Source organism: Streptomyces hilarionis, from assembly GCF_024539675.1.
Taxonomy (GTDB): Bacteria; Actinomycetota; Actinomycetes; order Streptomycetales; family Streptomycetaceae; genus Streptomyces; species Streptomyces hilarionis.
On sequence record NZ_JAHHIT010000048.1, the window covers coordinates 1 to 57248 of the forward strand.

The 57248-nt window shown below is 73.3% G+C and carries 48 protein-coding genes, 1 pseudogene and 1 riboswitch; of the genes and pseudogenes, 32 read left to right on the top strand and 17 right to left on the bottom strand.

Annotation, left to right across the window (positions count from 1 at the left end; genetic code table 11):
* Positions 1-173 precede the first annotated feature (173 nt).
* The 3 genes from KMS84_RS11630 to KMS84_RS11640 are packed head-to-tail and all read left to right on the top strand — an operon-like array spanning position 174 to position 2753.
* A complete protein-coding gene (locus KMS84_RS11630) occupies positions 174-1595 on the top strand; it encodes a S8/S53 family peptidase (protein ID WP_256916075.1) in 1422 nt (473 codons plus the stop codon).
* Between the two features lie 7 nt (positions 1596-1602).
* The gene (locus KMS84_RS11635; RefSeq protein WP_256916076.1) at positions 1603-2241 is read left to right on the top strand and encodes an RNA polymerase sigma factor; all 639 of its coding nucleotides are present in this window, start codon (positions 1603-1605) and stop codon (positions 2239-2241) included.
* A gap of 5 nt (positions 2242-2246) precedes the next feature.
* The gene (locus KMS84_RS11640; protein WP_256916077.1) at positions 2247-2753 is read left to right on the top strand and encodes a hypothetical protein; all 507 of its coding nucleotides are present in this window, start codon (positions 2247-2249) and stop codon (positions 2751-2753) included.
* Between the two features lie 235 nt (positions 2754-2988).
* Here the strand turns inward: KMS84_RS11640 and KMS84_RS11645 are convergent, their stop codons facing one another.
* Positions 2989-3786: an N-formylglutamate amidohydrolase gene (locus KMS84_RS11645; RefSeq protein WP_256916078.1), complete on the bottom strand. Its 798-nt coding sequence runs from the start codon at positions 3784-3786 to the stop codon at positions 2989-2991.
* Between the two features lie 452 nt (positions 3787-4238).
* Positions 4239-6458 carry an NADP-dependent isocitrate dehydrogenase gene (locus KMS84_RS11650; RefSeq protein ID WP_256916079.1) on the bottom strand — a complete coding sequence of 740 codons (2220 nt, stop codon included), beginning with the start codon at positions 6456-6458 and terminating at the stop codon, positions 4239-4241.
* A 229-nt stretch (positions 6459-6687) separates the two neighbouring features.
* Here KMS84_RS11650 and KMS84_RS11655 point away from each other — a divergent pair, with 229 nt between their 5' ends.
* On the top strand, positions 6688-8259 hold the full coding sequence (locus KMS84_RS11655) for a M1 family metallopeptidase (RefSeq protein ID WP_256916080.1): 1572 nt from the start codon (positions 6688-6690) through the stop codon (positions 8257-8259).
* Between the two features lie 12 nt (positions 8260-8271).
* Here the strand turns inward: KMS84_RS11655 and KMS84_RS11660 are convergent, their stop codons facing one another.
* Positions 8272-9369, bottom strand: a complete 1098-nt coding sequence (locus KMS84_RS11660; protein ID WP_256916081.1) for a mechanosensitive ion channel family protein — start codon at positions 9367-9369, stop codon at positions 8272-8274.
* Positions 9370-9628: 259 nt separating this feature from the next.
* Positions 9629-10594: a lysylphosphatidylglycerol synthase transmembrane domain-containing protein gene (locus tag KMS84_RS11665; RefSeq protein ID WP_256916082.1), complete on the bottom strand. Its 966-nt coding sequence runs from the start codon at positions 10592-10594 to the stop codon at positions 9629-9631.
* Positions 10595-10759: 165 nt separating this feature from the next.
* Here KMS84_RS11665 and KMS84_RS11670 point away from each other — a divergent pair, with 165 nt between their 5' ends.
* Positions 10760-12649, top strand: a complete 1890-nt coding sequence (locus tag KMS84_RS11670; protein WP_256916141.1) for an ABC transporter ATP-binding protein — start codon at positions 10760-10762, stop codon at positions 12647-12649.
* Positions 12650-12682: 33 nt separating this feature from the next.
* Here the strand turns inward: KMS84_RS11670 and KMS84_RS11675 are convergent, their stop codons facing one another.
* The 5 genes from KMS84_RS11675 to KMS84_RS11695 all read right to left on the bottom strand — a co-directional run bounded on the left by KMS84_RS11675 (position 12683) and on the right by KMS84_RS11695 (position 16836).
* A complete protein-coding gene (locus KMS84_RS11675) occupies positions 12683-13729 on the bottom strand; it encodes an NAD(P)/FAD-dependent oxidoreductase (protein ID WP_256916083.1) in 1047 nt (348 codons plus the stop codon).
* Positions 13730-13739: 10 nt separating this feature from the next.
* Positions 13740-14258: an isoprenylcysteine carboxyl methyltransferase family protein gene (locus tag KMS84_RS11680; RefSeq protein WP_256916084.1), complete on the bottom strand. Its 519-nt coding sequence runs from the start codon at positions 14256-14258 to the stop codon at positions 13740-13742.
* On the bottom strand, positions 14255-15340 hold the full coding sequence (locus KMS84_RS11685) for a type III polyketide synthase (protein ID WP_256916085.1): 1086 nt from the start codon (positions 15338-15340) through the stop codon (positions 14255-14257). The genes KMS84_RS11680 and KMS84_RS11685 overlap by 4 nt, the downstream gene beginning before the upstream one ends.
* A 109-nt stretch (positions 15341-15449) precedes the next feature.
* Positions 15450-16313: a UbiA family prenyltransferase gene (locus tag KMS84_RS11690; protein ID WP_256916086.1), complete on the bottom strand. Its 864-nt coding sequence runs from the start codon at positions 16311-16313 to the stop codon at positions 15450-15452.
* 352 nt (positions 16314-16665) lie between these two features.
* On the bottom strand, positions 16666-16836 hold the full coding sequence (locus tag KMS84_RS11695) for a DUF5670 family protein (RefSeq protein WP_256916087.1): 171 nt from the start codon (positions 16834-16836) through the stop codon (positions 16666-16668).
* A 256-nt stretch (positions 16837-17092) separates the two neighbouring features.
* Here KMS84_RS11695 and KMS84_RS11700 point away from each other — a divergent pair, with 256 nt between their 5' ends.
* Entirely contained in the window at positions 17093-18979 is a 1887-nt protein-coding gene (locus KMS84_RS11700) for a WD40 repeat domain-containing protein (RefSeq protein ID WP_256916088.1), read from the top strand.
* Complete coding sequence (locus KMS84_RS11705) at positions 18937-19206, top strand: hypothetical protein (protein ID WP_256916089.1); 270 nt, start codon at positions 18937-18939, stop codon at positions 19204-19206. The genes KMS84_RS11700 and KMS84_RS11705 overlap by 43 nt, the downstream gene beginning before the upstream one ends.
* A gap of 216 nt (positions 19207-19422) precedes the next feature.
* Here KMS84_RS11705 and KMS84_RS11710 read toward each other — a convergent pair whose 3' ends face one another.
* Positions 19423-20271 carry an AraC family transcriptional regulator gene (locus KMS84_RS11710; protein WP_256916090.1) on the bottom strand — a complete coding sequence of 283 codons (849 nt, stop codon included), beginning with the start codon at positions 20269-20271 and terminating at the stop codon, positions 19423-19425.
* Between the two features lie 73 nt (positions 20272-20344).
* On the opposite strand from KMS84_RS11710, the gene KMS84_RS11715 reads away from it, so the two are divergent.
* Together KMS84_RS11715 and KMS84_RS11720 are read left to right on the top strand one after the other, a co-directional pair.
* Positions 20345-21163 carry a phytanoyl-CoA dioxygenase family protein gene (locus KMS84_RS11715; protein WP_256916091.1) on the top strand — a complete coding sequence of 273 codons (819 nt, stop codon included), beginning with the start codon at positions 20345-20347 and terminating at the stop codon, positions 21161-21163.
* Positions 21160-21441, top strand: a complete 282-nt coding sequence (locus tag KMS84_RS11720; protein ID WP_256916092.1) for a hypothetical protein — start codon at positions 21160-21162, stop codon at positions 21439-21441. Before KMS84_RS11715 ends, KMS84_RS11720 begins: the two co-directional genes overlap by 4 nt.
* Positions 21442-21507: 66 nt before the next feature.
* Here the strand turns inward: KMS84_RS11720 and KMS84_RS11725 are convergent, their stop codons facing one another.
* Both KMS84_RS11725 and KMS84_RS11730 read right to left on the bottom strand, forming a co-directional pair.
* On the bottom strand, positions 21508-22794 hold the full coding sequence (locus KMS84_RS11725; protein ID WP_256916093.1) for a glycoside hydrolase family 6 protein: 1287 nt from the start codon (positions 22792-22794) through the stop codon (positions 21508-21510).
* 172 nt (positions 22795-22966) lie between these two features.
* Positions 22967-23932 carry a glycoside hydrolase family 6 protein gene (locus KMS84_RS11730; RefSeq protein ID WP_256916094.1) on the bottom strand — a complete coding sequence of 322 codons (966 nt, stop codon included), beginning with the start codon at positions 23930-23932 and terminating at the stop codon, positions 22967-22969.
* 323 nt (positions 23933-24255) lie between these two features.
* Here KMS84_RS11730 and KMS84_RS11735 point away from each other — a divergent pair, with 323 nt between their 5' ends.
* Positions 24256-25269: a LacI family DNA-binding transcriptional regulator gene (locus KMS84_RS11735; RefSeq protein WP_256916095.1), complete on the top strand. Its 1014-nt coding sequence runs from the start codon at positions 24256-24258 to the stop codon at positions 25267-25269.
* Between the two features lie 239 nt (positions 25270-25508).
* Here KMS84_RS11735 and KMS84_RS11740 read toward each other — a convergent pair whose 3' ends face one another.
* A complete protein-coding gene (locus KMS84_RS11740) occupies positions 25509-26396 on the bottom strand; it encodes an alpha/beta fold hydrolase (RefSeq protein WP_256916096.1) in 888 nt (295 codons plus the stop codon).
* 25 nt (positions 26397-26421) lie between these two features.
* Positions 26422-27123: an SDR family oxidoreductase gene (locus KMS84_RS11745; RefSeq protein ID WP_256916097.1), complete on the bottom strand. Its 702-nt coding sequence runs from the start codon at positions 27121-27123 to the stop codon at positions 26422-26424.
* 282 nt (positions 27124-27405) lie between these two features.
* Here KMS84_RS11745 and KMS84_RS11750 point away from each other — a divergent pair, with 282 nt between their 5' ends.
* The 8 genes from KMS84_RS11750 (at position 27406) to KMS84_RS11785 (ending at position 38069) form a co-directional block, all read left to right on the top strand.
* Positions 27406-28905, top strand: a complete 1500-nt coding sequence (locus tag KMS84_RS11750) for an MFS transporter (protein WP_256916098.1) — start codon at positions 27406-27408, stop codon at positions 28903-28905.
* A 78-nt stretch (positions 28906-28983) separates the two neighbouring features.
* Positions 28984-29553 (top strand): TetR/AcrR family transcriptional regulator, encoded by a 570-nt coding sequence (locus tag KMS84_RS11755; protein WP_256916099.1) that lies wholly within the window; start codon positions 28984-28986, stop codon positions 29551-29553.
* Positions 29554-29767: 214 nt separating this feature from the next.
* Positions 29768-30604 carry an alpha/beta fold hydrolase gene (locus tag KMS84_RS11760; RefSeq protein WP_256916100.1) on the top strand — a complete coding sequence of 279 codons (837 nt, stop codon included), beginning with the start codon at positions 29768-29770 and terminating at the stop codon, positions 30602-30604.
* Between the two features lie 179 nt (positions 30605-30783).
* Complete coding sequence (locus KMS84_RS11765) at positions 30784-31848, top strand: AraC-like ligand-binding domain-containing protein (RefSeq protein WP_256916101.1); 1065 nt, start codon at positions 30784-30786, stop codon at positions 31846-31848.
* 231 nt (positions 31849-32079) lie between these two features.
* The gene (locus tag KMS84_RS11770) at positions 32080-34827 is read left to right on the top strand and encodes a helix-turn-helix transcriptional regulator (RefSeq protein WP_256916102.1); all 2748 of its coding nucleotides are present in this window, start codon (positions 32080-32082) and stop codon (positions 34825-34827) included.
* Positions 34828-35045: 218 nt separating this feature from the next.
* Positions 35046-36332, top strand: coding sequence for an ABC transporter substrate-binding protein (locus KMS84_RS11775; protein ID WP_256916103.1), 1287 nt, complete (start codon positions 35046-35048; stop codon positions 36330-36332).
* On the top strand, positions 36304-37254 hold the full coding sequence (locus KMS84_RS11780; RefSeq protein ID WP_256916104.1) for a carbohydrate ABC transporter permease: 951 nt from the start codon (positions 36304-36306) through the stop codon (positions 37252-37254). The genes KMS84_RS11775 and KMS84_RS11780 overlap by 29 nt, the downstream gene beginning before the upstream one ends.
* Positions 37251-38069, top strand: coding sequence for a carbohydrate ABC transporter permease (locus tag KMS84_RS11785; RefSeq protein WP_256916105.1), 819 nt, complete (start codon positions 37251-37253; stop codon positions 38067-38069). The genes KMS84_RS11780 and KMS84_RS11785 overlap by 4 nt, the downstream gene beginning before the upstream one ends.
* 31 nt (positions 38070-38100) lie before the next feature.
* Here the strand turns inward: KMS84_RS11785 and KMS84_RS11790 are convergent, their stop codons facing one another.
* Positions 38101-38550 carry a DUF5709 domain-containing protein gene (locus KMS84_RS11790; protein WP_256916142.1) on the bottom strand — a complete coding sequence of 150 codons (450 nt, stop codon included), beginning with the start codon at positions 38548-38550 and terminating at the stop codon, positions 38101-38103.
* Positions 38551-39118: 568 nt separating this feature from the next.
* Between KMS84_RS11790 and KMS84_RS11795 the strand changes: the two genes are divergently transcribed.
* The 7 genes from KMS84_RS11795 to KMS84_RS11825 all read left to right on the top strand — a co-directional run bounded on the left by KMS84_RS11795 (position 39119) and on the right by KMS84_RS11825 (position 46415).
* Positions 39119-41011 (top strand): DNA/RNA non-specific endonuclease, encoded by a 1893-nt coding sequence (locus KMS84_RS11795; RefSeq protein ID WP_256916106.1) that lies wholly within the window; start codon positions 39119-39121, stop codon positions 41009-41011.
* A 37-nt stretch (positions 41012-41048) separates the two neighbouring features.
* Positions 41049-42092: a hypothetical protein gene (locus KMS84_RS11800; RefSeq protein ID WP_256916107.1), complete on the top strand. Its 1044-nt coding sequence runs from the start codon at positions 41049-41051 to the stop codon at positions 42090-42092.
* A gap of 117 nt (positions 42093-42209) precedes the next feature.
* A complete protein-coding gene (locus tag KMS84_RS11805; protein WP_256916108.1) occupies positions 42210-42851 on the top strand; it encodes a superoxide dismutase in 642 nt (213 codons plus the stop codon).
* An 82-nt stretch (positions 42852-42933) separates the two neighbouring features.
* A riboswitch (cobalamin riboswitch) is annotated at positions 42934-43109 on the top strand.
* Positions 43110-43164: 55 nt separating this feature from the next.
* Entirely contained in the window at positions 43165-44214 is a 1050-nt protein-coding gene (locus KMS84_RS11810; RefSeq protein WP_256916109.1) for an ABC transporter substrate-binding protein, read from the top strand.
* The gene (locus KMS84_RS11815; RefSeq protein WP_256916110.1) at positions 44211-45224 is read left to right on the top strand and encodes a FecCD family ABC transporter permease; all 1014 of its coding nucleotides are present in this window, start codon (positions 44211-44213) and stop codon (positions 45222-45224) included. The genes KMS84_RS11810 and KMS84_RS11815 overlap by 4 nt, the downstream gene beginning before the upstream one ends.
* Positions 45221-46042, top strand: coding sequence for an ABC transporter ATP-binding protein (locus KMS84_RS11820; protein ID WP_256916111.1), 822 nt, complete (start codon positions 45221-45223; stop codon positions 46040-46042). The genes KMS84_RS11815 and KMS84_RS11820 overlap by 4 nt, the downstream gene beginning before the upstream one ends.
* Positions 46023-46415 (top strand): (2Fe-2S) ferredoxin domain-containing protein, encoded by a 393-nt coding sequence (locus tag KMS84_RS11825; protein ID WP_256916112.1) that lies wholly within the window; start codon positions 46023-46025, stop codon positions 46413-46415. The genes KMS84_RS11820 and KMS84_RS11825 overlap by 20 nt, the downstream gene beginning before the upstream one ends.
* Before the next feature lie 41 nt (positions 46416-46456).
* Here the strand turns inward: KMS84_RS11825 and KMS84_RS11830 are convergent, their stop codons facing one another.
* Together KMS84_RS11830 and KMS84_RS11835 are read right to left on the bottom strand one after the other, a co-directional pair.
* Positions 46457-46975 carry a hypothetical protein gene (locus KMS84_RS11830; RefSeq protein ID WP_256916113.1) on the bottom strand — a complete coding sequence of 173 codons (519 nt, stop codon included), beginning with the start codon at positions 46973-46975 and terminating at the stop codon, positions 46457-46459.
* A gap of 98 nt (positions 46976-47073) precedes the next feature.
* Positions 47074-49029 (bottom strand): APC family permease, encoded by a 1956-nt coding sequence (locus KMS84_RS11835; protein ID WP_256916114.1) that lies wholly within the window; start codon positions 49027-49029, stop codon positions 47074-47076.
* Between the two features lie 500 nt (positions 49030-49529).
* Between KMS84_RS11835 and KMS84_RS11840 the strand changes: the two genes are divergently transcribed.
* The 7 genes and pseudogenes from KMS84_RS11840 to KMS84_RS11870 all read left to right on the top strand — a co-directional run.
* The gene (locus KMS84_RS11840; RefSeq protein ID WP_256916115.1) at positions 49530-51365 is read left to right on the top strand and encodes an APC family permease; all 1836 of its coding nucleotides are present in this window, start codon (positions 49530-49532) and stop codon (positions 51363-51365) included.
* 256 nt (positions 51366-51621) lie between these two features.
* The gene (gene kdpF / locus KMS84_RS11845; RefSeq protein ID WP_256916116.1) at positions 51622-51711 is read left to right on the top strand and encodes a K(+)-transporting ATPase subunit F; all 90 of its coding nucleotides are present in this window, start codon (positions 51622-51624) and stop codon (positions 51709-51711) included.
* A gap of 8 nt (positions 51712-51719) precedes the next feature.
* On the top strand, positions 51720-53384 hold the full coding sequence (kdpA, locus tag KMS84_RS11850; protein WP_256916117.1) for a potassium-transporting ATPase subunit KdpA: 1665 nt from the start codon (positions 51720-51722) through the stop codon (positions 53382-53384).
* Complete coding sequence (gene kdpB, locus KMS84_RS11855; protein ID WP_256916118.1) at positions 53381-55519, top strand: potassium-transporting ATPase subunit KdpB; 2139 nt, start codon at positions 53381-53383, stop codon at positions 55517-55519. The genes kdpA and kdpB overlap by 4 nt, the downstream gene beginning before the upstream one ends.
* A 5-nt stretch (positions 55520-55524) precedes the next feature.
* Positions 55525-56193 (top strand): potassium-transporting ATPase subunit C, encoded by a 669-nt coding sequence (locus KMS84_RS11860; protein ID WP_256916119.1) that lies wholly within the window; start codon positions 55525-55527, stop codon positions 56191-56193.
* A 132-nt stretch (positions 56194-56325) separates the two neighbouring features.
* Positions 56326-57009 carry a response regulator gene (locus tag KMS84_RS11865; protein ID WP_256916120.1) on the top strand — a complete coding sequence of 228 codons (684 nt, stop codon included), beginning with the start codon at positions 56326-56328 and terminating at the stop codon, positions 57007-57009.
* Positions 57010-57034: 25 nt separating this feature from the next.
* Positions 57035-57220, top strand: a pseudogene (locus tag KMS84_RS11870) (hypothetical protein); the annotation flags it as partial.
* Positions 57221-57248 lie beyond the last annotated feature (28 nt).

Here is a 57248-nt window from a genome sequence, read left to right on the forward strand (position 1 = left end):
CCGCCGGACGGCCGTCTGATACAGGTGGTGCGACGGCGAATGAGGGCGGCGCGGAGCGGGAAGGGGCGCGCGGACGCAACCGCACCGCCCTCATTCGCCGTCGCACCACCTGTATCAGACGGCCGTCCGGCGGGTCTTGCTGACGACCACCGGCCGCAGGGGGAGGACACGCCATGGCACCACAGCGATTCCACGAGCAGTTCGACCAGATCCAACGTTCGCTGCCCGACGTCCCGTTGGCCATGGGACCGGACGACTCGGCGGAGTTCATCTACGAGAAGGGCGTCGTCCTCGCCCGCGACGGCGAGGAGGCCCAGGTCGTCGAGGACGCCGTGCGCTCCCACTTCACCGCCACCGAGGGCCTGGTGCCCGACCATGTGCGCCGTGCCGGACCGGACACGAACCGCTCCGGCATCACCCGCATCCGCGTCGGCGACCCGGGGGAGGGCGGCCGGTCGGCCGACCACGCCGTGGCGGGGGCGCTGCGCGCGCTGCGCGCCACGGAGGGCCGCGCGGGCCGCCGGCTGGTGAGCCGCAACCACGTGGTGTCCATCGCCGTCAACGCCTGCCCCGGCGACGAGCCGGTGCCCGTCGCGCGCACCGAACGGCCCAACCCGGCCCCGGCCCAGCCGGACGAGGACCCCGGCGGCCGGGTCGGCGTGCTCGTCATCGACACCGGGCTGACCCACGACTACCGCTCCTACCCGCTGCTGGCCCGCACCCGGGGCGACGTCCAGGCCAGGGAGACCGACGAGGAGGGCATCCTCCAGCAGTACGTCGGGCACGGCACGTTCATCGCGGGCCTCGTCGCGGCCGTCGCCCCGCACACCGACGTCACCGTGCGCGGCACGCTCAACGACGCCGGCGCGATCCTGGAGTCCGAGTTCGGCGAGCGGCTCTTCGACGCCGTCGAGGACGGCTGGCCCGACATCATCAGCCTGTCCGCCGGCACCTCCAACGGCCGGCTGGACGGTCTGCTCGGCGTGGCCGCGTTCATGGAGGAACTCCGCGTCCACGACACCCTGTTGGTCGCCGCGGCCGGCAACAACGCCAGCGCCGCGCCCTTCTGGCCCGCGGCCTACGCCTCCTCGCCCGACCACGCCGACGCCGTCCTCTCGGTCGGCGCGCTGCGCGGCGACGGCGAGTTCGGCGCCTGCTTCAGCAACCACGGCCCCTGGGTGAAGGTGTACGCCCCGGGCGAGCGGCTGGTCAGCGCCCTCACCGGCTTCGACGCGCCCGTGCCGTACGTGTACCAGCACTCCACCTACGACACCTGCCGCTACGGCTTCGCCTACGCCTGCACCTGCCGGTCGCCGCGCCACACCGGCGTGTTGAGCGAGGCGCAGCAGACCGCGCCGGGCAAGCCCGACCAGGTGATGTTCGAGGGGCTGGCGTCCTGGAGCGGGACGTCCTTCGCGACGCCCGTGGCGGCCGGCCTCGTCGCCGCCCGCATGACCGGCGACGGGGTGCGCGACCCGCGTGCCGCCGCCCGCGAACTGCTGGCCCTCCACGCGGACTTCGCCGAGGTGCGGGGAGCGCAGGTGCCGGCCCTGCTCCCGCCCACCTGGCGCCCGGTCCCGGTCGGCCTCTCGTGAGGCCGGCATGAGGTCCGGACCGAGCCCCGCCACGGCGTACGATGACAGGCCGTACACGAGGGGTGGGACCGTGGACCGTAGTGATGTCGGCGCGCTCGTCCGGTCCGCCGTCGACGGTGACACGGCGGCCTGGAAAGCGCTGGTGGACGGGTTGAGCCCGCTGGTGTGGTCGGTGGTGCGCGCCCACCGGCTCTCGGACGCCGACGGGCACGAGGTCTACCAGACGGTCTGGTTCCGGTTCGCCCAGCATCTGGGGCGGATCCGTGAGCCGGACAAGGCGGGTTCATGGCTCGCGAGCACCGCGCGCAACGAGTGCCTGAAAGTGATCAAGGGCCTGAAGCGGCTGACGCCGACCGACGATCCCCAGCTGCTCGACCGGGCCAGCGAGGACCGCACGCCCGAGCAGTCGGTGCTGGACTCGGAGGAGGCGGCCGCGCAGAGCGAGCTGGTCCGCTTCCTGTGGCAGGAGTTCGAGGCGCTCGGCGAGCGCTGCCGCCAGTTGCTGCGGGTCCTGATCGCCTCGCCGCCGCCCAGCTACCAGGAGGTGTCGGCCGCCCTCGGCATCGCCGTCGGAAGCATCGGACCGATGCGCCAGCGATGCCTGCGCCGGCTGCGCGCCCGACTCGACGCACGGGGAGCACAGTGACCGACATGAACGACATGAACGACGCGCACGACGGGGGACAGGACGACCTGTTCGGTGAAGCGCCCTTCGTCGACGAGGAGTTGGACCACGACCGGCTGGAGGAGGAGCTCCGCGAGGCCGGCGCCATCCTGGACCCGGTCCCGGCCGAGCTGCGGCGCATCGCCATCGAGGCCTACGCGCTGCACGACCTGGACGCAACGATCGCCGAGCTGACGTTCGACTCGCTGGTCGACGCGATTCCCGTGCGGGGCGCGGTGGACGTGCCGCGGATGCTGACCTTCCACTCCGGTGGGCTGACGGTCGACGTCGAGGTGACCGGGGACGGGCTGCTCGGGCAGGTGCTGCCGCCCCAGTCGGCGGCGATCGAGGTCCTCCACGGGCCTCGGGCGACCGCCGTGCTCTGCGCCGACGACATGGGCCGCTTCTCCTGCACCGCGCCGCCCACCGGCCCGTTCGCCCTGCGGCTGCGCACCGGCGGCGAGGTCGTCGTGACGGAGTGGCTCCGCGCCTGAGCACGCCTGAGCGCACGCCCCCGCACCGCCGCGCGAACCGGCCACGGGGAGTCGCCGCCGTGCGCCGGGAGCCGTCGCCGTCCGGCCGCACCGCGCGCGTCCGACCGCACCGCGCCTGCCCGGGCCCACGGCGGCCGCCACTCCCGCCGGGCCCGCCCCGGGTCGACCCCGGCCTCGGTCCGGACACCCGTCCGGCGTCCGCGTCCGTGCCCCGGGCGGGGCCCCGGGACGGCGGTCAGGCGGTGGCCGCCGTCACCAGGGCGGCCAGGGCCGAGGCGAGGCGGGGGAGGCCCGGTCCGGCCGGACCGCCCGGCTCGCTCATGTACGTGTCCCGGCGGATCTCCACCATCAGCGCGCTCACCCTGGAGTCCCTGCCGTAGTGCTCCAGGGGGACGTACGCCCCCGAGAAGGGACTGTCGAGCCCGGTCTCCCCGAACTCCGCGAACGCCTCGCGCGCGGCGGCGAGCAGGTCCGGCGGGGTGTGGAAGGGGTCGGTGCCCAGGCACACCGGCGGTCGCGGTCCCCCGCCGTGCAGCTCGTAGGGCAGCGGTGCGCAAGGGTAGGAGTGGACGTCGATGACGACGGCCCGGCCGACGGCCGCCAGCCGGTCGGCGACGGCGTCGGTCATGGCCTGCGCGTAGGGCCGGAAGTAGCGGGCGACGAGCGGCTCGGGATCGGCGCCGTCCGGCCGCAGCGGCTCGCGGTGCGTGGTCCTCGTGTAGACGGCGCCCATCCCGACGGCCCGCATCTCCTCCCGCTCGTCGGGGAACCGCTCCGGGTCGACGACGAGCCGCGACAGCCGGTTGACGAACATCCAGGGCGTCTGCGGGGCCGTCCGCGCGGCCTCCTCGGCGATCCGCAGTGTGTGCGAGTCGGTGATGTGGTCGAGCTCGCGCTCCAGCGCCGCGTCGTCCAGGACGATGTCCGCCCGCACGTCGGCCGGTATCTCCCGGGCCGAGTGCGGCACATGGAGGATCACGGGGGAGCCGGCGGCGCCCGGCAGGAACGCGAAGGACGGTGCGGCTGGGGTCATCGGGCGGCTCCGGGGGTGTTGTCGGCGGTGTGCTGCATGATCGGAGACGTCATCACAGCACGACGGGGAACCGGGCGGGGAAGCGGCATGGCGGTGACGAACGAGCAGGTGACGGGGACACGCGTTCCTGACGCGCGGGCGGACGCCGGGCGGCCCTGCGGCCTCGACGCGCTGTGCGCGCCGACCCGGGCCGCCACCGGGGAGTCCGCGCCTTGCAGGACGGCTTCCGGGCGGGCCGACAGCGACATCGAGACCGTGGTCCGCGAGGTGAGGACCGGGGAGTTCCGCTTCGTCGCCCCGGCCCACGGCTTCCCGGACGCCGGCGGAGGAGCTGATCGCTGCCCGGGGCCGGTGCGCGCGCGGGCGGGCGCAGCGGGACACGCGCCGCGCCCCGGCCGGGCGATGCCGGTCGGGGCGCGGTCGGGACGGGAAGCGGCGCGCGGCCGCGTGCGTCAGCCGAGCGAGGCGAGGGCCTCGTTCCAGGTGGCCGACGGGCGCATGACCGCCGCCGCCTTGGCCGGGTCGGGCTGGTAGTAGCCGCCGATGTCGGCCGGCTCGCCCTGCGCGGCGATCAGCTCGTCGACGATGGTCCGCTCGTTCGCGGCGAGCGTCTCGGCGAGCTGGGCGAAGGCCTTCGCCAGCTCGGCGTCGTCGGTCTGCCGGGCCAGCTCCTGCGCCCAGTACAGGGACAGGAAGAAGTGGCTGCCGCGGTTGTCGATGCCGCCGACGCGACGGGTCGGGGACTTGTCCTCGTTGAGGAACGTCGCCGTGGCGCGGTCGAGGGTGTCGGCGAGCACCTTGGCACGGGTGTTGCCGGTGGCCTCGGCGTACTGCTCGAAGGACGGCACCAGGGCGAAGAACTCGCCCAGGGAGTCCCAGCGCAGGTAGTTCTCCTTGACCAGCTGCTGGACGTGCTTCGGCGCGGAGCCGCCGGCGCCCGTCTCGAACAGGCCGCCGCCCGCCATCAGCGGGACGACCGACAGCATCTTGGCGCTGGTGCCCAGCTCCAGGATGGGGAAGAGGTCCGTGAGGTAGTCGCGCAGCACGTTGCCCGTGACGGAGATGGTGTTCTCGCCGCGGCGGATGCGCTCCACCGACAGCTTGGTGGCCTCGACCGGGGCGAGGATGCGGATGTCCAGACCCTCGGTGTCGTGCTCCGGCAGGTAGGCGTTGACCTTGGTGATCAGCTGCGCGTCGTGCGCGCGCGTCTCGTCCAGCCAGAACACGGCCGGGTCGCCGGTGGCGCGGGCGCGGGTGACGGCCAGCTTGACCCAGTCGCGGATCGGGGCGTCCTTGGTCTGGCAGGCGCGGAAGATGTCGCCCTCGGCGACCTCCTGCTCGATGACCACGTTGCCGGCCTGGTCGACCAGGCGGACGGTACCGGCGGCCTTGATCTCGAAGGTCTTGTCGTGGGAGCCGTACTCCTCGGCCTTCTGCGCCATCAGACCGACGTTCGGCACGGAGCCCATCGTCGAGGGGTCGTAGGCGCCGTGGGCGCGGCAGTCGTCGACCACGGCCTGGTAGACGCCCGAGTACGAGGAGTCCGGCAGGACCGCGAGGGTGTCGGCCTCCTGGCCGTCCGGGCCCCACATGTGGCCGGAGGTGCGGATCATGGCCGGCATCGAGGCGTCGACGATGACGTCGGACGGCACGTGCAGGTTGGTGATGCCCTTGTCGGAGTCGACCATCGCCAGGGCCGGGCCCTCGGCGAGCTCCGCGTCGAAGGAGGCCTTGATGGCGTCGCCCTCGGGCAGGGCCTCCAGGCCCTTGTAGATGCCGCCGAGACCGTCGTTGGGGGAGAGGCCGGCCGCGGCCAGGGCGGCGCCGTACTGCTCGAAGGTCTTCGGGAAGAACGCGCGGACCACGTGACCGAAGATGATCGGGTCGGAGACCTTCATCATCGTGGCCTTGAGGTGCACCGAGAACAGCACGCCCTCGGCCTTGGCGCGGGCGATCTGCGCGGTGAGGAACTGCCGCAGCGCCGCGACGTGCAGCACGGAGGCGTCGACGACCTCGTCCTTCTGGACCGGCACCGACTCGCGCAGCACGGTCGTGGAGCCGTCGGCGGCGACCAGCTCGATGCGCAGCGAGCCCGCCTCGGAGATCACGGCGGACTTCTCGGTGGAGCGGAAGTCGTTCTCGCCCATGGTGGCGACGTTCGTCTTGGAGTCCGACGACCAGGCGCCCATGCGGTGCGGGTGGGTCTTGGCGTAGTTCTTCACCGACGCGGGGGCGCGGCGGTCGGAGTTGCCCTCGCGCAGGACCGGGTTGACGGCGGAGCCCTTGATCTTGTCGTAGCGGGCCTGGATCTCCCGCTCCTCGTCGGTCTTCGGGTCGTCCGGGTAGGCCGGCAGCGCGTAGCCCTGGGCCTGAAGCTCGGCGACCGCGGCCTTGAGCTGCGGGATCGACGCCGAGATGTTCGGCAGCTTGATGATGTTGGCCTCGGGCGTCTTCGCCAGTTCGCCGAGCTCGCTCAGCGCGTCCGGGATCCGCTGGTCCTCGGTCAGGTACTCCGGGAACACGGCGATGATGCGTCCGGCCAGCGAGATGTCCCGCGTCTCCACGGCGACACCCGCCTGCGAGGCGTATGCCTGGACCACCGGCAGGAAGGAATACGTCGCCAGGGCCGGGGCCTCGTCAGTGTGCGTATAGATGATGGTCGAGTCAGTCACCGGGTGCTCCGCTCCACGTCTGCAACATTGCTCGACATCAAGATATCTCGTGCCCGGGTCCGGCTCGACAGGGGTCTCCTCACCGTCGCGACGAGCGAGCGGGCCGCCGGATGCGAGCGAGCGGCCCGCCGGATGCAACCGAAGCGGCCGTTTTCGCGGTCAACGGGGTAGAGCCACGACCCATCCGACGGCCGGACCGACCACCCGGCCGCCCGAGCGAAAGCGGACCATGAGATATCGCAGCAGAGTGACGGCCCCGGCGGCCGCCCTGATCGGCACGGCAGCAGTACTGGCGGGGGGAACCGCGGCCCGGGCGGCCACAGGGACCGACGGCGCAAGGAGCGGCGACGGCAGGCCCGACGCCGGCCCGGCCCCCGAGACGCTCGGGGACCCCGTCTTCCCGAACCTGGGCAACGCGGGATACCGCGTCGCCGCCTACCACCTCGACCTCTCCTACGACGCGACGACCGCTCTCGTCGACGCCACGGCGACACTGGAGCTGCACACTCGGCAGGCCCTCACCCGCCTCTCCCTCGACTCCCTCGGCCTCGACATACGCACGGTCCGCGTCGACGGGCGCGCCGCCGCCTTCGAGCAGGCCGACGAGAAGCTGCGGATCACGCCCGCCCGGCCGCTGCGCGCACGCGACCGCGTCACCGTGTGCGTGACCTACACGGCCGACCCGCGCCGCGCCCTCGCCCACACCGCCTGGGTGCCCACCCCGGACGGGTTCGCGATATGCCCCCAGCCGGACTCGGCGCACACCGTGTTCCCCTGCAACGACCACCCCTCGGACAAGGCGCGCTTCTCCTTCCGCCTCACCGTCCCCAAGACCCTGCGCGCCGTCGCGAACGGCACCCTGGTGTGCACCGAGGAACTGGCCGGCGACCGCACCGCCTACACCTACCGCTCCCGCTCGCCGATCGCCACCGAGCTGGTGCAGATCACCGTCGGCGATTACGTCGTCAAGGAGCGCCGCGGGCCGCACGGGCTGCCCCTGCGCGACGTCGTCCCCGCCGCGCGGGCCGAGGCCCTGGAGCCCGCCCTCGCCCTCACCCCGGGCCTGGTCGAGTGGCTCGAGGCCCGGCTGGGCGCCTACCCGTTCGAGACGTACGGGCTGCTGCCCTGCAACTCCGACGACCCGAACGCCTTCGACTTCACCGGCCTGGAGACGCAGACCCTCACCCTGTACAAGCCGAACTTCCTGCTCCAGCCGGAGCCGAAGATCGGCTCGCACATGATGCACGAGCTGGTCCACTCCTACTTCGGCAACAGCGTCAGCCCCGCCACCTGGGCCGACCTGTGGCTGAACGAGGGCCACGCCGACTTCTACGGGCTGCTCTACCGCTACGAGCGCGGCTGGGCGGACTCCCTGGGCCTGACCACCATGGAGGCCCGGATGAAGGACACCTACGCGCGCGGCGACCAGTGGCGCAAGACCTCCGGCCCGGTCGCCGCGCCGAACGCGGCCGACCTCTTCGACAGCCAGCGCTATCTGGGCGGCGTCCTCGTCCTGTACGCACTGCGCCAGCTCATCGGGGAGGACGCCTTCCACGCGGTCGAGCGGGCCTTCCTGGCCCGCCACCGCAACTCCTCGGCCTCCACCGAGGACTACATCGCCCTCGCCTGCGAGGTCGGCGGGCAGGACGTCTCCGGCTTCCTGCGCGACTGGCTGTACGGGACGACGACCCCGAGGATGCCCGGCCATCCGGACTGGACGGTCACCCCGGTGCCGCCGTCCCTGACCGCGCCGCGCCGCCGGGCGGACGCGCGGTGGCACGAGAACTCGGCCACCCTCTGACGCCGGACGCCGTCAGTCGTGCAGGGCGGGCCTCTCGCCCTGCACGGCCCCGTCTGCGGAGCGCTGCTGCGGGATGACCACCGCGCCCTGCTGCAACGCCACCGTGCGCGTCGGCGCCGGGATCCGGATGCCCTCCTCGCGGTAACGGCGGTGCAGGCGCTTGATGAACTCGTGCTTGATCCGGTACTGGTCGCTGAACTCGCCGACGCCGAGGATGACGGTGAAGCCGATCCGCGAGTCGCCGAACGTGTGGAAGCGGATGGCGGGTTCGTGGTCCGGCACGGCGCCGTCCACGCCCGCCATGACCTCAGCGATCACCTCCGACGTCACCCGCTCCACATGCTCCAGGTCGCTGTCGTAGGCGACGCCCACCTGCACCAGGACCGTCAACTGCTGCTCGGGACGCATGTAGTTGGTCATGTTCGACTTCGCGAGCTGGCCGTTGGGGATGACGACCAGGTTGTTGGACAGCGCCCGCACGGTCGTCTGGCGCCAGTTGATGTCCTCGACGTACCCCTCCTCGCCGCTGCTCAGCTTGATGTAGTCGCCGGGCTGGACGGTCTTGGACGCCAGGATGTGGATGCCCGCGAAGAGGTTGGCGAGGGTGTCCTGCAACGCCAGCGCGACGGCCAGACCGCCGACGCCCAGGGCGGTGAGCAGCGGGGCTATCGAGATCCCCAGCGTCTGGAGCACCACCAGGAAGCCGATGGCGAGGACCAGGATCCGGGTGATGTTGACGAAGATCGTGGCCGACCCGGCGACCCCTGAGCGCGAGGAGGTCACCGACCGCACGAGCCCGGCGACGACCCGGGCCGCCGACACCGTCACCACGAAGATCAGCAGCACGGTCAGGGACTGGTTGGCGGTGTGCTGCACGGCCTTCTTCAGCGGCAGCACCGCGGCCGCCGACGCCGCGCCGCCGGCGATCGCCGCCCACGGCACCACGGTGCGCAGCGCGTCGACCATCACGTCGTCGCCGCTCCACCGGGTGCGCTTGGCGTGCTTCGCCAGCCAGCGCAGCACCGTGCGGGACAGGAAGGCGGCCAACAGGCCCGCGGCCAGGGCGATTCCGGCGAGTACGCTGTCGTCCAGCGTCAGGACGCGGTTCACCGGCCGTCTCCGGGAAGTCGCTGCGCGGCCGCGAGGGCCGTCGACGGCCGGGTGGGGAGTGTCGTCACGATGTCACCTGCTCGGTTCCGGGATGTGCGGTCGCCCCTCCGGCTCGCTCGCACGAAGACGCGACCGCTCATCCTGCCGTATCCGGCAGGGGAGTTCGTACCCGAGGAACCGGCCACGACGGCGCGATGACGCAGCTCGGCCACGGGCTTCGGCCACGGCGGCCGGACTGTTTCCGGCCCGTCCGGGCGGCTCAGATGACCTTCATCCGGACCAGCGCTCCCAGCGTCAACGCGCCCGGCACCAGCGGCAGCCACACGGTGATGATGCGGTACCCGAGGACCACCGCCGTGGCGAGGGCCACCGGACCGCCGGCCGCCACCAGCGCCACCACCAGCGCCGCCTCCACCGAACCGATCCCGCCGGGCGTCGGCACCAGCGCGACCGCGGCCGTGGCCGCGAGATACGCCACCGCCATGTGCGCCGCCGGCACCGGCAGCGCCAACGCCCGCCCCACCGCGGCCAGACCGGCAGCCTGGAGGACGGGGAACGCCAGGGAGCCGCCCCACAGGGCCAGCACCCGGGCCGGACGGCAGTGCACCGAGCGCGCCTCGGCCAGCGCCGTGCGCAGGAAGGAGGCCACCGCCGACCGCAGCCGTCGCACCAGAAGGAGCGCGCACGCCGCCGCCAGCGCGAGCGCGCCGAGGGCGGCCAGCAACGGGCCCAGCGTCCCGTCCGGCAGCAGCGAGCCGAGCCGCAGCGCGTCGGGGAAGACCAGCAGCAGCACCGCCAGCAGGCCCACCCGGGCGACGCCCTCCGCCAGCAGATACAGCGCGAGCGCCGCCGAGGATCGGGCCAGCGGCACCCCGCACACCGTCATGAACCGCAGGTTGACCGCGCTCGCGCCCAGCCCCGTGGGCAGCAGGTGGTTGGCCGCGCCCGCCGCGAACTGCGCCGCCAGCAGCCGCCGTGCGGGCAGCCGCTCCGCGACCGCGCCCTGCCGGGTCACCGCCGCCGCCACCCAGGTGAGACAGGTCGCCCCGACGGCGGCCAGCAGCCAGGGCCACTCGGCCCGCCGCAACTGCGCGAACCCCTCGGCGAGGACGGACCGGTGCCGTACCGCCACCACGGTGACGAGCACCAGGGGGACCAGACACAGGACCTGGCGCACCGGCAGCCGCCGGGCCGGCCCGAGCGGGGGGAGCGAAACCGTCGTCACACTCGGAGAGGGTCTCCGCGCGGCGCCAACGACGGGTTGCGGAAGCGGGGACGGAACATTGCGTACTGTCATCGGGTCCTTCGCGTTCGAGGCCGTCGTGAGGACAGGCTGGGGGAAAACCTTGACCTCAAGGAAGCTCGAGGTTCTACGGTCGCTTCCATGAGCATGGACGCCACGGCCATGACGCAGTTGTACAGCGTCATGCACGCCCAGCAGGAACGCCGCCCCTTCGACCGGGCGACACTTCGCCGAATCGGCGCCTTCGCGCGCCCGCACCGCCGCCGCATCGCGCTGTTCGTGGTCCTGGGGATGCTGACCGCGCTGCTCGCCGTCGCCACCCCCGTCCTCGCCGGACGGGTCGTCGACGCGATCGTGTCGCACGGCGACCCGGACACGGTCGTCCGGCTGGCGCTGCTCATCGCGGGCATCGCGGTGCTGGAGGCGGCGCTCGGCATCCTGGGCAGGAGGCTCTCGGCGACGCTCGGGGAGGGACTCATCCTCGATCTGCGCAAGGCCGTGTTCGATCATGTGCAGCGCATGCCGGTCGCGTTCTTCACACGTACCCGTACGGGAGCGCTGGTCTCCCGACTCAACAACGACGTGATCGGCGCCCAGCGCGCCTTCAGCAACACGCTCTCCGGAGTGGTCTCCAACCTGGTCACCCTGGTCCTCACCCTCGCCGTGATGCTCACCCTGTCCTGGCAGGTCACCCTGCTCGCGCTCGCCCTGCTGCCGGTGTTCGTGATCCCGGCGCGGCGCATGGGCAGCCGGATGGCCGGCATGCAGCGGGAGGCGGCCGCGCTCAACGCGGCCATGGGCACCCGCATGACCGAGCGGTTCTCCGCGCCCGGCGCCACCCTGGTCAAGCTGTTCGGCCGCCCCGACGAGGAATCGGCCGAGTTCGCCGCCCGGGCGGCCCGCGTCCGCGACATCGGCGTCCGCACGGCCACCGCCCAGTCCGTCTTCCTCACCGCCCTGACCCTCGTCTCCGCCCTGGCTCTCGCCCTCGTCTACGGGCTCGGCGGCCGTCTGGCCCTGAGCGGCTCCCTGGAACCCGGCGCCGTCGTCGCCCTCGCGCTGCTCCTGACCCGTCTGTACGCCCCGCTCACCGCCCTCGCCGGGGCGCGGGTGGAGGTGATGAGCGCCCTGGTCAGCTTCGAGCGGGTCTTCGAGGTCCTCGACCTGAAGCCGCTCATCGAGGAGAGGCCGGACGCCCGCGAGGCGCCCGAGGGCCCGGTCTCCGTCGAGTTCGACGACGTCCGCTTCGCCTACCCGTCCGCCGACAAGGTCTCGCTCGCCTCCCTCGAGGAGGTCGCGGTGCTCGACACCCGCGGGGGCGAGGAGGTCCTGCACGGCCTCTCCTTCCGGGCCGAACCCGGCCAGACCGTCGCGCTCGTCGGCTCCTCCGGCGCCGGCAAGTCGACCATCGCCCAGCTCCTGCCCCGGCTGTACGACGTCGACGAGGGCGCCGTCCGCATCGGCGGCGTGGACGTCCGCGACCTGAGCGCCGCCTCCCTGCGGGCCACGCTCGGCATGGTCACCCAGGACGGTCACCTCTTCCACGACACCGTCCGCGCCAACCTCCTGCTCGCCCGGCCCGGGGCCGACGACGACGCACTGTGGGACGCCCTGCGCCGCTCCCGCCTCGACGACCTCGTCCGCGCCCTGCCCGACGGACTGGACACCGTGGTCGGCGAGCGCGGCTACCGGCTCTCCGGCGGGGAACGCCAGCGCATGACCATCGCCCGCCTGCTGCTGGCCGGACAGCGCGTCGTCATCCTGGACGAGGCCACCGCGCACCTCGACAACACCTCCGAGGCCGCCGTCCAGGAAGCCCTGGCCGAGGCCCTTGTGGACCGCACCGCGCTCGTCATCGCCCACCGTCTGTCGACCGTGCGCGCCGCCGACCTCATCCTCGTCGTCGAGGCCGGACGGATCGTGGAACGCGGCACGCACGAGGAACTTCTCGCGGACGGCGGACGGTACGCGGAGCTGTACCGCACGCAGTTCGAGCAGCCGGGGACGGCCGAGACCACCGAGGCGGCCGCCCTGTGAGCCCGCCGCGACCGCGCACCCGGTGAGGGGCGGCTACCGGCGCGCCCGTGCCGGCGGCTCGGCCGGCCGGGACAGCGCGTCCACGCCGGCCCGGAACAGCCACGGCAGCCGCTGCGCCACCGGCACCAGCGCCGCACGGGCCGGCGGCGTCCGCGTCGCGCCCAGCAGCGCGTGGGTCAGCCAGCGGCAGCGCCGGGTGAGCTGCCGCCACTCCCGCTCGTAACCCGCGAGGTCGCCGCCGGTGACGGCCCGGACCGCGGCCTGCGCCTGGGCGAGGGCGAGGGCGACGCCCTCGCCGGTCAGCGCGTCGACGTAGCCCGCGGCGTCGCCGACGAGCAGCACGCGGCCCGCGGTGCGCGCCCGGGCGTCCTGGCGCAGCGGGCCCGCCCCGCGCACCGGCCCGGCGGATCCGGCCCCGGCCAGCCGGTCCCGGAGCTCGGGGAAGGCGGCCAGGTGGTCGTCGAACGAGCCGCGCGCGCCGGTGAGCACCGCGACGCCCACGAGGCCGTCGGCCACCGGCGTCACATACGCCTCCGCACAGCGGGCCCAGTGCACCTCGACGTGGTCGCTCCAGGGGGCGACCAGGTAGTGGCGCCGCAGGCCGTGCCGTGGACGGCCCCGGTGCGGCCGGTCGAGGCCCAGGGCCCGGCGGACCGGCGAGTGCAGCCCGTCGGCGGCGACGAGGTGACCGGCCCGGGTCCCGTCCACCCGCACCCCGTCCTCGTCCTGCTCGACCCGGCCCGCGGTGCGCCGCTCGACCCGGACGCCCGCGGCCAGCACCGCCTCACGCAGCGCGATGTGCAGCGTCGTGCGCCGGACCCCGCGACCCGGCCCCGCCCGGAAGGCGGCGTCGACGCGGCGCGCTCCGGCGACGTACCGGATGCCGCGCAGGTCGTGTCCCGGCGGGCGCACGCCGAGCGCGGCCAGCGCGGCCACGGCGCCCGGCATCAGCCCCTCGCCGCACGCCTTGTCGACGACGCCGGCGCGCCGCTCCCACACGGCGACGTCGAGCCCGGCCCGGGCCGCGTGCAGGGCCGTCGCCAGGCCCGCGGGGCCCCCGCCGACGACGAGCAGGTCCATGTGCGCCTCCTCAGGCCAGCCGGGTCAGGGCCGCGTCCTCGGTGCGGATGCGGGCGGCGAGCAGGAAACCGTTCAGCGTGGTGAAGACGACGGCCGTGACCCAGGCCGCGTGCACCAGGGGCAGGGCGATCCCCTCGACGACGACGGCGACGTAGTTGGGGTGGGGGAGCAGCCGGTAGGGGCCGACCGTGACGCGGGCGGCGCCGGGCACGACGATCACCCGCGTGTTCCACTGCCGCCCCAGTGCCGCGATGCACCACCAGCGCAGCGCCTGGGCGGCCACGACGAGGGCGAACATGGTCCAGGCCAGGAGCGCCGACGGGTCCGGCCGGCGCGTCCACGCCTCCCCGAGCGCGCCGACGAGCAGACCCGTGTGCAGGGCCACCATGAACGGATAGTGCCCCCGCCCGCGCTCCTCGCCGCCCCGTGCCAGGCTGTGGGCGGCGTTGCGGCGGGAGACGACGAGTTCGGCGACCCTTTCCAGGGCGACGGCCACGACCAGGGCGGTGAACGCGGTCAGGCCGTTCACCGCTCACCGCCCGGTGCGCGCAGGAGCACCAGCTCGGAGCAGAACCCCGGCCCCATGGCCAGCATGAGGCCGTGGGAGCCGGGCGGGGGCGGGCGCTCGGCGAGCGTGTCGGCGAGGACGTGCAGCACGGAGGCGGAGGAGAGGTTGCCGATCCGCCGCAGCGAGTCCCAGGTCGGCCGCAGGGCGTCGCGCCCGACCGCCAGGGCCTCCTGGAGCGCTTCGAGGACCTTGGGGCCGCCGGGGTGCGCCACGTACCAGCGGACGTCGTCACGCGTCAGCCCGTGGTCGGCTAGGAAGCCGCGGACGTCGTCGCCGAGGTGACGGCGCACCAGGTCGGGGACCGACGCGTCGAGCACGATCCGCAGCCCGCCGGAGCCGACGTCCCAGCCCATCATGCGCTCCGAGTCGGGGTACAGACGGCTGCGCGACGCGAGGACCTCGGGCCGGGCCGGGTCGTCGGACCGCGCGAGCGGATGCTCGCGCCCGACGGCGACCACCGCCGCGGCCCCGTCCCCGAAGAGTCCGGCGGCCACCAGGTTGGCGACCGAGGCGTCGTCGCGCTGAAGGGTCAGCGAGCACAGCTCGACCGACATCAGCACCGCGACCCCGTCCGGCCGGCCGCGCAGAAGGTCGTCCAGACGGGCCACGCCGGCCGCCCCCGCCACGCACCCCAGGCCGACCAGGGGCAGCCGCACCACGTCGGGCCGCAGCCCGATCTCCGCCGCGACGCGGGCCTCCAGCGAGGGCACGGCGAGCCCGGTCACCGTGCAGGACACGATGTAGTCGACGTCGGCCGGCGTGAGGCCGACGTCCTTGAGCGCGTCCACCACCGCGCGGGCGCCGAGTTCGACGCCGGCCCGGATGAAGACGTCGTTGGAGCGGCCGAAGTCGCCGGGCCGGGCGTACTCGTGCAGCGGAAGCACGGTGTGGCGGGTCTCCACGCACATGTTGCGGTGGAAGCGCTCCACGACCGCGCGGTCGACGCCGTCGCCCAGCGTGGCGGTGAAGGCCGCGGTGATCTCCTCCTGACGATGCCGGTGCTTGGGCAGGGCGCCGCGGACGCTGAGGACGCGCATGGTCATGCTGGGCTCCGATGATCGCAGGGTCGGCTGGTCGGCGGCGCGGGGCGCGGCGGGCGGGGGAGCGGGACGACCGCGCGTGGCGGTGACGCCGGCCGGGCCGGGGCCGCCATCAGCCGGCCGCCACGAGCAGCGCGACGTCGAGGAGGGCGATGGCCACCGCGGCCCGGAAGGGGGTGCGGCCGCGGGTGACCAGGGCGAGCCCGGCCAGGACGCCCACCAGGGCGAGGACCGCCCCCGCCCACGCGGACGGCGTCCCGGCCGGACCGAGCACGGCGAGCAGCGAGGCGGCGGGCAGCAGCACGGCGGCGAGGACGCGCGAGCGCCCCGCGCCGAGCCGGTGCGGGAGCCCGCGGACGCCGGTGCGTTCGTCGTCGGCGAGGTCGGGCAGCGCGTTCAGCAGGTGCGCCCCCACCCCGAGCGCGGCGCCGGCGCCGGACATCCACAGCGGCGCCCAGCCCCGGCCCGGGCCGGCGAGCGCGACCACCGAGGGCAGTGTGCCGAAGGCGCAGGCGTACGGCGCCCAGGACCACGCCGTCGCCTTGAGCCCGAGGTTGTAGGCGTGGCCCGCACCGGTGGCCAGGGTGGCGTTGACCAGCGCGCAGCGCCACCCGGCGAGCGCCGACAGCACGAGGCAGGCGGACGCGGCCACGGCCAGCGCCCATGCCGCCCGGCCGGCCGCGAGGGCGCCGACGGCCAGCGGTTTGTCGGTGCGGCCGACGGCGCGGTCGCGCCGCAGATCGAGCAGGTCGTTGCCCCAGCCGATGGTGAGCTGACCGGTGAACACCGCCGCCGTGACGACGGCGGCGTCGAGCGGACGCAGGCCTGCGCGCACCGCGAGCAGACCCGTGACCGCGGTGACCGCGAGCGCCGGACCGCCGTGGGCGGCGACGAGCAGCGCCGGCGGACGCCGTGGTGGACGCGGGGAGCGCGGGGGAGGCGGTCCGGGCCGGTCACGGACCGCACGGGTCGTCACGGGCACGGGCGACCCGCCGCGTCCACGGCTCGCACCGCATCCGGCGCGGGTCGGACCGCGGGGCGGGGCGCGCTGTCCGGCGTCGCACGACTGACCATGAGGGGCATGCAGCATCGCTGCCACGCCGCCCGCCCGCTCACACGAGGCACTCCGGCATCCGGCGGACGCCAGCGGGGCTGGGGCCCGGTGGTTGGAGGCGCAGGTTCCGCTGCGTCACCGGGCCCCAGCTATCAGCCTGATGCCCGGGAAGGTGGTCGCTACACCGTTTGTCCGGTGGTGTGTCCCGGTGCGAGAGACGACTGTGGGCCCCGGGTGTTCCCGGGGCCCACAGAACGCGTTGTCGTGCGCTGTGTCACCAGCGGTACCAGCGGCCCCGGCGGCCGCCGGAGTCCGCGCTGCGCATCACGAAGCCGAGCAGCCAGACGACCAGCACGATGACGGCGATCCACCACAGTGCCTTCAGCGCGAAGCCCGCGCCGAAGAGAAGCAGGGCCAGAAGCAGAACGAGAAGCAGGGGAACCATAGTTATCAACCTCCGACGCTCCTCGTGCCCGCCGATTCGAAGAACATACGGTCGAATCACCTGGTTTCTTCACCGTTTCTCCGGGAACCTGGCCCGGTTCCGCCACCGTTGTTCCCCGACGTGCGTGCTCGCGTGCCCGCGCCGGCAGTGTGCGTCCGGGCGGGTGCGCGAAAGCCTGCGGGGAACTACGTGGATCGCCACGGGAGTCCGCCCTTTCGCGTGCGGCGGGACCGGTGGGGTGGCTAGCGTGCCGGGCATGTCTGACGATCTCCGAAGCGATGAGAGGGCCCGCGCGGCGGCGGACGGGTCGCCGGTCGATCCGGGGTGGCTGGTCCACGGCGACCCCGTGCGGGTCCTGGCGGCGCTGGACGCCGCCTCGGGGCGAGGGGCCGTGGCGGGCGCCGTCTACCGGGCGTCGGGTCACGTCCACCGGGAGGCCGGTGCGCGGGTGCGGCGACAGGTGCTGGCCCTGGACGCCGCCCGGTACGGAGACCGTGAGCTGGCGAGGGCCGTCGCCGCGGTGCCGACCGGTCGGGAGGCCGACGCCTTCCGGGTGCGGTGGGCGACCGGCAGCGGCCTGGATTCCCGGCTGCGGTACGCGCTGCCCGTGCCGGCCCGGGTGGGCGCGGTGGCGACGGTGGTCGTGGGGGACCGCGCACTGGCCGTCGCCGGCTGCAAGGACGGCGCGCTGCACTGGTGGGACCTCGCGACGGGCCGCGGACTCGGCACGGCCGCGACCGGGCACACCGGCGAGGTGCGCGCGCTGGCGACGGCGGTCCTGGAGAGCCGTGCCGTCGCCGTGACCAGCGGATCCGAAGGCACGGTCCGGGTGTGGGACCTCGCCCGGGGAGAAGTCGCCGCCTCGTTCGGCGTCGCCGGCGACGCCTGGGTCCACCGGCTGGCCGTCCAGCGGGTCCAGGGCCGCCCGCTCGTGGTCGGCGGCGGCACCGACGGGGTGATGCGGGTGTGGGACCCGGCCGACCGCGCGCACGGCGAGGCGCTCCTGACCGTCCGCACCGGCCCCGTCTGCGCACTGGCGACCGCCGCGCCGGACGGCCGTCCGGTCGCCCTCACCGGCCACTCCCGGGGCGCCGTCCGGGCATGGGACCTGATCACGGGACGGGAGCTCGGCGTCCCGTCGGCGAAGAGCCGCGACACCGACACCGACGGCGACCCCGAGGGCGACGGGGACGAGGGCGACGGCCTACGGGTCTGCGGGACCCTGGAACTCGCCGCCTCGACGCAGGTCCTCGCGACGGACCCCACGTCCGGGAGCGCGTGGGCCGTCGGCGCCGACGCCTACGAGGTACGTGTCCTGGACCCGGCCACGGGCGAGCAGCTCGGCGACCCGGTGCCGGCCGGCTTCGTGGAGACGGCGGCCGTGACCGTGCTCCGGGGCCGCCCCGCGGCGCTGCTCGGACACTCCGGCCGCAGCCCCGTCCAGGTGTGGGACCTGTCCGCCCGCAGGCGCCTGTGCCCGCCGTTGACCGGTCACGAGGACACCGTGCGGGCAGTGGCGACGGCGGTGGTGAGGGGACGTCACCTCGCCGTCACCGGAGGCGACGACGCGTCGCTCCGCGTCTGGGACCTCGACGGGGAGAGGGGGACGGCCGGCGGTGCGCCGCCCGTGCACAGGTTCGCCGCGGCTGTCGTGGACGGCCGGTGCGTCGTCGTCACCGCGGAGGGGGACGAGCTGCGGATCCGGGACCTCGACGACGGGGAACTCCTCGGAGAGCCGCTGACGGGACGGAGCGGCGGCGTCGACCTGCTGACGGTGGGCACGGTGGACGGACGAGCCACTCTGATCACGCGCGGCCGGGGCGACACGGTGCGCATGTGGGACCTGACCGCCCGCGAAGAGCTGCACGGGCGGTCGACGAGCGAGCACACCAGCACGTTCATCCACTTCTTCGCGGCACTGGAGGGCCGGTTCGTCGCCGTGACCGACAGCGGACGCGTGTGGGATCTGACCACGAGCACGTGGACCGGAGTGGAGCCACGGCAGGGCGGGGGCCGGTGCCTGGCGGTCGAAGAGCTCGGGAGCCGCCGCGTCGTGGTGACCCGTTCCGGGTCGGACGCCGACCGGCAGAGCGTCCGGTTGTGGGAGACCTGGCCACGGGCGAACCGCTCGGGCAGCCCATGACGGGCCTCGCCGGCGAGGTGCGGGCGGGGGCGGTGGGTCTGGTCGACGGCCGCGTCGTGGTCGCCGCCGGAGGCGACGGCGCGACGGTCGGGACGTGGGACGCGGACACGGGAGAGCAGACCGGCGCCTACGCCTTCCCCGCCGGCGTCAGGAGGCTGTCCATGGCGCCGGACGGACGGCTGGTGGTCGGCTTCGGCTCCGACATCGCGGTTTTGGACCACGCCTGACCGTTGCGGTCCCACGGCCGCCCTTCCGGTCGGCCGGCGCCCCCGGCGAATCGGGCGCCCGGCGAGGAACGACGTGAACCGGCCGGCGACGAGCCGGTCGTCATGGGCCCAGTGGTGCCGGCCCCCGGCCTGAGGGTCGCGCCCCCAGGGGCGGCCTCCTGCTGTCGGTGATCTCGAACGGCGGTCGGTCGGCGGGGCGTCCGTGGCGCCCGGTGATCAAGCGCACCCCGACCGTCGACGGGCCGGGAGCGATCCTCCCGGTCTGCCCGGCGAGTCCTCGGCGCCGGGCCCGGTACGGCCGGCCGCCGCACGCACGTCACGTGGGCTCGCGCCCAGCTCACGGCGGCAGGCCTTGTTGAAGGCCTGGAGGTCGGCGATGCCCACCGCCGCGGCGACGGCGGTGACGGAGAGGGTGGACGACGACAGGAGGTGCCGGGCGCGCTGGAGGCGCCGGCGCCGGATGTACGACACGACCGTGAGGCCGGTCTCGGCGCGGAACAGGCGTGTCAGATGGGTGTGGGAGATCCCGACGGCGCGCGCGACGTCCGGCACCGACAGCGGCCCGGCCAGGTGTTCCTCGACGTGCGCCTGCGCAGCCGCCACGTACGGGTGGCGGCGGCCGTCCCCCTCGCCGCTCGGCAGTTCGGCGATGCGCCACAGAGCGGCCCACACCTCGGCGGTGGCCCGCGCCGGGGAGGTCGGCATCGCCGTCACCGCGTGGCGCAGCAGGTCGGCCAGGCGCGTGCTCTCCTGCGCCGCGTCCTGCATCACCGGCACCACCCGCCCGGCTCCGCCCTCGCGCAGCCGCAGGTGGACGTAGAGATGCTCCGACCTGCCCCGGTAGTGGAAGTGCACCTCGGTGTCGGGCGGCACCAGGCTGACATGGCCGGGGCGGATGGGGTGGACCGACGGCCCGATGATCAGCGCGCCCTCGTAGTGGTAGAGGTGCAGCTGCCACAGGTCGGGCAGGCGGAAGACGTCGTGCGCCGTCGACACGCCGTGCACCCCGATTCCGGCGCCGACCACCGTGGGCGCCGCGTCGAGGAAGAGCGTCGTGGATCTCACCGGGGTGGAAATTTACCAGCAGTGGACGAATCCAGCCCACGACCCGGACCTGCCGGGCGCATACGTTCGTCGCATGCCAACCAGCAAGCACCTCCTGACATCGGTTCAGGTGGCGCGCTTCGTCGCGCAGGGATTCCTGCGCCTGGACGGGGTGGTGCCACGGAACATCAACGAACGGGCCGTCGCGGCCCTGGACGCGGGCCTGCCGCAGGTGCCCTACGGCACTCCACTGGGCGAGGCCTTCGCCCCGGACACCTTCGTCCACGACCTGCTCGCCCTGCCGGACGTCGCCGGCGCGGTGGAGAGCCTGGTCGGGCCCGGGCCCACCGTCGACCACCACGCCGTGCACATCCGCGAGCCCCACGAGGGGCACGCGCAGGACCTCCACGGCGACGCGATCATCGACGTGCGGCCGGACGCGTTCGACATCCAGCTCATGTACTACCCGCACGAGGTGACCGCCGGGATGGGCGGCACGCTCAGCGTGCCCGGAAGCCATCTGCGCAGGATCAACGAGACGGACGTCGGACGCGTCCAGAACCTCCGGGGGCAGACCCGCCTGACCTGCCCGGCGGGCACCGTCGTGCTCGTCCACCACGGCATCTGGCACAGCGGCCGCCGCAACGACACCGACCGCCGCCGCCACATGTACAAGCTCCGCCTCAACCCCACCGTGCCGCAGGTACGCCTGTGGGACACCGCCGACCTTCACGACCCGGCCGTGTCCGAGGAGCTCGGCGCGGGCTTCGCCTGGTACGAGCAGGCCACCGCCCGGCTGGAGATCTACAACCGCGTCCTGCTGTGGCGGGCCCTGACCGGCGACGACCTGTTCGACGTCGAGCACTGGGTCACCCGTGTCACCAACAGGCCGGCGCAGAGGAGCCGGGCATGAGGCAGCGCGTCCTGGTCCTGTATCTCGCCTCGTCGGCGCTCGACTCCCCCGTCGTCGGCTGGTCCGGCTACGACGGGACCGGCCGGACCCGCCCGACGACCGGTGACGGCGACGAGCCGCCCTACGCCACCGGCCTCGACGCGCTGTGCGACGGATGGCGCCTGTTCCAGGCCTCCCAACTGCTGCCTCCCCAGGCCGGACACGAGTACGACGTCTCCTTCCTCAAGCACGAGTTCTTCTTCGAGAAACTGCAGGAGAGCCCCCCTGCCGACGTCTGAGCGGACGGCGTCGCACGGGTCCGGGGGGGGCGCCCCCTCCGGACCCGCACGGCCGTCCGGCCGGGCTCAGCGGTTGAACGTCAGGCGGGGCGCCGCGTTGCGGGCCAGCGTGTGGACCTGGTCGGGCCACCAGGCGCCGGCGGGCGGGTCGACGATGCCGTACTCGGGGTCGATCGTGCCGCCGGTGTTGCGGGTGCAGCTGCCGTCGGACTCGCCCGGCACCTTGATCCACAGATAGGCGTCGACGAGGGGAACGCCCGTGGCGGCGGTGGGGCGCGGGCCGACACCGCGGCCGGGCGCGTTGCACCAGACCTCCGGGTCCCCGCTGTACTTGCCCGGTTCCGGCGTCCAGGCGCCCCGGCCGTTGCGGCTGGTGTCGATCACGAAGTGCCGCAGACCGGAGGCGGGCGGCGCGCCCACGTTCCGGTCGAACCAGGCGTCGGTCCACCGCCAGGTGGCCGGGTCGGCGGAGTCGACGGCGTTGCCGGGGACGCCGTCGTTGGGCGCGGCCGACGAGTAGTACTGACCGGCGCACCAGTCGGTGTGGCCGCGCGCCTGCTCCGGCCCCTGCGTGGCGAACCACATGCACTTCGCGATCCAGGCGCCGTACCTGGCGTTGTGGTCGGTGGGGAGGGTGTTGGACACGTTCAGCGAGAAGCCGTCGGCGGAGCCGACCCCGGCGTCCAGGAGCCTCTGGGCCATGTCGCCGACGGGCCGCCACAGGACGTTCCCCGCGTCCAGGTAGACCGCGGTGTGCGGCCGGGCCTTGAGGGTCGTGACGGCGTAGGCGAGGTCGGCGACGCGGGCGGCGGTGAGGGCGCCCGTCGGATCGTCGCCGGGCGCGCAGTCCCGGGGGAGGAGGGCCAGGCCGTCGGGTTCGACGACGACCACCGCCTTGCCGGCGCCGATCCCGGCGGCGAAGGCGTCGATCCACTGCCGGTAGGCGGCGGAGGACGCCGCTCCGCCGCTCGAGTACTGCGTGCAGTCACGGCCCGGCACGTTGTAGGCCACCAGGACGGGCGTCCGGTGCACGGCCCCGGCCCGGCGGACGAGCGTGCGCACCTTGCCGCGCACCTCGTCGGGGGTGCCCTCGGTGAACCACTCGGCCTGGGGCCAGCTCGCGAGCCTGGCCATGTTCGCGGCGTTCGCGAGGTCGCCGTGCCCGAGGTCGGCGAGGGCCTGCTTCGCCGCCTTGCCCTGCGGGTCGACGTAGAACTTCGTGGCCGCGCCGATCACGTCCCGCGTCGGCGGGGCCTCCGCCCGCGCCTGGGCGGGTGTCGTGGTGAGCGCGACGCACGCGGCGAGGGCCGCGAGAACGGCGGTCGCACCACGCCGTGGTCGGGGTGCTTTCATGGCTGCTCCTGATCGATGGACGGAGGGTCGACGGACAGACGGACAGACGGACAGACGGACGGACGACCGGTGCGGGGACGCACGGACGACCGGTGGACGGGGACAGCCCGGCTTCCGCGACCCGCTCGCCGGACGGAAGCGGGCCGCGGAAGCCGTGGGCGGGTGACGTGGATCAGTAGCCGTAGATCATCTTGTAGGCGACCTCGGGGAGGAACTGGCCCGCCGAGGAGCCGGACCCGACCCCGCAGTTGCCGTCGGACTCGCCCGGCGTCTTGATCCACAGGAGCATCTCCGCGCCGCCGCCCTTCTGGGTGGGCGCGCCGATACGGCGGCCCGCGGGGTTGCACCACTGGCCGTTGGACCCGTTGCCGTTGCGGCTGCTGTCCACCACGAACGGCTTGGTGTAGCCGTAGCGAGCGCTGAGTTCCCTGTTGACGGCGTTGCCGTACGCGGTGTTCTCGGCCGTGGTGAAGTAGTTGGAGATGTTGAGCGAGAAGCCGTGGGCCTGTCGCAGACCGGCGTCGTTGAGACGCTGGGCCATGGTCGCCGCACCGGCCCAGCCGGGGTTGCCGGCGTCGAGATACACCCAGGTGTTGGGGGCCTGGCGGCTGAACTGGCCGAGGGCGCCGCTCAGCATGCCCTGCCGCTCGGCGATCTGAGCCTGTGTCATGCAGCCGTAGTCCCCGAGGGAGTCCGGCTCGAGGAGCACGAGGGCCGGCCGGCCTGCGATGCCGCCGGCGAACTGCGCGATCCAGTTCGCGTAGGCGGAGGCCGAGGCCGCTCCGCCCGCGGAGTGCCCGCCGCAGTAGTCGCGGTTGTAGATGTTGTAGGCGACCAGCAGGGGCAGCTTGTCCCGGCTGTCCGCGGCGCCCGCGTACGCGCCCGTCGCGGTGCCGATGGCGCCGCTCCAGGAGCCGAACCAGCGGGCCGCCGGGGTGTTGGCCAGCGAGGCGTTGATCGCGGCGGCCCGGCCGTCGCCCGGGTTGGCGGCGACCCAGCGTTTCGCGCTGGAGTCGGGGTCCACGTAGAACCCGCTGGTCATGGTGGTCGGATCGGCGGCATGGGCCGACGGTGCGGCGGCGAGCGCCAGCGGAAGAGCGAAGAACGCTGTCACGAGGGCGCGGAGTCTGCGGCGCATGACTGAACCTCGGTTTCCTGGCGGGGATGCGTCGCACGCGCTCGTCCCGCGCATGCGACGCGCTGAGGATGCACCACCCTGGGAGCGCTCCCACTGGAAGCGCTCCCAAAGGCGGAGAGGGGTCTGGGTCGTGGTCGGTATCGTGTGGCGGGGCGTCAGAACTGTCAAGCGTCCTTGCGAAAACCGCTGTTCGCGCCGCCCTGGGGCGTCCGGCGGCGCGTCACGGGCCTTCACAGGGTGAGCGGGAGGCCCTACAGTTCCGAAACTGGAAGCGCTTCCAGTTCTACGGGGGCGCGGTGTCGTGACGGAAAGGCCCGTGGTCCATGGCAGCAGCCGCGTCCCGTCGGCAGCCGACGCTCGACGAGGTGGCCGCCCTCGCGGGCGTGTCCCGCTCGGTGGCCTCCCGCGTCCTCAACGACGCTCCGCACGTCAGCCGCGTCAAGCGCGAGGCGGTCGAGCGGGCCGTCCGGCAGCTCGGTTACGTCCCCAACCCGCGTGCCCGTGCGCTGGCCACCCGCCAGACGGGGGCGGCGGCCCTGGTCGTCTCGGGCGAGGACCCGTCGATCTTCGCGGACCCGTTCTTCGCCCAGGTGATCGTGGGGGCCTCGGCGGCGCTGGAGGAGGCCGACCTGCACCTCATGCTCTGCCTGGCCGCCTCGGACCGGGGGCGCAAGCGGGTGGAGGAACTGTTCCGGTCCAGAGGCGCCGACGGCGTCATGCTGATGGCGCTGCGCGAGGACGATCCGCTGGCCCGGACGGCACGGGAGGCGGAGATCCCCGTCGTCTTCGGCGGACGCCCGGTCGGTCCGGCTCCGCGGTGGTTCGTGGACGTCGACAACGTCGGCGGAGCGCGCGAGGCCACCGAGTACCTGCTCTCGCGCGGCCGCACACGGGTCGCCGCGATCTGCGGACGTATGGACACCGAGGCCGGGCGCGCCCGGTACCGGGGGTACCGCGACGCCGTGCTGGCGGCCGGCCTCGAACCGTTCCCGCCGCTGGAGGGGGACTTCACCGAGCCCAGCGGAGCCGCCGTCATGGCCTCCCTGCTCGCGGAACACCCCGGTGTGGACGGGGTGTTCGCCGCCAACGACAACATGGCCGCCGGGGCGTTGCGCACCCTGCGCGAGGCCGGTCTGCCGGTCCCCGCCGGCGTCGCCGTGGTCGGCTTCGACGACCTGGAGGTCGCCCGGATCGCCGATCCGCCCCTCACCACCGTCCACCAGCCCATCACGGCCCTCGGGCGGGAGATGGCGCGCATGCTGGTCGCGCTCCTCGACGGCCAGGACCCCACCCCGCTGATCCTGCCCACCAGCCTGGTCACCCGTTCCAGCGCCTGACGGTCCCGCCCGCGGGGCCGCCTCGGCGGAGGGGATCCCCCATCGGTGGACCGGCGGCCGTCGGCGGGCGGCCGGGATTCCCCGGACCCGCCGACCTCGGCACGTTCTTCACGCGCCACACCGCGATGATTCCGGGCGTGTTCCGCCGCGCCCGTCAGGCCGGGCAGGCCGACGGCGCCGTGCTGCCGCCCCCGGCCGTGACGTCGGTGGCCGGGGCGCGTCGGTGCCCTCCGGGGCGGTCACGCCGGTGCGGTCAGCAGGTCGGCCAGGACGTCGGGCCGTTCCAGGGCGAGGAAGTGGCCGGCCCCGGGCACCTGCGTGAATTCGGCGGCCGGCAGCAGCCTGCGGTTGGCCTCCCGGTCCGCGGTGCGGGACCAGTCCTTCTCGCCGTAGACGAGATGGACGGGGGCCTCGACCCGCGGGTAGCGGGAACGGGCCGCGACGAGGCTGGGCAGGGCCCGGTAGACGGCTCGGGCGACGGTCGGGTAGCCGGGACGGCCGCCCACCCGGAGGAGTTCGTCCACGTAGTCCTCCCGCAGGGCGGTCCGGTCGCCGAGGCCTCCGCGCAGGATCCTGCGGAACACGGCCCGGGGCTCCACTCCGGCGACGACCGGGCCCACCCCCGGCGCGAGGGCGCCGGCGACCACCGTGCGGGCCAGGAGACCGGAGCGGGCGATCCCGCCGGGGAAGTCGTAGGCGTTGACCGCGACGACCCGCCGGACCCGCTCCGGCAGGTCGGCCGCGGTGGTCAGGGCCAGCACCGCTCCCATGGACTCCCCGACCAGCGTGACGTCGTGGAGGTCGAGTGCGGTCAGCAGACGTTCGACGCCCGCGCGCATCGCCGGCTCGTCGTACGAGGCGCCGGGCACGATCTCCGAGTACCCCATCCCGGGCAGGTCGAGGGCGTACACGGTGTAGTGGCCCGCGAGCAGCGGGATGAGGTGGCGGAAGTGCTCGGCCTGGGTGCGCACCGTGTGCAGCAGGACCAGGGGAGCGCCGGCGCCCGCTCGGAGGTAGCGCAGCGTTCCCTCGCGGCCGCCGTCGCCTCGGCGGCCGGGGCGCGGTGCGACGCCGTGGGCGGTGGTCCCCGGGATGTGCAGCGTGGGACGGGACGGGCGGACGGGCATCTCGTGGGCTCCTGGGTCCTGCGTGCTACGCGGCCAGCTGCGGGTACAGGGCGCCGAGGTCCGCGGCGAGACCGGCCTTGACCTGGCGCGAGATGTCGTCGGCGAGCACCTCGTAGGCCCCCGACTCGACGCCGTCGAGGGCCAGTGCGGCGACCTCGCGGGGGTCGGACTTGGGCGCGTCGACGCCGGACGCGAGGTCCGTGTCCACGTAGCCCACGTGCAGTCCGGTGACCGAGATGCCGCGCGGCAGCAGCTCCAGGCGCAGGGAGTTGGTCTGTGACCACAGGGCCGCCTTGGAGGCGCTGTAGGAGCCGCCGAGGGCGATCCAGGAGAGGACGGAGTGCACGTTGAGCAGGTGGCCGCCCCCGTTGCGCTCGATGACCGGCACGAACGCCCGGGCGAGGAGCAGCGGGCCGTAGAAGTTGGTCTCGAACTCCCGGCGCACGTCGTCGACGGGGGAGTCGAGGAAGGACGCGCCGACCGAGGCGCCCGCGTTGTTGATCAGAACGGTGACGTCCTCCGCCCGCGCGGCGGCCGCCGCCACCGAAGCGGGGTCGGTGACCTCCAGCGCCACCGGGACCGCGTCGGGGTGCGTGACACCGCGCGGATCGCGGGCCGTGGCGTACACCTTGCCGGCGCCTCGTGCGTAGAGCTCCTCCACGAACGCCTTGCCGATGCCCCGGCTGCCGCCGGTGACGAAGACGTTCGCACCCTTCAGAGCGGTCATGACTGCCTCCTCGAAGAACGGGAAACCGATCGGTTTCCCTCGTGGACCCTCACGGTAAACCGATCGGTTTCCCGACGCAAGCGGCCGCGTGGAGGAGTGGGTCGCCGTGGCCGCTCGGGCGAGGTTCGTCGGCTTGCGCCGCGGAAACCGATCTGTTTCTCTAGGTGGAAACAGATCGGTTTCCGTTCGGGGCCGACTCATGCCCATGACCTGCGGCCTGCGACGTGAGCCTGTGACTCGCGGCTCCCGGCCCGTGGCTCATGGCGGCGATCAAGGGGAACTGTGAGTACCACCTACGACCGTGGGGCGTCCGCCTCCGGCACCTCGGAATCGGGCCGTCGTGGCTCCCATGCCGTCCGCTGGTGGGTCCTCGGCGTGCTCGGCACGGCGCAGCTGATGGTCACGCTCGACGCGACCGTGGTGAACATCGCGTTGCCCGCGGCGCAGCACGACCTCGGCTTCAGCGACGGCAGCCGGCAGTGGGTGATCACCGGCTACGCCCTGGCCTTCGGCAGTCTGCTGCTGCTCGGCGGTCGGCTCGGCGATCTGTTCGGCCGGCGGACCACCTTCATCACCGGCCTGGTCGGTTTCGCGGGCGCGTCCGTCCTCGGCGGCGCGGCGACCGGCTTCGACGTCCTCGTCGCGGCGCGGGTGACCCAGGGCCTCTTCGCCGCCCTGCTCGCGCCGGCTGCGCTCTCCCTGCTCAGTGTGACCTTCACCGACCCGAGGGAGAGGCCGAAGGCGTTCGGCGTCTTCAGCGCGCTGGCCGGTGCGGGCGGAGCGGTCGGGCTGCTGCTCGGCGGCATGCTCACCCAGTGGGCTTCGTGGCGCTGGGTGATGTACGTGAACGTCGTCTTCGCGGCCGTCGCGCTGGTCGGCGCGGTGCTGCTGCTGGCCGCGCCCGCGGTCGCCCGACGCCCCGCACTGGACCTGCCGGGCACCCTCGTGGGGAGCGCCGCGCTGTTCGCCGTCGTCTACGGCTTCGCCCACGTCGAGTCCACGAGCTGGACCGACCCCGTCACCCTCGGCTCCCTGATCGTCGGCGTGGTGCTGCTGGTGGTGTTCGTCCGGTTGCAGGCCCGGGTCGCGCACCCGCTGCTGCCGCTGCGGCTCGTGCTGAGCCGCGCGCGTGGGGGTGCGTACCTGACGGTCTTCGTCATCGGCATGGGGATGTTCTCGATCTTCCTGTTCCTGACCTACTACCTGGAGGCGAGCCTCGGCTACTCGCCGATCAGGACGGGTCTGGCGTTCCTGCCGATGGTCGCGGGCATCGTCGCCGCGTCGACCACGGCGCCCGCGCTGCTGCTGCCCAGGGTCGGCCCGAAGGTCGTGATCAGCGCCGGCTTCCTGGTCGCCGCGTCCGGCATGGCCCTGCTGACCCGGCTCGAGCTGGACAGCGCCTACGCCGCCCACATCATGCCCGGTCTGATCCTGCTGGGCCTCGGCCTCGGCGGGGTCATGGCCACGGCGTTCCAGGGCGCGACCGCGGGCGTGCGCCACGAGGACGCGGGGGTCGCCTCGGCGCTCGTCAACACCGGTCAGCAGGTGGGCGGTTCGATCAGCACGGCGCTGCTGACCACCGTCGCCTCGTCGGCCGCGACCGACTATCTGTCCTCGCACGAGCCCGGCGCCCTGACGGCGGCCCGGGCCGGGGTGGAGAGCTACACCGCCACCCTGGCATGGGGCTCCGGGTTCTTCGTGGTCGGCGCCGTCCTCGCGGCGCTGCTGATACCCAACGCGCCGCCGGCGCCGTCGGAGGGCGAGCCCGTGATCGGCCACTGAGTCCGGGTCCACCGGGCCCGACGCCCCGCCGTAAACCGATCGGTTTTCAATCGGCCGGAATCGGGTTAACCTCGCAGGATGAGCACCGACCCGAAGTCGAGCCCCCGCGAGCGGCTGCTGGAGGCAGCGGCCACGCTCACGTACCGGGACGGAGTCGGCATCGGCGTCGACGCGCTGTGCAGGGCGGCGGGGGTGTCGAAGCGTTCCATGTACCAGCTGTTCGAGAGCAAGGACGAACTGCTGGCGGCCGGCCTGGAGGGACGCGCCGTCGCCTACGCGGCCACGCTCCTGCCGCCCGCCGACGACGGCCGCTCGCCGCGCGAACGGATCCTGTACGTCTTCGAGCAGTTGACGGCACAGGCGGGCGCGCCCGACTTCCATGGCTGCCGGTTCCTCGCCGTGCAGATCGAGCTCAAGGATCAGCACCACCCCGCGAGCCGGGTGGCGCACCGCGTCAAGGAGAACCTGACCGGCTTCTTCCGCGGCGAGGCCGAGCGGGGCGGGGCGAGCGACCCCGACCTGCTGGCCCGCCAGCTGATCCTCGTCTTCGACGGCGCCAGCGCCCGCGCCGGCATCGGGGCCGACACCCCGACCGGGCTGGTGGCCCCCACGGTGACCGTCCTGCTCGACGCGGCGGGCATGCGCTGACGCCCGCTTCGACGGACATCCCCCGACGCCCGCCCGCTTCGACGGACCGCGCTGCGCCGTCGGGCAAGGACCGGTGCGCTGCGAGGCAACTCGGGGCACGGCGCGGCTTCTAGCGTGACGGGTGTTCCGTGCCGCGCCCGCCTGCCGACCGGCGGCGGACCGACCGAGCGGGCACGGAAGCGCATCCGTCATGACGAGAACGAGGTAGCAACGCATGCCGCACATCACCGTGGGCCAGGAGAACTCCACCGCCATCGACCTCTACTACGAGGACCACGGCACCGGGCAGCCGGTCGTCCTCATCCACGGCTTCCCGCTCGACGGTCACTCCTGGGAGCGGCAGAGCGCCGCACTGCTCGAGGCCGGCTACCGCGTGATCACCTACGACCGCCGCGGTTTCGGGCAGTCGGACCAGCCGACGACCGGCTACGACTACGACACCTTCGCCGCCGACCTGAACACGGTGCTGGAGACCCTCGATCTCCACGACGCCGTCCTGGTCGGGTTCTCCATGGGCACCGGCGAGGTCGCCCGGTACGTGTCCCGCTACGGTTCGGCCCGCGTCGCCAAGGTCGCCTTCCTGGCCTCCCTGGAGCCGTGCCTGCTCAAGAGCGACGACAACCCGGACGGGGTCGCCCCGAAGGAGTTCTTCGACGGTGTCGTCGCGGCCGTGAAGGCGGACCGGTACGCCTACTTCACGGCGTTCTACCAGGACTTCTACAACCTCGACGAGAACCTCGGCACCAGGATCAGCGAGGAGGCCGTCCGCAACAGCTGGAACGTCGCCGCGGGCAGCGGGTTCTTCGCCGCCGCCGCCGCGCCCTCCACCTGGTACACCGACTTCCGCGCCGACATCCCCGCGATCGACGTGCCGGCCCTGATCCTGCACGGCACGGGCGACCGCATCCTGCCCGTCGAGGGCACCGCGCGGCCCTTCCACAAGGCGCTGCCGTCCGCCGACTACGTGGAGATCGAGGGCGCTCCGCACGGGCTGCTGTGGACCCACGCGGAGGAGGTCAACGCGGCGCTCCTCGCGTTCCTGGCGAAGTGACCGGGCGGGAGCCGGGTGCGCTTCGGGGCGGCCCGGCTCCCTCGTGTCCCCGGCACGTCCCGGTCCGCCGCGGTGACGCGACCCGGTCCGCCGCGACGATCTGACGGATTCACGCGATGCGCCCGCGCTCGTCGCTTGGCACGGTGTTCGGAAAGAACACGTGCTGAGGAGCGGGAACGATGTCGGCGGACGCAACCACACGGGACCCCGGGACGAGGTTCTCCGGCGCCCACTACGCCACGGACGCGGTCCCGGCGTCCCGGCGACGGGCCTACTGGCGCGAGGCGCTGTCCCGGACCTTCGCGGCGGTGGACGTCGCCGTCCCGGACGGGGCCTGCTCGGGAACCCTCCGCACGTCCGCTCTGGGCCGGCTGCGGCTCACCACGGTGGAGGGCGGCCCCGTGCGGGCGTGGCGGACCCCGCGGCTGATCGCCCGGGACGGCAACGAGGAGGACGTGGTCGTCAGCCTCGTGGAGCGGGGCGTCGTCGGAATCGAGCAGGACGGCCGCGAGGTCTGCCTGCGTCCCGGAGAGTTCGCCTTCTGCGACATGGCGCGGCCGATCCGGATGGACTTCCCCGATCCGTACCGGACGAAGTCCCTCGTCCTGCCGCGGCAGCTCCTGGGCGTCGGCGAGCCCGCCCTGCGACAGCTCACGGCGACGGGCATCCGTCCCGACACGGTGCTGGGCTCGCTGCTGTCGCCCTTCCTGGCCCGGCTCGTGGACACGGCCGCGCTGTATCCCCCGCACACCGGCACCGCCCTGGCCGGCCACGTCGTCGACCTGCTCGGCGTGCTGGCGGAGGAACGGCTGCGGCAGGGGCCCGGTGACACGGAGGACGCGGCATGCGTGCTGGTGCCGAGGATCAGGACGTTCATCGACCGCCGTCTCGCCGACCCGGACCTGACGCCCGAGGTGATAGCCCGGGCCCACCGGATCTCCGTGCGCTACCTGCACCGGCTCTTCCAGGCGGAGGACGACACCGTCGGCCGGTGGATCCAGCGCCGCCGCCTCCAGGAGTGCCGGCGTGAGCTGGCGGACCGCAGGTCCGCCGGCCGGACCATCGCCGCCGTGGCCCACCAGTGGGGTTTCGTCAGCGCGGCGCACTTCAGCCGGGTGTTCCGGGCCGCCTACGGGATGTCCCCCGCCGAGTGGCGCGCGTCGGCCGCGCGGGCGTCGCCCGGTCGTCCGCCGCGCACCGGGATCCTCCCGGCGCCGCCCGCCGCACCGGCCGTGCGCGAGTAGGCCGCGACCCGCCGCTTCCTGCTCCTCCCCGCACCTCCCCGCACCTCCCCCCGCTCCTCCTGGTCCTCCCCGCCTCTCTCCGTCGCCCTCCGGCCCTCCTCGCCGCTCCGGCCGACGCGCCGTCCCGGTGGGGCGCGGGCGGCGCGGGCGGCGTCACCCGCCCCCTGTGCCCGCGCGCACGCCCGGCCTTGCGATAGTGGACGCGGGGGTGTGCGGCGAGGAGGGGCGTGAGTGGCGGGGTCGGGCGGTGCGCTGTCCCGAAGCGGTCTGCGCGGTCGGGAGGCCGAGCTCGGGCAGCTGGCGGAGCTGATCGCGTCGGTGGCCCGTACCGGAAGCGGTGCGCTGGTGCTCGTCCAGGGCGAGGCGGGCATCGGCAAGACCGCCCTGCTCACCGAGGCCGTCACCCGGGCGGGCGCCGCGGGCTGGTCCGTCGGCACGGGCAAGGCCGACGAGCTGCACCACATCGTCCCGCTCTCGTCGCTGGCGGCCTCCCTGCACGGCGATCCGCCGCTGCTGTCCGGGGACGCCTTCGCCGATCTGGCCGGCGGCCACGACCAGCGGATCCGGCTGGTGGAGCGCCTGGCGGGGGCGATCGAGGCCGCGGCCGCCGACCGGCCGGTGCTGATCGCCCTGGACGACGTGCAGTGGGCCGACCCGCTGAGCCGGTTCGTCCTGAAGCAGCTCCCGACGCGTCTGCGCACCTCGCCGGTCCTGTGGGTGCTGACCGGGCGACAGGGCCCCGCCGACCCGCCGGAGGAGATCCTCGTCGCGGCGACGCAGGGTGAACTCCCCTCGCTCACCGTGCCGTTGAGCCCCCTGTCCGGCGAGGCCATCGGGCAACTGGCCGACGACGCCCTGGGGGAGGGCGTCGACGAGCGGGTGCGCGACCTGCTCGACGGAGCCGGCGGGAACCCCTTCCTGGCGGTGGAGATGCTGGCGGGACTGCGCACCGCCGGAGCCTCGGGCGAACCCGTGCCCCCGGGACTGGTGGTGGGCGTGCGCGGCAGGCTCAGGTCCCTGCGGCCCGGCACCCTGCGCTTCCTCCGGATGGGGGCGGTCCTGGGACGCCGGTTCCGCTTCCACGACGCCGCCGCCCTCTGCGGCCGACCGCCCGCCGCGCTGGTCGCGGAGCTCGAGGAGGCGGTGCGCGCCGGACTCCTGGACGACGACGGGGATCAACTGGCCTTCCGGCACGACCTGCTGCGCCAGGCGGTCTACGTCGACATCCCGCCCTCGGCCCGCAAGGCCCTGCACCGGGAGGCGGCCACCCACCTCGTCCTCGCGGGCCACCAGCCGATCGACGCGGTGTCCCACGTCCTCGAGGGCGCCCTGCCCGGCGACGAGGAAGCGGTGGCCCTGCTCGGCCGCGCCGCCGCCGACGTGCTCCCGGTGACCCCGGGCCTCGCGGCCGACCTCATGACCCGCGCCCTGGAACTCGTGCCGCCCGCACGGCCGTCGCGGTTCGAGGTGGGCGAGCGGGCGATCGTCTTCCTGACCCGGGCCGGCCGCGACCGCGAGGCGCTCCGGACCGGCGACCGTCTCCTGGCCGGACGGCCCTCCCCGGCGGAGTTCGGCCGACTCCAGACGGCCCTGGGCGGGACGCTGTGGAACATGGATCTCGCCGACGAACTGCTCCGCCGCACGGAGACGGCTCTCGCCCTCGGCGGCGCCGACCCCGGGACCGAGGCCAGGCTGACCGCCCTGCGCGCGCTGGCCCTGTCCCGCGGGCACGATCTCGCCGCGGCCCGGGAGGCGGGCGAGAACGCCCTGCGCGCCGCCCTCGCGGCGGGCGACCGGGAGGCGCATGTGCTGGCCCTGTCCGGGCTCGGCGAGATCGCGCTCAACGCGGGGGAGAACGCCGTCGCGCTGCGGCACTTCACCGCGCTCAGCGCCGTCGATCCCGCCTTCCTGCCCGAGGAGGTCGTCGCCCGCACGCACATGGACGACTTCGCCTCCGGCGAACGGCTGCTCCTGCGGGCGGCGGACCCCGGCGGTGCGCCCCGGCAGGCGATGCTGCTGTGGGCACAGGGCCACCGGCTGCTCGGGCTCGGCAGGCTCGACGACGCCGAGGCCGACCTCGTGACCATGGAGCGCCTCGAAGACGACGTCCAGGTGCCCGTGCAACAGGTGAACGCCCGCGTGATCCGCTCCCGGATCGCCCTGCTGCGAGGCGACCGGGAAGCGGCCCGGCGGCACCTGACGGCGGCGCGGGAGAGACTGGCGGCCAAGCCGAACCCGGGCAACACGGCCGCGGTGCGCTTTCTGGAGGCCGTCCACGCCGACGCCGACGGGGACGTCCGGCTTGCCCTCGACCGGCTCCGGCAGGTGCAGGAGGCGGGCCCCTTCATGCGCTGGCGGCTGTTGCGCACCTGGGTCGACCGCGCGATCCGCATCGCCCTGCGCGGCGCGGACCACGGGCTCGCCGAGGACCTGGCCGCACAGGCCGCGGCGCACGCCGAACGCAACCCCGGCGTGGCCGGCGCGGCCGGGGTCGCCGCGCAGGCGGCCGGCCTCCTGAAGAACGATCCCGCCCTGCTGGAACGCTCCGTGGACCTGCTCGGGGCGAGCCCGCGCCCGCTGGTGCGGGCCGCGGCCCGCGCGGACCTGGGGCGGGCCCTGCTGGCAGCGGGCCGCACGCCGGCGGCCGCGGCCGTGCTGACCCGGGCGCGGGCCGAGTTCGCCGAGTCGGGCGCCCACGGGGCGGCGGCACGGGTGCGGCGTGATCTGGCCCGCACGGGGGCGGGCGGGCGCGGGGCCGGCGCCCGGCAGCGCCCCGTCCACGGGTGGGAGGCCCTCACGGTCTCGGAGAAGAAGGTCGCGCGCCTCATCGCCGAGGGCCACACCAACCGGTCGGCCGCCGACCTGCTCGTCGTCTCCCCGCACACCGTCAACACCCATCTGACCTCGGCCTTCCGCAAGCTGGCGGTGAACTCCCGGGTGCAGCTCGCCCACCTGGTCATCGGCCTGCGCGACACCTGACGGGCGGGCGCGTCGGCTTGTTCACGCGATGCCCGCCGACGTGCGAAGCGGGGCGAAACGGGTCACACGCCTGTACCGGCCCCGGCGGGACCGACGCGGATGTCAGGGTCCTCGCACCGTGTGCTTACCCTGACCGGGTCGCCACCGGGCCTCTGTCTTCCGCCGGCTTTCCCGAGAACGACACTCCGGCCGCAGACGTCACTGGGAAGGGCGCCGCCATGAGCACATCGGGACGACGGCAACGACCGGGAAGACCCGGACGAACCGGACGGCCGCGGGGGCGGCGGATCGCCGCCCTCCTCGGGGCCGGGGCCCTCGTGCTCGCCGCCGCCGGCTGCGGCGGCCGCGAAGGGGAGGGATCCGGCGACGGCCCGGTCACCTCCATCACCGCGCTCGACTACTACACCGACGCGACGGAGCACGCCCAATGGGGCGAGCGGCTCTCCGCCTGCGGGAGGACCGTCGGCGTGACGGTCGAGCACACGAGCGTTCCGGGGGCCTCGCTCGTCCCCAAGGTCCTGCAACGGGCGTCGTCGCGGACCCTTCCCGACCTTCTGATGCTCGACAACCCCGACCTGCAACAGATCGCCCGGACCGGCGCGCTGACACCGCTGGACCGCTACGGCGTCGACACCCGCGGTTTCGCCGAGGGCATCCTGTCGGCGGGCACCTACGAGGGAAAGGTGTACGGCCTGGCGCCCACCGTCAGCACGATCGCCCTCGTCTACAACAAGGACATGCTCGCCGAGGCCGGCGTCGCCGTGCCGAGGACCTGGGACGAACTGAAGGCGGCCGCCGCCGAACTGACCCGCCCGGGGCGCTACGGGCTGGCCGTCGACGCCAACGCCACGTTCGAGGGCGCCTGGCAGTTCCTGCCGTTTCTGTGGTCCAACGGCGGGGACGAGAAGCGGCTGGACACCCCGCAGGCCGCGCAGGCGCTCCGGCTCTGGGTCGCCCTGGTCAGGAGCGGCTCCATGTCGAAGTCGGTGCTCAACTGGACCCAGGCCGACGTCCACGACCAGTTCGTCGCCGGCCGGACGGCCATGATGGTCAACGGCCCCTGGCGGATCTCCGCCCTGGACGAGGCCGGGAACCTGCACTGGGGGGTGGCCCCCCTTCCCGTGCGGCGGCCGGGGCAGGCCCTCGTCACACCGCTCGGCGGCGAGGTGTGGACCGTCCCGCAGAGTCCCTCGCGGGCCCGGCAGGAGAAGGCCGCCCGGGTCCTGGCCTGTCTGAACGACCCCGCACACACGCTCGCGCTGGCCGAGCAGAACTTCACCGTCCCCTCGCGCCCCGCGGTGGCCGCCCGCTACGCCCGGCGGACCCCGTCGATGGCGGCCTTCGTCGAGAGCGTCGGACGGGCCCGGGCCCGTACGGGCGAACTGGGCGTGAGGTGGCCGGCGGCCGCGACCGCCATCTACACCGCGATCCAGTCCGCGCTGACGGGCGAGCAGACACCGGAGGAAGCACTCGAGCATGCGCAGCAGACGGCGACCAGCCCCTGACACGGACCGGCGCACGGCCCGGGCGCGCCTGCGCGAGCCTCTCACCCGGTGGATGTTCCTCGCCCCCGCCGGGGTGTACCTCGCGCTCTTCTTCGGATACCCCGTCGTCGAGAACGTCGTGATGAGCTTCCGGCAGTACACGGCCACCACGTTCTACACCGGTGCCGCGCCCTACGTGGGACTGCGCAACTACGCGGACGTCCTGGCGTCGGACCTGTTCACGAAGGCGCTCGTGACGACGGTCCTGTTCACCGCCGGTTCGCTCGCCGGGCAGTTCGCGCTGGGCCTGGCCCTCGCCCTGTTCTTCCGGCGCCGCTTTCCGCTCAGCGGCGTGCTGCGGTCGCTCCTGCTGCTGCCCTGGCTCATGCCGCTGGCCGTCTCCGGCGCGACATGGCGGTCGATGCTCGACACGGACACCGGAGTCGTCAACGACGCGCTGCGCCACCTCCACCTCGTGTCGTCCGGCGTTCCCTGGCTGACCGGCACTTCGCAGGCGCTCGTCTCGGTCGTCCTCGTCAACGTGTGGGTGGGCGTGCCCTTCAACACCGCGATCCTGTACGGCGGTCTGCTGGACATCCCGCCGCAGTTGTACGAGGCGGCGAGGATCGACGGCGCCGGACCCGTGACCACGTTCCGCCATGTCACCTGGCCCCTGCTGCGGCCCGTGGCGGGTGTCGTGCTCGTGCTGGGCGTGATGTACACGCTCAGGGTGCTGGACGTCGTCCTCGTGGTGACGGGCGGAGGGCCGGCCGACGCCACCGAGACCCTCGCCACCCGGTCCTACGAGCTGTCCTTCCGGCAGTTCGAGTTCGGGCGCGGCGCCGCGACGGGCAATGTGCTCATCGTCGTCTCGCTCGCCTGCGCCCTCCTCCACCTGCGCGTGGACCGGCGGGCCCGGCTCGGCCGGGAGGCGGTCCGGTGAGGCGCGGACCCCGCCGCGGCCCGCTGTCCACGGTCGTGGGGATCGTCCTGCTCGCGGTGATGCTCTTCCCGGTCTACTGGATGGTCAACGCCTCCCTCCAGCCGTCCGGCAGCGCGCTGCTCGAGGCGGGGTGGTTCCCCTCGCACCCGGACCCCAGCGGTTACGTCAGCGCGCTGCGCGATCAGGGACGCAACCTCGTCACCAGCCTCGTCGTCGCCCTCGGCAGCGTCGTGCTCAGCCTCGCGCTCGCGGCGCCGGCCGCGTACGCGCTGGCCTGGTTCCCCTTCCGCGGCGCCGGCGTCGTGCTCTTCGGTGTCCTGGGCACCCAGATGGTGCCGGGCATCGCGGTGGCCAACGCGCTCTACAGCGCCTACAACGACCTGGGCCTGCTGAACTCCTACCCCGGCCTGATCCTCGCCGAGTCGACCGCCGGGGTGCCCTTCGCGATCATCCTGCTGCGTGCGTCCATGCGGGGCATCCCCAGGGAGATCGTCGAGGCCGCGCGCACGGACGGCGCCGGAAGGCTGCGCACCTTCCGTTCCGTGGTGCTCCCGCTGAGCGCGAACTCACTGGTCACCGCCGCGCTCTTCACCTTCCTCTTCGCCTGGAGCGACTTCCTGTTCGCCCTCACGCTGACCACCACGGAGACCGTCCGGCCGGTGACGCTGGGGCTCTACGACTACCTGGGCGCCCACACGAACCGGTGGAACGCCGTCATGGCCACCGCGGTCCTGGCCTCCCTGCCGGCGGCCGTGCTGCTCGTCGCCGCCCAGCGCCGCATCGCCGCGGGCCTCACCGGTGGCGCCGTCGGATGAGGTGCCGTCCGAGCGGACGCCCTTCGCCCCGTCAGCGCGACTCCGCGTCGGGGATCACGTGCATCGCGGCCTCTTCGGCCGACGCCCCCGCGCCGTCCAGGCCGACGTCGTGGGCGACCATGTCGTAGTCGGTGTTCTCGTGACTGCCCTCGTCCGGCGCGATCAGCCGACCGGCGCGCACGTCGCCGACCTCGTCGTCGACGAGCTCACCGTCCGTGTCCCAGGCGTCCCCGAGGCCGTCGCCCTCCGGGACCGCGACGTCCGGCGTCTCCTCGGCCAGACGCTCGTCCAGGGTCTCCCCGCGCAGCCGCTCGGACGCCGTGACACCGGTGTGCTCCACGGCCCACGGCTTCTCCGGAGGGGAGTAGCCCTCGTCCAGGGCCTCGTCGCCGGCCCGGTAGTCCAGGGTGTCCGAGGCGTCGAGCAGCCCGACGTCGTCCTGCACCTCCGAGCCGTCCGGCTGGTAGACCTCGTCACCCATCGCTTCGTCGGCCACGTGCGCTCCATCGTCGTCGGGGCCGGAGGGGCGCGGGCCACCGCACCCGGGCCCGGCCCGCTGTCGGGCCCGGCCCGTCACCGGTACCGGCGTATGCCGGTCAGGTCACCAGTGTCCCGCCCCGGCCCCCGTTCCGGGCCCCCGAAACGGAATGCGTGCGCTCCTGGGCAAGAAGTCGCCCGCCCGCGCCCCGCCCGCGCCCCGGCCGCCCCTCGGCGGGCCCGGGGCCCCGACCGGACCGGCACGAGGACCGTGAAGGCGCGCGCCTCGTCGGGCCGACGCACCCGCCGGCGGCGTTGTGGACGCGCACCCGACTGCCGAATACCCCTGCCGATCAGCCGGGTTGAGCGGGTCGGCCGATTAACTCCCGCGGAATTCCTACAGGGTTGGTAGTGTCCACGGCTCGTGGCGGACGTCGATCTGCGGACGTCGTCCGCCACGACGCGAGATCCGGCACGGCACCTTCCGCCTCCTCCTCTCACGGAAAGCTCCCGCACCCATGCATGGAATACGTGGCGGGCGCGCCACGACGAGACGCGCCCGCTCGACGGTTGTGACCGTCCTCACCGCCCTGGCCCTCGTGCTGACGACCGCCGCGACGAGCCGGGCGGCCGAACCGCCCGCCGCGGCGAAGGCCCCACCCCGTTCCACGTCCCCCGCGCCCGCCGTGAAGGCCGGCGAGACCGGCAGATTCGCGGCCGGCTCCGGTGAGACCTGCTCCGCCACCGCGCCCGGCTCCGGGGAGCGCCGCGCGGGCGCCGTCGAGTCCTGTGTGACGGTCGCCCCCGCCCCCGCCCGCAAGAAGGGGAAGTCCCGCGCCGCCGACGCCCCCGCCGCCGCGGCGGCGGCCGCAGGCGCCTGCGACGTCAGCGCCCCCGGCAACTACAGCTACGAGCGCTTCTCCTACTGCGTGTCCGGCATCGACGTCACCTACGTCCTGCGCGACGGCAACGGCAAGGAGATCGGACGCGGCACCCTGGCCGTCTCCACCGGCGCCGACCTCTCCGCGACCGCCACGACCTGGAGCGAGCGGGTCTCGGTGACCATGACCGGCGCAGCCGGTGACGTCACCGCCCTGAACGCCAAGCTGCGCGCCTCGTGCGACGCCGGCTGCACGGCCACCAAGACCGCCCCCTGGTACGGCGGCGCCCTCACCCTCGGCCAGACCCTGACCGGAACGGTCGCCTACTCCTCGCCCCGGACGGCGGGCTCCTCCGCCTCGTTCTTCACGTCCTACGCGATGTACGTGACGTCGCCGGGAGCGACGGCGGTCGACCCGAACGCCTCCTGGAAGAACGCGCGTCAGATCAGGTGCGACGACGCGGTGGGCGGAACGTCGGCGGCGGGCTGCGCCGTCCCCTCCGTCATGCCCGTCGTGCCGATGAAGGCGGCGGGCGCGGACGCGGGCGGCGCCGTCGCCGCCTACGGCTGGGCCCAGAAGAACCTCGACGGCGCCTGGGGGAAGAAGGGCAGCCCCCTGACCCGGTCCACGAGCGGCGTGAGCGGTCGCACCGCCGCAACCTGCGGCGGCTTCACGGCCCAGCCGGAGCTCGTCGACGCCGACGCCTGCGCCGACTTCCCGTTCGGGGAGGCGAAGGAGGGCGGTTCCGCCGGGGACCGCTGCGTCGAGGTGATCCCCAACCTCGGCAACGGGGAGTGGGACACCTACGTCCTGAACGACGGACATGTCGTGGACTCCGCGTCGCCCTGCGTGCGGGCTCATGTCACCCCCGCCGACAAGCAGTTCGCCGAGACGCAGCTCGCCGACGGTTTCGCGGCCCAACGGGTGATCGACGCCGACAGGTTCGAGCTCACGGTCTCGACGCCGGACACCGGCCCGCAGGCCGACTGCCTGAACGACCCCCCGCCGGCCGGTTCGTTGCCCAACGGCGACGGGTGGTTCAAGAACACCACCGAGGCGGTGCCCCTCGTCAACCAGACCGTCCCGACGAGCGGTCCCGGGGAGCGGCCGACCGAGGCACAGGCCTGCCTGGGGAGGAACACCACCAAGGGAAGCGGAACCAGCGACCCCGTCACCGGGTACAAGGACGCGGAGGCGTTCAAGAAGGCGAACGGGGTCACCAACGGGCTGGCCCGGTGCCACCTCATCGCGAGGATCCTCGGCGGCAAGGGCACGAGCGAGCTGACCCGGACCAACCTCGTGCCCTGCTGGCAGTCCGGGATGAACACGGGCACGCCCAGCATGCGGACCTTCGAGGACATCGCGCAGAAGATGATCCAGGACCCCGCCTCGGGCCTCGGAGCGAACGACGCGATCCTCTACCGGGTGACGCCCGTCTACAAGGACGCCAACAGCACCATCCCGGTGGGCGTCACGATGCGCGCCGACATCCAGCGGGCCGGCGGGGGGACCGAGGAGCTGTTCCCCAACGTCTTCGTCACCAACACCCTGATGAATACTGGGACGCTCAACCTCGGCAACTGATCCGCGGATCAGCACAGTTCACGCCACGGGAGCCGGCATGAGTCTCACCACCCCGGCGCGGCCGTTCGACGTCACCGCGCTCTTCCCCGAGCTGGCCCCGTGGGCGCGCACGGCGACCCGGTTGCACCCGCGACCCGGGGCGCCGACCGTGCACGACAGCTCCGTCGGCGGGCCGCTGCTGTGGCCCGCCGACGAGCCGTGGCCGTACTGCGACGAGCCGCACGACAGCCGCGTGGCACCGGTGGTCCACGCGCCGGACGACATCCGGCTCCTGCGCCGTGTCCGGGCCGCCTCGGCGGAGCGGCTGCGCCGCGATCCCGGGGCCGCCCGGTGGACCCCGGAGGAACAGGAGGCCCTGGAGCGGATCGGCGCGGGCCGCCCGTGGTTCGACGGCCGGATCCCGCTCCTCCCCCTCGCTCAGCTCCACGCCCGCGACGTCCCCTTCCCGCGCCCGTCCGGCGCGGACCTCCTCCAGGTTCTGTGGTGCCCCTTCGACCACGCGGAGGGCGCCCACCCCAGGACCGCCCTCGTCCGGCGCTCCGCCGCCGCCGTCGCCGACGTCCTCGACGCGCCGCCCGAGCCGCCGGTCGTGCAGCGCGACTCCTACCTTCCGCAGCCGTGCGTGCTCGCGCCGGAGCAGGTCACCGAATTCCCCAACCCCCGTGAGCTGGACGACGACCTGCGGGACCGGTTGGCCGACGGGAGCCGCTGGGGGGCGATCGACCCGGCGCGGTACAGCGCCTACGCCGACGACCTGGGCGAGCTGTATCTGGGAGCCCTCTCCACCGCCCCCGGCTGGAAGACCGGCGGCTGGACCCCATGGGACGCCACCGACCCCGTCGACCGTCCCTGCCCCGCGTGCGGCGCCGGGACCGTTCCGCTTCTCACCGTCGCCTCCTCGGAATGGGACGGCATCAGCAGGTCCTGGATCCCGCGGGAGGAACCGGCGAGCCCGGCCCCGCCGCCTCTCGGCGCCCGCGACGGCGCCTTCACGCTGATCGACATCGCCGGCGGCTGCGACCTCCAGCTGTATGCCTGCCCGGCCGACCCGTCCCACCCCCATGTCGAACTGGTCCCGTGAACGCAGGGAACGGCGCCCGAGTGGACCCGACCGGACCCCGGGGCAGCGGCGCGCCCGCCGCTCTTGCTGTTAACGTGCAGTTGCGCATGATGCGCAATAACGTTGGAGGACGTTGACATGGCGGTCTACACGCTCCCGGAACTTCCCTACGACTACGCGGCGCTGGCCCCGGTGATCAGCCCGGAGATCATCGAGCTGCACCACGACAAGCACCACGCGGCGTACGTCAAGGGCGCGAACGACACGCTGGAGCAACTGGCGCAGGCGCGGGACGAGGAGTCCTGGGGCTCGATCAACGGCCTGGAGAAGAACCTGGCCTTCCATCTCTCCGGCCACGTCCTGCACTCGATCTACTGGCACAACATGTCGGGCGACGGCGGCGGCGAACCGCTGGAGGCGGACGGCACGGGCGAGCTCGCGGACGCGATCGCCGAGTCGTTCGGCTCGTTCGCGCGCTTCAAGGCGCAGCTGACCAAGGCGGCGGCGACCACGCAGGGTTCCGGCTGGGGCGTCCTCGCCCACGAGCCGCTGTCCGGCCGCCTCATCGTCGAGCAGGTCTACGACCACCAGGGCAACGTCGGGCAGGGGTCCACCCCCGTCCTGGTCTTCGACGCCTGGGAGCACGCCTTCTACCTCCAGTACAAGAACCAGAAGGTCGACTTCATCGACGCCATGTGGGCCGTCGTCGACTGGCAGGACGTGGCCCGGCGGTACGCCGCCGCCAAGGAACGCGGCGACAGCCTGCTCCTCGCGCCCTGAGCCCGTACGGCGCCGGACCGAACGCCGGCGCGCGCGTGCCGGACCCCGTGACGGAACACACGACGTGCCCCGGCGATCGCCTTGATAGCCTCAGGGCGCCAGTCGAGCCACACCTGAGGCCAGGGAATCCGGTGCGAATCCGGAACTGACGCGCAGCGGTGAGGGGGACGGGCGGGGCACGACGCCACTGGGAGACCGGGAAGGCGCCCCGGCCGGACGAACCCGAGTCCGAAGACCTGCTGGCACCTTCGCGCCCCGGCGCGCAGGGACGTCCGTAGGCCAGGCTCCGCGTACGAGCCCCGACACCCGAGGCATGCCCGTGCTCCGCACCCCCGCCCCTTCCCGCCCCGCCGCGCTTCTCCTGGCGTCCGCCGTGCTGCTCACCGCCTGCGGCTCCTCCGGCAACAGCGCCGAACCGGAGAAGAGTTCGGCCGCCGGCTACCCGGTGACCCTCGACAACTGCGGTCACGAGACCACCCTGAAGGCGGCCCCGAAGCGGGCGGTCTCCCTCAACCAGGGCACCACGGAGATCCTGCTCTCCCTCGGCCTCGCCGACCGCATGGCCGGAACGGCCACCTGGACCGACCCGGTGATGAAGGGCCTGGAGAAGGCCGACGCGTCCGTGCCCCGCCTCGCCGACGACAACCCCTCCTTCGAGAAGGTCCTCGACGCCGAACCCGACTTCGTCACCGCCTCGTTCGTCTCGACCCTCGGCAGGGGCGGGGTCGCCACCCGCGAGCAGTTCGAGAAGCTGGGCGTGCCCACGTACGTCTCACCGTCCGACTGCTCCGCGGGCAAGGACAACGACAGCGGCGGCGACGGCTCGCGCAGCGCACCGCTCACCCTCGACGCCGTCTACGGCGAAGTGCGCGACCTGGCCCGCGCGTTCGGCGTCCAAGAGCGCGGCGAGAAGCTCGTCGCCTCGCTGAAGAAGCGGGTGAGCGCGGCGACCGCGGGACTGCGCGCCTCGGACGTCTCCCTCATGTACTGGTTCGCCAACTCCCAGTCGCCCTACCTCGCCGGCTGCTGCGGCGCTCCCGGCGCCGTCACCCGTGCGGTCGGCGCGAAGAACGCCTTCGCCGACACCCACGACGAATGGCCCCAGATCAACTGGGAGACCGTCGCCGACCGCGACCCCGACGTCCTCGTGATCGGCGACCTGACCCGCAAGCAGCAGACCGCCGAGACGGCCGCCGCCAAGATCCGCTTCCTGGAGACCGACCCGGCCACCCGCAACCTGACCGCCGTGAAGAAGAGGCGCTACGTCCTGGTGAGCGGGCAGGCGATGAACCCGTCCATCCGCACGGTCGAAGGGATCGAGCAGGTCGCGGCCGGTCTGCGCGGCTTCGGGTTCGCCAAGTGAGCCTGCGCTCCCCTTTGTTGACGATCTGCGGCCTGACCGCGCTGCTCGCGTCGATCGCCGTGGCCGTGACGATCGGGCCCGCCGACATCTCCACGGCGGACGTGTGGGCGTCCGTCGCGGCCCATCTCGGCCTCGGCGAGAGCGGGTTGACGCCGCTGCGGGACGGCATCGTGTGGGACCTGCGGATGCCCCGCACGCTGCTCGCGGCCGTGTGCGGGGCCGGACTCGCCGTCTGCGGCGCGGTCATGCAGTCGCTCCTGCGCAATCCGCTCGCCGACCCCTTCGTGCTCGGGGTCTCCTCCGGCGCCTCGACCGGGGCGGTCGCCGTGGTCGTGCTGGGCGTGGGCGGGGGAGCGGTGTCCCTGTCGGGCGGCGCCTTCCTCGGCGCGCTGCTCTCCTTCGCCCTGGTGCTGCTGCTCAGCCACACCCTCGGCGGCAGCACCGACCGCGTCGTCCTGTCGGGGGTCGCGGCCATGCAGCTGTTCTCCGCGCTGACCTCCTTCATCGTCCTGACCTCGGCGGACGCCGAGACCACCCGGGGCGTGCTGTTCTGGCTGCTCGGCTCGCTCACCGGCGCCGACTGGGGACAGGTCCTGCTCTGCGCCGTCGTCCTGGCGATCGTGCTCGTCGTCTGCCTCGGGTACGCCGCTACGCTCGACGCGTTCGCCTTCGGCGACGAGGCCGCCGCGGGCCTCGGGGTCCGGGTCGCCCGCACCCGCCTGGTCCTGCTCTGCGCGACGGCGCTGCTCACCGCCGCCCTGGTCAGCTGCGCCGGCGCGATCGGTTTCGTCGGCCTGGTGCTGCCGCACGCCACCCGCGCCCTCACCGGCTCCGGTCACGCCCGTCTGCTGCCGGTCACCGCGCTGACCGGGGCCGTCTTCCTGGTGTGGGTGGACACCCTCGCCCGCACCGTCCTCGACCCCCAGGAGGTCCCGGTGGGCGTGGTGACGTCCCTCATCGGCGTGCCGGCGTTCGTCGCCGTCCTCTACCGCGGACGGGGAAGAGCGTGACCAGCCTGCACGCGGACCGCGTCGGACGGCGCATCGGCGACAAGGTCGTCGTCGACGACGTCACCCTCACCCTGCGCCCCGGCGAGACCGTCGGCCTGCTCGGCCCCAACGGCTCGGGAAAGTCGACGGTGTTGAGGCTGCTGGCCGGGGTCCTCGCTCCCAGCGCCGGAGTCGTGACGCTGGACGGGCGCCCGCTCGCCGAGGTCGGGCGCCGTGCCGTCGCCCGTCGTGTCGCGACCGTCGAACAGCACGCCCACACCCCGACGGAACTGACCGTCCGGGACGTCGTCGCCCTCGGCCGCGTCCCGCACCGCCGCGCCTGGACGCCCCCGACGACCGCCGACGCGGCAGCGGTCTCCGAGGCGCTGCGGCGCACCGGACTGACCGACCGGGCCGGCCAGTCCTGGCACACCCTGTCCGGCGGTGAACGCCAGCGCGCCCAGATCGCCCGCGCGCTCGCGCAGGAGCCCCGCGAGCTCCTCCTCGACGAGCCCACCAACCACCTCGACATCCAGCACCAGCTCGAGCTGCTGGAACTCGTCGCGAGCCTGCCGGTCACCGCCGTGATCGCCCTGCACGACCTCAACCTCGCCGCGATGTACTGCGACCGCGTGCTCGTCCTGCGCGCCGGCCGCGCCGTCACCGAGGGCGCCTGCGCCGACGTCCTCACCCCCGACCTCATCGAACAGGTCTTCGGCGTCCGCGCCGAGGTCGCCCATGATCCCGGCCACCCCGTGATCCGCTTCCTGCGCCCGGTCGCCCGGGACGGATCTTCCCCGAACAGGAGTGTGACGAGCGATGTCCCGACAGCGCCCTGAAGCGGCCGCGACGCAGCGGCCCGGCGTCGGACCGGCTCCGAGCCGTGTCGTGGTCTGCCGGGACTGCTGCTGCGGAACCCCGAAGATCACCGGCGTGGACCACGACCGGCAGCTCGCGCGCCTGCGCGAGGAGGTGCCGGTCCGGGTGTCCGACTGCCTCGACGTGTGCGAACACGCCAACGTGATCGTCGTCCAGCCCTCCGCCGCCGCGCGCGCCGCGGGAGCCCGTCCGGTGTGGCTGGGCCTCGTGAACGACGCGGACGCCGTCGACGACATCGTGGGATGGATCAGGGCCGGCGGTCCCGGAGCCGCCCCCTGCCCCGACATCCTCGGCCTGTACGCCTTCACCCCGCCCCGGGGCAAGGGGCGCTGAGGCCGCGGACGCCCGGGCCGCGCCGCCGGTCGCGGCCCCGGTCAGGAGAGTCCGGAGGCGGCGAGGACCGCCCGTGCGGTCTCGTCGTCGATCCGGCGGCCGAGCCGTTCCAGGACGTCCGCGCCGTGGCGCAGCGTGCCGCGTCCGACGGCGCGGCGGACTCCCGTCTCCAGCTCGTGCCAGAGGAGGGGATTGGCGGTGAGGACGCGGGAGTCGAGTTCCAGGCGCCCGCCGTGAACGTCGCACAGGACGAGGTGCGAGGACACGCCGCCGTACTGGCGCACGGCGACCAGCGCGTCCGTGCGCACGGTGCGCAGGCCCCAGGGTGTGCGTACCGCCAGCCAGCCGGGCCCCGCGGTCACCCGGGGCGGGAGCAGGATGACGAGGACGGTGGCGGACAGGACCAGCCACAGCAGGCCCCGCGGCAGCGTCAGGCTGCCCGCGGCCCGGTCCACGAGCAGGCACAAGGCGCAGAACACCAGGGCGCAGGTCGCCGCCAGCCGGGCGCCGCCGCGCCAGTGGCGGTCGCCGACCGGGGACCGTGCGTCCGTCCGTGTCATGTCGCCGACGCTAGGCGGCCGCGTGGGGGCGGGGACCGTCGCTGACGGGGTTCTGACGCCGTGCGGGCCGATCCTGACGGGATCCTGACGCGGAGCGGTCAGCCGGTGTGGACGCGGGGGCGGCGGGTGCGGTCGGGCTCGGCCTCGCGCAGGACCTCGCGGGTGACCGGGGCGACCTCGCCCTGGCCGAAGAGGAAGAAGCGCAGGAAGTTGGCGAAGGGACCGCCCTCGGTCCACTCGAAGTAGATGTGCGGGATGCAGCCCGTCTCGTCACGGGCGTGCAGGAGCAGCGCGGCGAGGGCGTTGGGGATGGAGGAGGACTCCAGGGTCAGGACGCGGTAGCGGTTGTGGAGGACCTCGCCGCGCACGGTCAGTCCGGCCTCGAACTCGGAAGGGTCGGTCACCGTCACTTCGACGAAGACGAAGTCCTCCTGCTCCGGCATGTCGTTGTCGGCCCGGATCTGCTCGATCTTGTCCCGGTACTCGGCCTTGTCGCGCCGGTCGGGCTCGTTGGCGATGAAGCGCATCCGGCGGCTGGACATGTCCCGGATGAAACGTTGCGCCATGTCGTCCAGCGTCACGCTCGTCACGCGGAGCTCGAAGGCGCGGGCCAGCCGGGAGAGCAGCGAGACGAGGATGATGCCGGCGATGAAGCAGGCGCCGATCTTCACGCCGTCGGGGCGCTCGATGACGTTCGCGACGGTGACGTAGAGGAACACCGCCGAGATGACGGCGAAGCCGATCGTCCAGCCCCGCTGTCCGGCCTTGCGGGCGGCGATGGTCACGGCGATCGCCGCCGAGCTGATGAGCACCAGCACGCCGGTGGCGTACGCGCCGCCCTGCGCGTCGACGTCGGCGTCGAAGATCCAGGTGACCAGGAAGGCGATGAGGGTGAAGACGATGACCATGGGGCGGACGGCCCGTGCCCAGTGCGGGGCCATGCCGTAGCGGGGCAGGTACCGCGGCATGAGGTTCAGCAGACCGGCCATGGCCGAGGCGCCCGCGAACCACAGGATCGCGATGGTCGACACGTCGTAGACCGTGCCGAACGCGTTGCCCAGGTACTCGTGCGCCAGGTAGGCGAGGGCGCGTCCGTTGGCCGGGCCGCCGGACTCGAAGTCCTTCTCCGGTATGAGGAGGGTGGTGATGAAGCTGGTGGCGATCAGGAAGACGCTCATGATGAGAGCGGCGGTCGTCAGCAGCTTCTTGGTGTCCCGGATCCGCCCTTGCGGGCGTTCCTCCGTGTCGCCGTCGTCGCCCTTCACGTGGGGCATGACCGCGACGCCGGTCTCGAAGCCGGACAGGCCCAGCGCCAGTTTGGGGAAGACGAGCAGGGCCACGCCGACCATGGCGAAGACGTTGCCGTGCTCGGCGGTGAGCGCGTCGGCCCAGTCGGTGATCACATGGCCCGCCGTGGCGACGTGCCACACGCCCACGGCCACGACCACGACGTTCAGCGCGAGGTACACGCCCACCAGGGCGACCGCGACGCCTATGGCCTCCAGGAAGCCCTTGAGGAACACGGCGCCGAGCAGGGCGACCAGGATCAGGGTGATCAGCATCTGCTTGCCGTGCAGGGTCTCGGTCAGGTGCGGGTTCTCGACCAGGTGGGTCGAGGCGTCGGCCGCCGAGAGCGTGATGGTGATCAGGAAGTCGGTGGCGGCGAAGCCCAGCAGGGTCAGGACGAACAGCTTGCCCTGCCAGAACGACAGCAGCCGCTCCAGCATCGAGATCGAGCCCTCGCCGTGCGGGCTCTCCTCGGCCACCCGACGGTAGACCGGCAGGGCGCCGATCAGGGTGACTATGACGAGCACGATGGTCGCGACGGGGGAGAGCAGTCCGGCCGCGAGCGCGGCGATGCCGGGCTGGTAGCCGAGTGTGGAGAAGTAGTCGACGCCGGTCAGGCACATCACCCGGTACCAGGGCTGCCCCTTGTGCGGGGCCTCGGGAGTGGCGTGCGGACCCGTGTGGCCGCCGGACTTGCCCATGTCGGACAGGCCCTGGAGCATCCACGTCCGCATACGGCTGGGCGGCGGGTGTTCGGTCGTGGCCATCGGCGTGCTCTCCCGGTGTGCGGCTCGGCGTGGGGCTTTCGGCCATCACGCGGGCGGGGCCACCAGCGTATGCAGAGAGTGACGTGAGGGCCGAGGGATGGATCACACGCGGGCGTCAGGGTTGCGTTAAGACCGGCCGCGAGAACGCAGGTGGCAGGTCGGGCCGCCGCCGTGCGGGTGCGGCGGACGGGGTTGGGCCGTACGGGGGCGCAGACGCCGACCGTGACGGCCTCGACGTCGCGCGCGGCGGATGTGCGGGCGTCCGTGGCCCAGGGGCCCGAGGATCCGGATGCTCGGCCCGCCGGGCAGGGGGCGCCGCGGAAACCCGTGGTCTGCGCCCTGCCCGGCGGCGCCGGCCGTCAGGACGCCGTCAAGTTCGGCCGTCCGGGCGCGAAGAAGCCGCAAGCGACCGTCCGGCAGGACGGGTGACGGACGGAACCTGGTGGCCGCCGCGCACCTTCCGTCCCGCGCGCGGCCGAGGCACGAAGGAGCACACGCCCATGACCGTCCCGACCACCGAGCCGGACGCCGTTCCCGTCGGCGACGAGCCGCCCGACCCCGGCGAGCGCCACCGCCTGACCGCCGTCACCGGACTCGCCGCCCTGTCGCTGGACGCGATGGCCTCCGTGGCGTACGGGCCCGAGGCGATCGTGCTCGTGCTGGCCGCCGCGGGCGCGCGCGGTCTGGGCTTCACACTGCCGGTGACGCTGGCCATCGCCGGCCTGCTGGCGGTGCTGGTGGCCTCGTACCGCCAGGTGATCGCGGCCTTCCCGGACGGCGGCGGCTCCTACGCCGTCGCCCGGACGCATCTCGGGGATCGCGCCGGCCTGGTGGCCGCCGCCTCGCTGGTGCTGGACTACGTGCTCAACGTCGCCGTCGCCGTCACGGCCGGCGTGGCCGCGCTGACCTCCGCCTTCCCGGCGCTGTACGGGGACCGGCTCTGGCTGTGCCTGGTGGTGCTCGCCCTGATCACGGGCGTCAACCTGCGGGGCATCGTGGAGTCCGCGAGGGCGTTCATCGTGCCGACCGTCGTCTTCGTCGGCTCGATCTTCGTCGTGATCGTCGTCGGTCTGTTCCGCTCCCACCCGGTGAGCACGGCGACCGCGGCCGGGCACGCCTCGGTCCTCGCCGACAACGCCTCCGGCATGGGCGCCCTGCTCCTGCTGAAAGCCTTCGCCTCCGGGTGCGCCGCGCTCACCGGCGTGGAGGCCATCGCCAACGCGGTGCCCTCCTTCCGCCGCCCGCGGGTCCGGCGGGCCCAGCGCGCGGAGGCGGCGCTCGGCGCCGTACTCGCGCTGATGCTGATCGGCCTGTCGGTGCTGATCGGCCGCTTCCACCTCCAGCCGGTCGAGGGCGTCACCGTCCTCGCCCAGCTCGCGGACGCCTCACTCGGTCACAACGGGGCCTTCTACGTGATGCAGTTCGCGACGATGATCCTGCTGGCGCTGTCCGCCAACACGTCCTTCGGCGGCCTGCCGGTGCTGCTGAAGCTGCTCGCCCGGGACAACTACGCACCCCACGTCTTCGCGTTGAAGGCCGACCGTCAGGTCCACCGCCACGGCGTGCTGGCCCTGGCCGTCGTGTCGGCCGCGCTCCTGGTCGTCTCCGGCGGCGACACCAACACCCTGGTGCCGCTGTTCGCGATCGGCGTCTTCGTCGGCTTCACGATCGCCCAGGTGGGGATGGTCCGGCACTGGCGATCGGAGCGCGCCGGGGGCCGGCGCGGCAAGGCGCTGCTCAACGGCTTCGGCGCGGTCCTGACCGCAGCGGCCACGGTCGTGGTGACGGTGTCCAAGTTCGAAGAGGGCGCGTGGCTGATCGTGGTGGCCCTCCCGTTGATCGTCGTCGCCTTCGAGGCCGTCCACCGGGCCTACGGCCGGATCGGGGAGCGGCTCGGCCTCGGCCGCATACCCGGGCATCCGCACCGGGCGCGCTCGCTGGTGATCGTCCCGGTGTCGTCGCTCTCCCGCCTGACGGCGGAGGCCCTGAGCGCGGCCGCCTCCCTGGGCGACGAGGTCCGCGCGGTCACCGTCTGCTGTCCCGACCCCGAGGACCGCGCGCAAGCGCACGCCCTGGCACGCGCCTGGGCGCAATGGGATCCCGGCGTCCCCCTGGTCGCGCTGGCGTGCGAGCGGCGCAGCCTGGGCCGTTCCCTCGCCGCCCACGTCCGCGAGACGGCCGCCTCGCTGCCGGGCACGCGGGTCACCGTCCTCATTCCGGAGACGGAGCGGCTGTGGCAGCGCCTGCTCCAGAACCAGCGCGGCGCGGTCGTCGCGCACGCCGTGCGCAGGGAGACCGACGCGGTGATCTGCCGGCTGCGCTTCCGGCTGCTGTGAGCCGGGTCACCGATGTCACGGCTGCCCGCCCACCGGCAGGAGCCCGGGCCGTAAGAGTCCCGTCAAAGCCGTGCGCGCAGCCGTATGGGAGCCGTCAACGACCGGTCGGATGCGGTCGGAGACGCGGTTTCCTTCAACCGTCCGCTTTTCATCGAACCTCACTCCAGGAGCTCGCGATGGCCGATCTGGCCTTCGTCGTCACCGTGCTCGCGTCCTTCGCGCTGGTGGCCCTCGCCGCCAAGGGGGTGACCAAGCTGTGACCGCCGAGAACATCGTCGGCCTCGTCGTGGCCGTCGCCCTGCTGGGCTATCTCATCCTCGCCCTGATCTTCCCGGAGAGGTTCTGAGCCACGACATGGGTCCCGTACTCGCCGGCGTCCTCCAGCTGCTCGCTCTCACAGGAGCGCTGGCGCTCGCCTACATCCCCCTCGGCAGCTACATGGCCAGGGTCTACTCCTCCGACAGGCACTGGCGCGTGGAGAAGTGGATCTACAAGGGCATCGGCGCCGACCCCGACACCGAGATGCGCTGGCCCGCGTACCTGCGCGGCGTTCTGGCCTTCTCCGCAGCCGGCGTCCTCTTCCTCTACCTGTTGCAGCGGCTCCAGGGGGTGCTGCCCGGCTCGCTCGGCTTCTCCTCGGTGAATCCGGCGCAGTCGTTCAACACGGCCGTCTCCTTCGTGACCAACACCAACTGGCAGTCGTACTACGGCGAGCAGACCATGGGTCACCTCGTGCAGACCGCCGGGCTCGCCGTGCAGAACTTCGTCTCCGCGGCCGTCGGCATCGCCGTCGCCGTGGCGCTGGTGCGCGGCTTCGCCCGCTCCCGTACCGGTGAGCTGGGCAACTTCTGGGCCGACCTGGTGCGCGGCACGATACGCATCCTGGTGCCGGGCGCCGCGATCGCCGCGGTCGTGCTGGTGGCGTGCGGCGTGATCCAGAACTTCTCCGGCATCCACGAGGTCGGCCAGTTCATGGGCGGCTCGCAGCAGTGGAACGGCGGCGCGGTCGCCTCCCAGGAGGCCATCAAGGAGCTGGGCACCAACGGCGGCGGTTACTTCAACGCCAACTCCGCCCACCCCTTCGAGAACCCCACCCCCTTCACCAACCTTTTCGAGATCTTCCTGATCCTGGTGATCCCCTTCAGCCTGACGCGCACCTTCGGCGTGATGGTCGGCTCGGTGAAGCAGGGTTACGCGATCCTCGCCACGATGGGCGCCATCTGGCTGGGCTTCGTCGCCCTGATGATGTGGACCGAGTTCGCCCACCACGGCCCGGCGCTCCAGGCGGCCGGCGGGGCGCTGGAGGGCAAGGAGGTGCGCTTCGGCGTCGGCTCCTCGTCGATCTTCGCGGTGTCCACGACGCTCACCTCGACCGGCGCGGTGGACTCCTTCCACTCGTCGTTCACCGGGCTGGGCGGCGGGATCGCCATGCTCGGCATGATGCTGGGCGAGATCGCGCCCGGCGGTACCGGCTCCGGTCTCTACGGCATGCTGGTCATGGCCGTCATCGCGGTGTTCATCGCCGGTCTGATGGTCGGCCGTACGCCCGAGTACCTGGGCAAGAAGATCGGCTCCCGCGAGATCAAGCTGGCGGCCTGCTACATCCTCGTCACCCCGGCCCTCGTGCTCGTCTTCACCGCCGCGTCCATGGCGCTGCCGACGCCGCCGCACTCGATGCTCAACTCCGGTGCGCACGGCTTCTCGGAGGTGCTGTACGCCTTCACCTCGGCCTCCAACAACAACGGCTCGGCCTTCGCCGGTCTCAACGCGAACACCGACTGGTACAACACGATGACCGGACTCGCCATGCTGTTCGGCCGCTTCCTGCCGATGGTGTTCGTGCTGGCGCTGGCCGGCTCGCTCGCCGAGCAGCAGCCGGTCCCGGTGACCGCGGGCACGTTGCGCACGGAGAAGCCGCTGTTCACCGGCCTGTTGGTGGGCGCGATCCTCATCATCACCGGTCTGACGTACTTCCCGGCCCTGGCGCTGGGCCCGCTGGCCGAGGGGCTGGCGTCATGACCACCCGTACCGAGAAGTCAGAGGACTCCATGTCCACAGCCACCCCCACCCGGGCGCCGCACAGCGACGTGCCCACCGGGCACAAGCCTGCCGAGGGCCGTGTCGGCGCGGGCCTCTTCGACCCCAAGCAGCTCCTGAAGTCGCTGCCGGACGCCTTCCGCAAGCTCGACCCGCGCGTCATGGTCAAGTCGCCCGTGATGTTCGTGGTGTGGATCGGCTCCCTGCTGACCACCGTGTTCTCCTTCAAGGACCCGGGTGACTGGTTCGGCTGGGCGATCAGCGCCTGGCTGTGGCTCACCGTGGTCTTCGCCAACCTGGCGGAGGCCGTCGCCGAGGGGCGCGGCAAGGCGCAGGCCGACACGCTGCGCAAGGCCAAGACCGACACCATGGCGCGCCGACTCCTCGCGGACGGCACGACCGAGGAACAGGTCCCGGGCACCGAGCTGAAGATCGGTGACCTGGTGGTCTGCGAGGCCGGCGACGTCATTCCCGGTGACGGTGACGTCGTCGAGGGCGTCGCCTCGGTCGACGAGTCGGCGATCACCGGGGAGTCGGCCCCGGTCATCCGCGAGTCGGGCGGCGACCGGTCGGCCGTCACCGGCGGCACGAAGGTCCTCTCCGACCGCATCGTCATCAAGATCACGACGAGGCCGGGCGAGACCTTCATCGACCGCATGATCAACCTGGTCGAGGGCGCGGCCCGGCAGAAGACGCCGAACGAGATCGCGCTGAACATCCTGCTCGCCTCGCTGACGATCGTCTTCCTGCTGGCCTGCGCCACGCTGCCGCCGTTCGCCGACTACGCGGGCACGCACCTGACGATGGTCGTGCTGGTCGCGCTCCTGGTCTGCCTCATCCCGACCACCATCGGCGCGCTCCTCTCCGCGATCGGCATCGCGGGCATGGACCGTCTCGTCCAGCGCAACGTGCTCGCCATGTCGGGCAGGGCGGTCGAGGCCGCCGGAGACGTCTCGACGCTGTTGCTGGACAAGACCGGCACCATCACCCTCGGCAACCGCCAGGCCTCCGAGTTCGTGCCGGTCCGGGGCGCGACTCAGGCCGAACTGGCCGACGCCGCCCAGCTGTCGTCGCTGGCCGACGAGACGCCCGAGGGCCGCTCCATCGTCGTCCTGGCGAAGGAGGCCTACGGCCTGCGGGAGCGCCACCGGGGAGAGCTGGCCGGGGCCGAGTGGATCGACTTCACCGCCCAGACCCGGATGTCGGGCGTGGACGTCGACGGGCGCAAGATCCGCAAGGGCGCGAGCGGTTCGGTCGTCGCCTGGGTCCAGGAGGAGGGCGGCGCCGTCGCGGACGACGCGGACGCGCTGTCCGGCGCCATCTCGCAGGCGGGCGGCACGCCGCTGCTCGTCGCCGTCAAGGACGAGCTGGGGGCCCGCGTCCTGGGCGTCATCCACCTCAAGGACGTCGTCAAGGACGGCATGCGGGAGCGGTTCGACGAACTGCGCCGCATGGGCATCAAGACCGTCATGATCACGGGTGACAACCCGCTGACCGCCAGGGCGATCGCCGAGGAGGCGGGTGTCGACGACTTCCTCGCCGAGGCCACCCCCGAGGACAAGATGGCGCTCATCAAGAGGGAGCAGGCGGGCGGCAAGCTCGTCGCGATGACCGGCGACGGCACCAACGACGCCCCGGCGCTCGCCCAGGCGGACGTCGGCGTGGCGATGAACACGGGGACGTCGGCCGCCAAGGAGGCCGGCAACATGGTCGACCTCGACTCCAACCCCACCAAGCTCATCGAGATCGTCGAGATCGGCAAACAACTCCTGATCACCCGGGGCGCGTTGACCACGTTCTCCATCGCCAACGACGTCGCGAAGTACTTCGCGATCATCCCGGCGCTGTTCGCGGCCGTCTACCCGGGCCTGGACGAGCTCAACATCATGGGCCTGTCCTCCCCCGACTCCGCGATCCTGTCCGCCGTCATCTTCAACGCGCTGATCATCATCGCGCTGGTCCCGCTGTCCCTGAAGGGCGTGCGGTACCGGCCGGTGAGCGCCGACAAGATGCTGCGCCGCAACCTCACGATCTACGGCATCGGCGGCCTCATCGCGCCGTTCATCGGCATCAAACTCATCGACGTGCTCCTCTCCCTCATCCCCGGAATCGGCTGATCGCCATGAACAACTCCTTCGTGAACACCGCCCGGTTGCTCGGGGCGGGCCTGCGCGCCCTCCTCGTGCTGACCCTGGTGACGGGCGTCGTCTACCCCCTGGTCGTCACCGGCGCCGCGCAGGCGCTGTTCCACGGCCAGGCCAACGGTTCCGAGGTCGAGTCGGACGGCACAGTCGTCGGCTCGTCCCTGATCGGGCAGTCGTACAACCTGCCGCTGAGCAAGGGCCAGAAAACCCCCGACCCGGACCTGAAGTGGTTCCAGGGCCGCCCGGCGAACGGGCTCGGAAGCAACAGCATCAACACCCGGTACAAGCTGCTGCTGTCCGGCGCGACCAACCTCTCCGCCGACGACAAGGACCTGGTCCAGCAGGTGAAGGACGCCAAGGCGGCCGTCATCAAGGACAACTCGGTGCCCGGCTACACGGTCACCGCCTCCCAGGTGCCCGCCGACGCGGTCACGTCCTCCGGCTCGGGTCTGGACCCGGACATCTCCCCGCAGTACGCGGACATCCAGGTCCACCGGGTCGCCGCGAAGAACGGCCTCCCGGCGGCCCGGGTCGAGAAGCTGGTCGAGGACCACACCCGGGGCCGGACCCTCGGCTTCATGGGCGAACCCCGGGTGAACGTCCTCCAACTCAACCTCGCGCTCAGGGATGTGCTGGCCGGGCGCTGACGGGTCGCGCCGCCTGTGCGGGAGCCGGCCGCCGGACCTCGTTACCGATCGGCCGGCTCCCGCCGCGCCGACGTCGGCTGCCTCGCGTCCGGTGCCGCCCGGCCCGACGCACGACACGAAAGGCACGCACCCATGACCAGGGTGTTGGTGGTGGAGGACGACCCGCAGCTCGTGCGGGCCCTCGTGATCAACCTCCAGGCGCGCAGGTACGGCGTCGACGCCGCGCCGGACGGGGCCACGGCCCTGCGGCTGGCCGCAGCCCGTCAGCCCGACGTGGTGCTGCTCGACCTCGGGCTGCCCGACATGGACGGCATCGAGGTCATCGCGGCGCTGCGCGGCTGGACCCGGGTGCCGATCCTGATCCTGTCCGCGCGCCAGGGGTCCGACGAGAAGGTCGCCGCGCTCGACGCGGGAGCCGACGACTACGTCACCAAGCCGTTCGACATGAACGAGCTCCTCGCACGGCTGCGGGCCGCGGTCCGCCGCACCGACGACACCCCGCTCGCCCCGGAGACGACCTTCGTGGAGACCGCGGACTTCAGCATCGACCTGCTCGCCAAGAAGGTCGTCCGGGGCGGACGGGACGTACGGCTGACCCCGACCGAATGGCACCTGCTGGAGATCCTGGTGACCAACCCCGGGCGGCTGATCACGCAGAAGCACCTCCTGCGCGAGGTCTGGGGCGCCTCCCAGAGCAGCAAGACCAACTACCTGCGCGTCTACATGGCCCAGCTCCGCCGCAAACTGGAGACGGACCCCGCGCACCCCCGTCACCTGATCACCGAGCCCGGCATGGGCTACCGCTTCGAAGGATGACATGGCACGCGGAAAGCTCCGGATCCCCCTCGGTGCTGCGCCCGGCGTCGGACTCGGCCTCGGCCTCGCCCGCGGCTTCGCCGAAGCCCTGGGCGACGCCCTGGGCGCCGAGGACACCCCCGGCGGCGGCCTCACGATGGTGCTCGGCGTGCCGACGGCGCCGCAACGCCGACCGGGGCATCCGGACCTGCCGACCGCCGCCGCCTCATGACCGACGGGAGCCCGGCCGCCGTCCCGGT

Excerpts from the sequence above, each read along its gene's own strand:
- KMS84_RS11630 (WP_256916075.1), top strand. The coding sequence starts at position 174 with ATGGCACCACAGCGATTCCACGAGCAGTTCGACCAGATCCAACGTTCG.
- KMS84_RS11765 (WP_256916101.1), top strand. The coding sequence starts at position 30,784 with ATGTCGGCGGACGCAACCACACGGGACCCCGGGACGAGGTTCTCCGGC.
- KMS84_RS11745 (WP_256916097.1), bottom strand. The coding sequence starts at position 27,123 with ATGACCGCTCTGAAGGGTGCGAACGTCTTCGTCACCGGCGGCAGCCGG.
- KMS84_RS11695 (WP_256916087.1), bottom strand. The coding sequence starts at position 16,836 with ATGGTTCCCCTGCTTCTCGTTCTGCTTCTGGCCCTGCTTCTCTTCGGC.
- KMS84_RS11860 (WP_256916119.1), top strand. The coding sequence starts at position 55,525 with ATGAACAACTCCTTCGTGAACACCGCCCGGTTGCTCGGGGCGGGCCTG.
- KMS84_RS11755 (WP_256916099.1), top strand. The coding sequence starts at position 28,984 with ATGAGCACCGACCCGAAGTCGAGCCCCCGCGAGCGGCTGCTGGAGGCA.
- KMS84_RS11780 (WP_256916104.1), top strand. The coding sequence starts at position 36,304 with ATGCGCAGCAGACGGCGACCAGCCCCTGACACGGACCGGCGCACGGCC.
- KMS84_RS11810 (WP_256916109.1), top strand. The coding sequence starts at position 43,165 with ATGCCCGTGCTCCGCACCCCCGCCCCTTCCCGCCCCGCCGCGCTTCTC.
- KMS84_RS11735 (WP_256916095.1), top strand. The coding sequence starts at position 24,256 with ATGGCAGCAGCCGCGTCCCGTCGGCAGCCGACGCTCGACGAGGTGGCC.
- KMS84_RS11830 (WP_256916113.1), bottom strand. The coding sequence starts at position 46,975 with ATGACACGGACGGACGCACGGTCCCCGGTCGGCGACCGCCACTGGCGC.
- KMS84_RS11670 (WP_256916141.1), top strand. The coding sequence starts at position 10,760 with ATGGACGCCACGGCCATGACGCAGTTGTACAGCGTCATGCACGCCCAG.
- KMS84_RS11715 (WP_256916091.1), top strand. The coding sequence starts at position 20,345 with ATGCCAACCAGCAAGCACCTCCTGACATCGGTTCAGGTGGCGCGCTTC.
- kdpB (WP_256916118.1), top strand. The coding sequence starts at position 53,381 with ATGACCACCCGTACCGAGAAGTCAGAGGACTCCATGTCCACAGCCACC.
- KMS84_RS11655 (WP_256916080.1), top strand. The coding sequence starts at position 6,688 with ATGAGATATCGCAGCAGAGTGACGGCCCCGGCGGCCGCCCTGATCGGC.
- KMS84_RS11835 (WP_256916114.1), bottom strand. The coding sequence starts at position 49,029 with ATGGCCACGACCGAACACCCGCCGCCCAGCCGTATGCGGACGTGGATG.
- KMS84_RS11740 (WP_256916096.1), bottom strand. The coding sequence starts at position 26,396 with ATGCCCGTCCGCCCGTCCCGTCCCACGCTGCACATCCCGGGGACCACC.
- KMS84_RS11685 (WP_256916085.1), bottom strand. The coding sequence starts at position 15,340 with ATGACCATGCGCGTCCTCAGCGTCCGCGGCGCCCTGCCCAAGCACCGG.
- KMS84_RS11725 (WP_256916093.1), bottom strand. The coding sequence starts at position 22,794 with ATGAAAGCACCCCGACCACGGCGTGGTGCGACCGCCGTTCTCGCGGCC.
- KMS84_RS11640 (WP_256916077.1), top strand. The coding sequence starts at position 2,247 with ATGAACGACATGAACGACGCGCACGACGGGGGACAGGACGACCTGTTC.
- KMS84_RS11720 (WP_256916092.1), top strand. The coding sequence starts at position 21,160 with ATGAGGCAGCGCGTCCTGGTCCTGTATCTCGCCTCGTCGGCGCTCGAC.
- KMS84_RS11805 (WP_256916108.1), top strand. The coding sequence starts at position 42,210 with ATGGCGGTCTACACGCTCCCGGAACTTCCCTACGACTACGCGGCGCTG.
- KMS84_RS11775 (WP_256916103.1), top strand. The coding sequence starts at position 35,046 with ATGAGCACATCGGGACGACGGCAACGACCGGGAAGACCCGGACGAACC.
- KMS84_RS11700 (WP_256916088.1), top strand. The coding sequence starts at position 17,093 with ATGTCTGACGATCTCCGAAGCGATGAGAGGGCCCGCGCGGCGGCGGAC.
- KMS84_RS11825 (WP_256916112.1), top strand. The coding sequence starts at position 46,023 with ATGTCCCGACAGCGCCCTGAAGCGGCCGCGACGCAGCGGCCCGGCGTC.
- KMS84_RS11840 (WP_256916115.1), top strand. The coding sequence starts at position 49,530 with ATGACCGTCCCGACCACCGAGCCGGACGCCGTTCCCGTCGGCGACGAG.
- KMS84_RS11645 (WP_256916078.1), bottom strand. The coding sequence starts at position 3,786 with ATGACCCCAGCCGCACCGTCCTTCGCGTTCCTGCCGGGCGCCGCCGGC.
- KMS84_RS11865 (WP_256916120.1), top strand. The coding sequence starts at position 56,326 with ATGACCAGGGTGTTGGTGGTGGAGGACGACCCGCAGCTCGTGCGGGCC.
- KMS84_RS11675 (WP_256916083.1), bottom strand. The coding sequence starts at position 13,729 with ATGGACCTGCTCGTCGTCGGCGGGGGCCCCGCGGGCCTGGCGACGGCC.
- kdpA (WP_256916117.1), top strand. The coding sequence starts at position 51,720 with ATGGGTCCCGTACTCGCCGGCGTCCTCCAGCTGCTCGCTCTCACAGGA.
- KMS84_RS11635 (WP_256916076.1), top strand. The coding sequence starts at position 1,603 with ATGAGGTCCGGACCGAGCCCCGCCACGGCGTACGATGACAGGCCGTAC.
- KMS84_RS11790 (WP_256916142.1), bottom strand. The coding sequence starts at position 38,550 with ATGGGTGACGAGGTCTACCAGCCGGACGGCTCGGAGGTGCAGGACGAC.
- KMS84_RS11760 (WP_256916100.1), top strand. The coding sequence starts at position 29,768 with ATGCCGCACATCACCGTGGGCCAGGAGAACTCCACCGCCATCGACCTC.
- KMS84_RS11800 (WP_256916107.1), top strand. The coding sequence starts at position 41,049 with ATGAGTCTCACCACCCCGGCGCGGCCGTTCGACGTCACCGCGCTCTTC.
- KMS84_RS11730 (WP_256916094.1), bottom strand. The coding sequence starts at position 23,932 with ATGCGCCGCAGACTCCGCGCCCTCGTGACAGCGTTCTTCGCTCTTCCG.